The 57,671-nt window shown below is 37.6% G+C and carries 60 protein-coding genes, 3 tRNA genes and 2 pseudogenes (2 of these 65 only partly in view); 28 read left to right on the top strand and 37 right to left on the bottom strand.

Translation table 11 applies throughout. The annotated features are described in order from the left end of the window. A protein-coding gene (locus tag O2942_02680; protein MDA0781155.1) for a tetratricopeptide repeat protein crosses the window boundary here: on the bottom strand, positions 1 to 401 show its start. Its footprint begins 1,270 nt before the window's first position; 401 of the gene's 1,671 nt are visible here — the first part of the coding sequence; it begins with the start codon at positions 399 to 401; the stop codon falls past the left edge of the window. Positions 402 to 527: 126 nt separating this feature from the next. Between O2942_02680 and O2942_02685 the strand changes: the two genes are divergently transcribed. Beyond that, a tRNA-Ala gene (locus tag O2942_02685) sits at positions 528 to 603 on the top strand. Between the two features lie 18 nt (positions 604 to 621). Here O2942_02685 and O2942_02690 read toward each other — a convergent pair. Then, positions 622 to 1,059 carry a hypothetical protein gene (locus O2942_02690; GenBank protein MDA0781156.1) on the bottom strand — a complete coding sequence of 146 codons (438 nt, stop codon included), beginning with the start codon at positions 1,057 to 1,059 and terminating at the stop codon, positions 622 to 624. A gap of 130 nt (positions 1,060 to 1,189) precedes the next feature. On the opposite strand from O2942_02690, the gene O2942_02695 reads away from it, so the two are divergent. Beyond that, on the top strand, positions 1,190 to 1,435 hold the full coding sequence (locus O2942_02695; GenBank protein ID MDA0781157.1) for a helix-turn-helix transcriptional regulator: 246 nt from the start codon (positions 1,190 to 1,192) through the stop codon (positions 1,433 to 1,435). A gap of 242 nt (positions 1,436 to 1,677) precedes the next feature. Further along, positions 1,678 to 1,875 (top strand): hypothetical protein, encoded by a 198-nt coding sequence (locus tag O2942_02700; protein ID MDA0781158.1) that lies wholly within the window; start codon positions 1,678 to 1,680, stop codon positions 1,873 to 1,875. Between the two features lie 113 nt (positions 1,876 to 1,988). Here the strand turns inward: O2942_02700 and O2942_02705 are convergent, their stop codons facing one another. Continuing rightward, positions 1,989 to 2,720, bottom strand: a complete 732-nt coding sequence (locus O2942_02705) for a LuxR family transcriptional regulator (GenBank protein MDA0781159.1) — start codon at positions 2,718 to 2,720, stop codon at positions 1,989 to 1,991. Between the two features lie 101 nt (positions 2,721 to 2,821). On the opposite strand from O2942_02705, the gene O2942_02710 reads away from it, so the two are divergent. Beyond that, on the top strand, positions 2,822 to 3,211 hold the full coding sequence (locus tag O2942_02710) for a helix-turn-helix transcriptional regulator (protein ID MDA0781160.1): 390 nt from the start codon (positions 2,822 to 2,824) through the stop codon (positions 3,209 to 3,211). Positions 3,212 to 3,461: 250 nt separating this feature from the next. Here the strand turns inward: O2942_02710 and O2942_02715 are convergent, their stop codons facing one another. The 4 genes from O2942_02715 to O2942_02730 are packed head-to-tail and all read right to left on the bottom strand — an operon-like array spanning position 3,462 to position 7,783. Continuing rightward, complete coding sequence (locus O2942_02715) at positions 3,462 to 4,631, bottom strand: 2-oxo acid dehydrogenase subunit E2 (protein MDA0781161.1); 1,170 nt, start codon at positions 4,629 to 4,631, stop codon at positions 3,462 to 3,464. An 18-nt stretch (positions 4,632 to 4,649) separates the two neighbouring features. Next, a complete protein-coding gene (locus O2942_02720) occupies positions 4,650 to 6,662 on the bottom strand; it encodes a thiamine pyrophosphate-dependent enzyme (protein MDA0781162.1) in 2,013 nt (670 codons plus the stop codon). Positions 6,663 to 6,680: 18 nt separating this feature from the next. Further along, positions 6,681 to 7,043, bottom strand: coding sequence for a hypothetical protein (locus O2942_02725; GenBank protein MDA0781163.1), 363 nt, complete (start codon positions 7,041 to 7,043; stop codon positions 6,681 to 6,683). A 2-nt stretch (positions 7,044 to 7,045) separates the two neighbouring features. Further along, on the bottom strand, positions 7,046 to 7,783 hold the full coding sequence (locus O2942_02730) for a GNAT family N-acetyltransferase (GenBank protein MDA0781164.1): 738 nt from the start codon (positions 7,781 to 7,783) through the stop codon (positions 7,046 to 7,048). A gap of 39 nt (positions 7,784 to 7,822) precedes the next feature. On the opposite strand from O2942_02730, the gene istA reads away from it, so the two are divergent. Next, positions 7,823 to 8,644, top strand: a complete 822-nt coding sequence (gene istA / locus O2942_02735; GenBank protein MDA0781165.1) for an IS21 family transposase — start codon at positions 7,823 to 7,825, stop codon at positions 8,642 to 8,644. On the opposite strand, the gene O2942_02740 is transcribed toward istA, so the two are convergent. After that, on the bottom strand, positions 8,582 to 9,688 hold the full coding sequence (locus O2942_02740) for a Fic family protein (GenBank protein MDA0781166.1): 1,107 nt from the start codon (positions 9,686 to 9,688) through the stop codon (positions 8,582 to 8,584). The genes istA and O2942_02740 overlap by 63 nt on opposite strands. A gap of 184 nt (positions 9,689 to 9,872) precedes the next feature. After that, positions 9,873 to 10,418 carry a phage tail protein gene (locus O2942_02745; protein MDA0781167.1) on the bottom strand — a complete coding sequence of 182 codons (546 nt, stop codon included), beginning with the start codon at positions 10,416 to 10,418 and terminating at the stop codon, positions 9,873 to 9,875. A gap of 54 nt (positions 10,419 to 10,472) precedes the next feature. Between O2942_02745 and O2942_02750 the strand changes: the two genes are divergently transcribed. From O2942_02750 to O2942_02760, 3 genes are all read left to right on the top strand, one after another. Further along, on the top strand, positions 10,473 to 10,826 hold the full coding sequence (locus O2942_02750) for a hypothetical protein (GenBank protein MDA0781168.1): 354 nt from the start codon (positions 10,473 to 10,475) through the stop codon (positions 10,824 to 10,826). 117 nt (positions 10,827 to 10,943) lie between these two features. Beyond that, a complete protein-coding gene (locus tag O2942_02755; GenBank protein ID MDA0781169.1) occupies positions 10,944 to 11,204 on the top strand; it encodes a type II toxin-antitoxin system Phd/YefM family antitoxin in 261 nt (86 codons plus the stop codon). After that, positions 11,204 to 11,605 carry a putative toxin-antitoxin system toxin component, PIN family gene (locus tag O2942_02760; protein MDA0781170.1) on the top strand — a complete coding sequence of 134 codons (402 nt, stop codon included), beginning with the start codon at positions 11,204 to 11,206 and terminating at the stop codon, positions 11,603 to 11,605. Before O2942_02755 ends, O2942_02760 begins: the two co-directional genes overlap by 1 nt. Before the next feature lie 342 nt (positions 11,606 to 11,947). On the opposite strand, the pseudogene O2942_02765 reads toward O2942_02760, so the two are convergent. Further along, positions 11,948 to 12,055: pseudogene (locus O2942_02765) on the bottom strand (DDE-type integrase/transposase/recombinase). Between the two features lie 53 nt (positions 12,056 to 12,108). On the opposite strand from O2942_02765, the gene O2942_02770 reads away from it, so the two are divergent. The 4 genes from O2942_02770 (at position 12,109) to O2942_02785 (ending at position 14,226) form a co-directional block, all read left to right on the top strand. Beyond that, a complete protein-coding gene (locus O2942_02770) occupies positions 12,109 to 12,423 on the top strand; it encodes a DUF2460 domain-containing protein (protein ID MDA0781171.1) in 315 nt (104 codons plus the stop codon). 159 nt (positions 12,424 to 12,582) lie between these two features. Beyond that, on the top strand, positions 12,583 to 12,861 hold the full coding sequence (locus tag O2942_02775) for a hypothetical protein (protein ID MDA0781172.1): 279 nt from the start codon (positions 12,583 to 12,585) through the stop codon (positions 12,859 to 12,861). Further along, positions 12,858 to 13,595 carry an IS21-like element helper ATPase IstB gene (istB, locus tag O2942_02780; GenBank protein ID MDA0781173.1) on the top strand — a complete coding sequence of 246 codons (738 nt, stop codon included), beginning with the start codon at positions 12,858 to 12,860 and terminating at the stop codon, positions 13,593 to 13,595. Before O2942_02775 ends, istB begins: the two co-directional genes overlap by 4 nt. A gap of 169 nt (positions 13,596 to 13,764) precedes the next feature. After that, the gene (locus tag O2942_02785; protein ID MDA0781174.1) at positions 13,765 to 14,226 is read left to right on the top strand and encodes a formyltransferase family protein; all 462 of its coding nucleotides are present in this window, start codon (positions 13,765 to 13,767) and stop codon (positions 14,224 to 14,226) included. Positions 14,227 to 14,367: 141 nt separating this feature from the next. On the opposite strand, the gene O2942_02790 is transcribed toward O2942_02785, so the two are convergent. The 4 genes from O2942_02790 to ruvC all read right to left on the bottom strand — a co-directional run bounded on the left by O2942_02790 (position 14,368) and on the right by ruvC (position 17,396). Continuing rightward, the gene (locus tag O2942_02790; protein ID MDA0781175.1) at positions 14,368 to 15,471 is read right to left on the bottom strand and encodes a hypothetical protein; all 1,104 of its coding nucleotides are present in this window, start codon (positions 15,469 to 15,471) and stop codon (positions 14,368 to 14,370) included. A 23-nt stretch (positions 15,472 to 15,494) separates the two neighbouring features. Then, entirely contained in the window at positions 15,495 to 15,929 is a 435-nt protein-coding gene (locus O2942_02795; GenBank protein MDA0781176.1) for a hypothetical protein, read from the bottom strand. A 183-nt stretch (positions 15,930 to 16,112) separates the two neighbouring features. Continuing rightward, entirely contained in the window at positions 16,113 to 16,724 is a 612-nt protein-coding gene (gene ruvA, locus O2942_02800) for a Holliday junction branch migration protein RuvA (GenBank protein MDA0781177.1), read from the bottom strand. 177 nt (positions 16,725 to 16,901) lie between these two features. Next, complete coding sequence (gene ruvC / locus O2942_02805; GenBank protein MDA0781178.1) at positions 16,902 to 17,396, bottom strand: crossover junction endodeoxyribonuclease RuvC; 495 nt, start codon at positions 17,394 to 17,396, stop codon at positions 16,902 to 16,904. A gap of 183 nt (positions 17,397 to 17,579) precedes the next feature. Between ruvC and O2942_02810 the strand changes: the two genes are divergently transcribed. Beyond that, the gene (locus O2942_02810) at positions 17,580 to 18,077 is read left to right on the top strand and encodes a DUF4410 domain-containing protein (protein MDA0781179.1); all 498 of its coding nucleotides are present in this window, start codon (positions 17,580 to 17,582) and stop codon (positions 18,075 to 18,077) included. 58 nt (positions 18,078 to 18,135) lie between these two features. Here O2942_02810 and O2942_02815 read toward each other — a convergent pair whose 3' ends face one another. The 4 genes from O2942_02815 to O2942_02830 form a co-directional block, all read right to left on the bottom strand. Continuing rightward, positions 18,136 to 18,882 carry a YebC/PmpR family DNA-binding transcriptional regulator gene (locus tag O2942_02815; protein ID MDA0781180.1) on the bottom strand — a complete coding sequence of 249 codons (747 nt, stop codon included), beginning with the start codon at positions 18,880 to 18,882 and terminating at the stop codon, positions 18,136 to 18,138. A 75-nt stretch (positions 18,883 to 18,957) separates the two neighbouring features. Next, the gene (locus O2942_02820; GenBank protein MDA0781181.1) at positions 18,958 to 19,551 is read right to left on the bottom strand and encodes a 5-formyltetrahydrofolate cyclo-ligase; all 594 of its coding nucleotides are present in this window, start codon (positions 19,549 to 19,551) and stop codon (positions 18,958 to 18,960) included. A 205-nt stretch (positions 19,552 to 19,756) separates the two neighbouring features. Further along, complete coding sequence (gene zapA, locus O2942_02825) at positions 19,757 to 20,125, bottom strand: cell division protein ZapA (protein ID MDA0781182.1); 369 nt, start codon at positions 20,123 to 20,125, stop codon at positions 19,757 to 19,759. Positions 20,126 to 20,141: 16 nt separating this feature from the next. Continuing rightward, positions 20,142 to 20,345, bottom strand: coding sequence for a hypothetical protein (locus tag O2942_02830; GenBank protein MDA0781183.1), 204 nt, complete (start codon positions 20,343 to 20,345; stop codon positions 20,142 to 20,144). Between the two features lie 263 nt (positions 20,346 to 20,608). Here O2942_02830 and O2942_02835 point away from each other — a divergent pair, with 263 nt between their 5' ends. After that, positions 20,609 to 22,747, top strand: a complete 2,139-nt coding sequence (locus O2942_02835; protein MDA0781184.1) for a methyl-accepting chemotaxis protein — start codon at positions 20,609 to 20,611, stop codon at positions 22,745 to 22,747. Between the two features lie 45 nt (positions 22,748 to 22,792). Here O2942_02835 and O2942_02840 read toward each other — a convergent pair whose 3' ends face one another. After that, positions 22,793 to 23,641, bottom strand: coding sequence for a hypothetical protein (locus tag O2942_02840; GenBank protein ID MDA0781185.1), 849 nt, complete (start codon positions 23,639 to 23,641; stop codon positions 22,793 to 22,795). A gap of 755 nt (positions 23,642 to 24,396) precedes the next feature. Between O2942_02840 and ruvB the strand changes: the two genes are divergently transcribed. Further along, a complete protein-coding gene (ruvB, locus tag O2942_02845) occupies positions 24,397 to 25,419 on the top strand; it encodes a Holliday junction branch migration DNA helicase RuvB (GenBank protein MDA0781186.1) in 1,023 nt (340 codons plus the stop codon). 146 nt (positions 25,420 to 25,565) lie between these two features. Here ruvB and O2942_02850 read toward each other — a convergent pair whose 3' ends face one another. Beyond that, a complete protein-coding gene (locus O2942_02850; protein MDA0781187.1) occupies positions 25,566 to 26,522 on the bottom strand; it encodes a PhoH family protein in 957 nt (318 codons plus the stop codon). Positions 26,523 to 26,717: 195 nt separating this feature from the next. Here O2942_02850 and O2942_02855 point away from each other — a divergent pair, with 195 nt between their 5' ends. Next, positions 26,718 to 27,575: a hypothetical protein gene (locus tag O2942_02855; protein ID MDA0781188.1), complete on the top strand. Its 858-nt coding sequence runs from the start codon at positions 26,718 to 26,720 to the stop codon at positions 27,573 to 27,575. Positions 27,576 to 27,580: 5 nt separating this feature from the next. Here the strand turns inward: O2942_02855 and O2942_02860 are convergent, their stop codons facing one another. Beyond that, positions 27,581 to 30,112, bottom strand: coding sequence for a hypothetical protein (locus O2942_02860; protein MDA0781189.1), 2,532 nt, complete (start codon positions 30,110 to 30,112; stop codon positions 27,581 to 27,583). Beyond that, positions 30,099 to 30,788, bottom strand: a complete 690-nt coding sequence (locus O2942_02865) for an ABC transporter ATP-binding protein (GenBank protein ID MDA0781190.1) — start codon at positions 30,786 to 30,788, stop codon at positions 30,099 to 30,101. Before O2942_02865 ends, O2942_02860 begins: the two co-directional genes overlap by 14 nt. Between O2942_02865 and O2942_02870 the strand changes: the two genes are divergently transcribed. Next, on the top strand, positions 30,766 to 31,413 hold the full coding sequence (locus O2942_02870; GenBank protein MDA0781191.1) for an arylesterase: 648 nt from the start codon (positions 30,766 to 30,768) through the stop codon (positions 31,411 to 31,413). The genes O2942_02865 and O2942_02870 overlap by 23 nt on opposite strands. Positions 31,414 to 31,883: 470 nt before the next feature. On the opposite strand, the gene O2942_02875 is transcribed toward O2942_02870, so the two are convergent. From O2942_02875 to O2942_02895, 5 genes and pseudogenes are all read right to left on the bottom strand, one after another. Then, positions 31,884 to 33,074, bottom strand: a complete 1,191-nt coding sequence (locus O2942_02875) for a hypothetical protein (protein MDA0781192.1) — start codon at positions 33,072 to 33,074, stop codon at positions 31,884 to 31,886. 83 nt (positions 33,075 to 33,157) lie between these two features. Continuing rightward, positions 33,158 to 33,291, bottom strand: a pseudogene (locus tag O2942_02880) (HpaII family restriction endonuclease). 1 nt (position 33,292) lies between these two features. Beyond that, positions 33,293 to 34,249: a DNA cytosine methyltransferase gene (locus tag O2942_02885; GenBank protein MDA0781193.1), complete on the bottom strand. Its 957-nt coding sequence runs from the start codon at positions 34,247 to 34,249 to the stop codon at positions 33,293 to 33,295. Between the two features lie 43 nt (positions 34,250 to 34,292). Further along, complete coding sequence (locus O2942_02890; protein ID MDA0781194.1) at positions 34,293 to 34,769, bottom strand: very short patch repair endonuclease; 477 nt, start codon at positions 34,767 to 34,769, stop codon at positions 34,293 to 34,295. A 631-nt stretch (positions 34,770 to 35,400) separates the two neighbouring features. Beyond that, positions 35,401 to 35,476, bottom strand: a tRNA-Val gene (locus O2942_02895). A 152-nt stretch (positions 35,477 to 35,628) separates the two neighbouring features. On the opposite strand from O2942_02895, the gene ybgC reads away from it, so the two are divergent. Continuing rightward, the gene (ybgC, locus tag O2942_02900; protein MDA0781195.1) at positions 35,629 to 36,024 is read left to right on the top strand and encodes a tol-pal system-associated acyl-CoA thioesterase; all 396 of its coding nucleotides are present in this window, start codon (positions 35,629 to 35,631) and stop codon (positions 36,022 to 36,024) included. A 104-nt stretch (positions 36,025 to 36,128) separates the two neighbouring features. On the opposite strand, the gene O2942_02905 is transcribed toward ybgC, so the two are convergent. From O2942_02905 to petA, 3 genes are read right to left on the bottom strand one after another with little or no spacing between them, the layout of a single operon-like run. After that, complete coding sequence (locus O2942_02905) at positions 36,129 to 36,878, bottom strand: cytochrome c1 (GenBank protein MDA0781196.1); 750 nt, start codon at positions 36,876 to 36,878, stop codon at positions 36,129 to 36,131. Between the two features lie 13 nt (positions 36,879 to 36,891). Continuing rightward, positions 36,892 to 38,106 carry a cytochrome b N-terminal domain-containing protein gene (locus O2942_02910; GenBank protein ID MDA0781197.1) on the bottom strand — a complete coding sequence of 405 codons (1,215 nt, stop codon included), beginning with the start codon at positions 38,104 to 38,106 and terminating at the stop codon, positions 36,892 to 36,894. Positions 38,107 to 38,110: 4 nt separating this feature from the next. Further along, positions 38,111 to 38,638, bottom strand: a complete 528-nt coding sequence (petA, locus tag O2942_02915; protein MDA0781198.1) for a ubiquinol-cytochrome c reductase iron-sulfur subunit — start codon at positions 38,636 to 38,638, stop codon at positions 38,111 to 38,113. A gap of 231 nt (positions 38,639 to 38,869) precedes the next feature. On the opposite strand from petA, the gene O2942_02920 reads away from it, so the two are divergent. The 6 genes from O2942_02920 to O2942_02945 all read left to right on the top strand — a co-directional run bounded on the left by O2942_02920 (position 38,870) and on the right by O2942_02945 (position 44,339). Beyond that, positions 38,870 to 39,874: a hypothetical protein gene (locus O2942_02920; GenBank protein MDA0781199.1), complete on the top strand. Its 1,005-nt coding sequence runs from the start codon at positions 38,870 to 38,872 to the stop codon at positions 39,872 to 39,874. Positions 39,875 to 40,193: 319 nt separating this feature from the next. Next, positions 40,194 to 41,351 (top strand): hypothetical protein, encoded by a 1,158-nt coding sequence (locus O2942_02925; GenBank protein MDA0781200.1) that lies wholly within the window; start codon positions 40,194 to 40,196, stop codon positions 41,349 to 41,351. Positions 41,352 to 41,645: 294 nt separating this feature from the next. After that, positions 41,646 to 42,062: a hypothetical protein gene (locus tag O2942_02930; protein ID MDA0781201.1), complete on the top strand. Its 417-nt coding sequence runs from the start codon at positions 41,646 to 41,648 to the stop codon at positions 42,060 to 42,062. 183 nt (positions 42,063 to 42,245) lie between these two features. Then, positions 42,246 to 42,331 (top strand) — tRNA-Leu (locus O2942_02935). 159 nt (positions 42,332 to 42,490) lie between these two features. Beyond that, positions 42,491 to 43,708: a tyrosine-type recombinase/integrase gene (locus tag O2942_02940; GenBank protein MDA0781202.1), complete on the top strand. Its 1,218-nt coding sequence runs from the start codon at positions 42,491 to 42,493 to the stop codon at positions 43,706 to 43,708. Beyond that, a complete protein-coding gene (locus O2942_02945; protein MDA0781203.1) occupies positions 43,701 to 44,339 on the top strand; it encodes a hypothetical protein in 639 nt (212 codons plus the stop codon). Before O2942_02940 ends, O2942_02945 begins: the two co-directional genes overlap by 8 nt. Before the next feature lie 338 nt (positions 44,340 to 44,677). Here the strand turns inward: O2942_02945 and O2942_02950 are convergent, their stop codons facing one another. From O2942_02950 to O2942_02970, 5 genes are all read right to left on the bottom strand, one after another. Beyond that, a complete protein-coding gene (locus O2942_02950) occupies positions 44,678 to 46,159 on the bottom strand; it encodes an ATP-binding protein (GenBank protein MDA0781204.1) in 1,482 nt (493 codons plus the stop codon). Positions 46,160 to 46,299: 140 nt separating this feature from the next. Beyond that, the gene (locus tag O2942_02955; protein MDA0781205.1) at positions 46,300 to 47,217 is read right to left on the bottom strand and encodes an ABC transporter substrate binding protein; all 918 of its coding nucleotides are present in this window, start codon (positions 47,215 to 47,217) and stop codon (positions 46,300 to 46,302) included. Positions 47,218 to 47,265: 48 nt separating this feature from the next. Further along, entirely contained in the window at positions 47,266 to 48,558 is a 1,293-nt protein-coding gene (locus tag O2942_02960; protein ID MDA0781206.1) for a hypothetical protein, read from the bottom strand. Between the two features lie 43 nt (positions 48,559 to 48,601). Continuing rightward, positions 48,602 to 49,948: a hybrid sensor histidine kinase/response regulator gene (locus O2942_02965; protein MDA0781207.1), complete on the bottom strand. Its 1,347-nt coding sequence runs from the start codon at positions 49,946 to 49,948 to the stop codon at positions 48,602 to 48,604. A gap of 418 nt (positions 49,949 to 50,366) precedes the next feature. Continuing rightward, entirely contained in the window at positions 50,367 to 50,948 is a 582-nt protein-coding gene (locus tag O2942_02970; GenBank protein MDA0781208.1) for an SAM-dependent DNA methyltransferase, read from the bottom strand. A gap of 600 nt (positions 50,949 to 51,548) precedes the next feature. Here O2942_02970 and O2942_02975 point away from each other — a divergent pair. Together O2942_02975 and O2942_02980 are read left to right on the top strand one after the other, a co-directional pair. Continuing rightward, entirely contained in the window at positions 51,549 to 51,740 is a 192-nt protein-coding gene (locus O2942_02975; GenBank protein ID MDA0781209.1) for a hypothetical protein, read from the top strand. A gap of 245 nt (positions 51,741 to 51,985) precedes the next feature. Continuing rightward, entirely contained in the window at positions 51,986 to 52,771 is a 786-nt protein-coding gene (locus tag O2942_02980) for an alpha/beta fold hydrolase (GenBank protein MDA0781210.1), read from the top strand. Positions 52,772 to 53,016: 245 nt separating this feature from the next. Here the strand turns inward: O2942_02980 and O2942_02985 are convergent, their stop codons facing one another. After that, positions 53,017 to 54,264: a DEAD/DEAH box helicase gene (locus tag O2942_02985; GenBank protein ID MDA0781211.1), complete on the bottom strand. Its 1,248-nt coding sequence runs from the start codon at positions 54,262 to 54,264 to the stop codon at positions 53,017 to 53,019. 84 nt (positions 54,265 to 54,348) lie between these two features. Next, the gene (locus O2942_02990) at positions 54,349 to 54,558 is read right to left on the bottom strand and encodes a cold-shock protein (GenBank protein ID MDA0781212.1); all 210 of its coding nucleotides are present in this window, start codon (positions 54,556 to 54,558) and stop codon (positions 54,349 to 54,351) included. A gap of 454 nt (positions 54,559 to 55,012) precedes the next feature. On the opposite strand from O2942_02990, the gene O2942_02995 reads away from it, so the two are divergent. Both O2942_02995 and thyX read left to right on the top strand, forming a co-directional pair. Next, the gene (locus O2942_02995; GenBank protein MDA0781213.1) at positions 55,013 to 56,974 is read left to right on the top strand and encodes a hypothetical protein; all 1,962 of its coding nucleotides are present in this window, start codon (positions 55,013 to 55,015) and stop codon (positions 56,972 to 56,974) included. Positions 56,975 to 57,054: 80 nt separating this feature from the next. Then, positions 57,055 to 57,671, top strand: the 5' portion of a protein-coding gene (gene thyX / locus O2942_03000; GenBank protein ID MDA0781214.1) for an FAD-dependent thymidylate synthase. 325 nt of this gene lie beyond the right edge of the window; the window shows 617 of its 942 coding nt (coding positions 1-617); the start codon lies at positions 57,055 to 57,057; its stop codon lies off the right edge, out of view.

Genomic DNA, 57,671 nt, shown 5'->3' on the forward strand with positions numbered 1-57,671 from the left:
CTAATGCTGGCTTCATCAATAAGCTTACTATCTAAAACGCTGATTTTCTGTAGAAGTTCCTGCTTTTCCGCACCATGTGCTTTTTCCATTTCGGCTTTTATGCGTTCTCGTTCTCTTTGCAAATATTCGTGATGCTGCTCAAGAGTAATGCCTATTGTAACATTACTATTATCACCGACGTTAATGTTATTACCACCCGTTTGAACGTTACCACCATCACCGACATTCGCATTACCATTACCTATTTGAATATTAGCTGTATGTTTGACCTCCTCCTTGAATCCCATTATCAAAGTTAACACCGCAACCAAAGCCATAACTATAGTTGCATAAGAAGTGTATTTATTCCACATGATATTAATATCTCCCACAACCAAATCAAAAATTGCATCTTGTGCCACAATAACAAATCAATATCCGGAAAACAATCTGTATCGAACACCCCCATAAAAAAAACGATAAAATTAAAAAAGAATATTGACCGCAACAACATTATGTTGTAAAAGCTCGCTTCCAATCTCTTTTATGGGGCCTTAGCTCAGTTGGTAGAGCGCCTGCTTTGCACGCAGGAGGTCAGCGGTTCGACCCCGCTAGGCTCCACCAAAACCGAATTGTCATTAATCAACGCCCGAATGGCAGCACGATAGAGGCGGTTTGAAAACCCTCATTTCGCTGATATGCCAGTGGTCTTGTAAATACCAGTTTTAGCAACAATCTTCTGTCTAGAAGGTCGTCAGAATGCCAAAGTTTCTGCGGATTTTCGAGGAAATCAAAAACGGTTTGAAAACTTTCTTCAAAGCTCATGGGACCAGCGCTAAAATTCGCCAGTTTTGCCTCAAGTGATGCTTTTTCAGTTTCCAATTTCATCACTTTTGTTTCATATGCTTTGATAAGCGTTTCGCTTTCGGCTTTTACGATTCGATCAAAGAGCTGCTCAATCTGATGCTCAATATTTTTAATGCTTTGCTGTAGTGCTTCACGGTTTATGCCATTGCCACTTTGTTCATTATCCCAGATATCTTTCACCAGCTTGCGGGTTATATGGGCGGAATGGTTCAAGATCAGTAATCGCCATGGCTTTTTCACACCTCCGGCGATTCTATCTGTGATAATGCCAGAAATTGTTCATCTTGTTTAGTCTTTTTTTGTTCGAACATTTTAATGTACTCCCATCTTGGCATTCAGGCGTGTGACGATTTTAAGCAGTGCGTATGTCCACATCTGCCATGCCTTGGTACGGCCACAGCCGATATCTGTAGATCATGGGATTGAAATGACTCAGAACACTTTATCAAATATAGAGCGTGGTGAACGGATTGTAAGAGATTCCGAGCTGGCAGCTTTTTCTGACATACTTGGCGTTAACCCAACTTGGCTGCTTTTCGGTGATAAGCCACCTAAGTTTGATGATAAGCCTCTTAAAGCAGGAAATTAAAAATGGGTAATTTTACTGAAGCAGACATAAAAACTCTTTTTCCTTCTCATGATAATCTTCCTTTAGGTTAAAATCCTTGTATAGGATTTGTCTGCTAAAGTATAACCACTGCATTTGCTTATAGTTTATTCAATGACGGACAATACTACTGGAGATAAGTTAGAATTTGTCCTTAGAGGCGGGCCGAGTGCAGAAAATGCTCCCGAGGAGCGGCTTCTGCACCTCAAATTGTTGATGGGTTCTTGGGTGAATTTGCAGATAACGTATTGCCATCTTCTTCACGCCCATATGGGGGCGTAGTTGCTGACATTCATATTTATGGAGCTGCAAAAACACTACAGTACTGGCCAGAATCTAATGGATATATTTTAGTAGATAACGAGGTTAATTTTAAAGGGAATAATTTTAAACCTTCTGGACTTGAACCTACCCAACTTTAGCAGACAAATTGGTAGGACTCGTATTACACATAGTTAAACACTCTTAACGTAATATCCTTTTTGGGGTAGTAGGTTCAAAAGTATAGCCACTGCAGTTTTGTAGATAATACTTATTAAATACTAATTAAACGCTTCTTATATGCTAATAGAACAGCTGTTGTTCGATCATTAACTTGCAATTTTTTGAAAATATTTTTTAAATGGAAATGCACTGTATGTTCAGAAGTTCCTACAATATCTGCTATTACACTGTTACTTTTACCCCGACTACACCAAATTAAAACGTCACGCTCTTTACCAGTAAGTACAACATCTTCTATAAAAACGTTGTTATTTTCCAGACTAAAAATATCTGTATATACTAGATGAAATTGGTGTGCTAAAGCATGTAACCTATGCAAGCTACATTTACTAGTATTTGCATCATTTTCGGAACTGGCAAATCCCATTCCTACCACATCATTGTTCATACCGTGAATTGAAACCGAAGCACCTGATTTTATATTTGCATCCTGAGCTTCACGCATCATTTTTACAGAGATTTCGGGTAAAGATATTCTTTCCTCTAATTCCTTCCAACTAAAAACACCCGGTGTTCTTAGTGCAAGCCTATATGTTGGATCAATGTTAATATAATCCTTTTCTAAGTAATGCTTCATCCAGTCATCAGGGTAGCTTCTAATAACACCATGTTTTGCAGTCTCCTTAATAGAAGGCTGTTCCGTCATAAAGCTATAGACAAATTTATCAAATCCTAGGCTAGATATTGCCCTTTCAAATAGACCAATTAGTTTCTCACTATCTTTTAATTGGTAAGATTCATCAATAAAATTATCAACAAGCATTTTTACCTAAATCATACTTTACATTTACTACCTAAACAATTTATAGTTATATAAAACATAATTCAACTTATAGTTTTAATATATTGAGATAACCTCATATTATGAGTGACTTATTATTAAATGATATTGACAAATATATTGGGAAGCGTCTTAGGTTATCTAGGAACTCAATTGGGATGACTCAACAAGAGCTTGCAGAAAAAATAGGGGTCACCTTTCAGCAACTACAAAAATATGAAACTGGATTAAATAGAGTCGGTGGAAGTAGGCTTTATCAGATTTGTAAGATATTAAATGTGGATCCTAATTACTTTTTTGAGGAGATATTACTTAAAAAGAATACAGTTGATTCTACATGTGATAATAATATTGAAGATCAAGCATTATTAAGTCTTATAAAGAATTTTAAAAAAATTTCCTCTCCAGAATTAAGGTCTGTTGTATTGGATTTATCTAAAATAATTGCTAATAATGCTAAATATAAAAAATAAGCAAGAGAAACGATACCAAATAGGTGTCAACGAAAATACAAATTCTATAGCTGGTCTGTCAAGCATTTAGAGGACAACCTTTTTGAACCTACCACCATTCTAGGCCAATCTGTTAAGAGTAATTCACTACTTTTAAGAGGATGAAGCAAATGAGTCGTAATGGATTGGCCACTAAAGTGAGGTAGGTTCAGGCACGGGGATGGCCGTTCCACTTGATATGGGCAGTCATAATTATACCTAAGTAAACCTTCTAGTATGTTATGCTGTCAGAATTTTTGTGCTTTTGGTATAATTTAATAGCTTTTAAAATCCTTGCTGCATACGCACCATTCATAACACGATGATCAAATGCCAGTGTTAGTTTTGAAAGGCCAGAAATAGATTTGCTACCTATAAATAGGGTTGCTATTGCGGGACTAACTACAAATGGTGATGCATCTTCAACTCCAAACCCTGACATATCAGAAATTGATACTGAATGCCTTTTTATAATTTCTTTAGGTTGTTTCTGACGGCGGATCTGGTTGACTTCTAAAATTAAGTGTTTCATGAACTCTTCTTTTTCAAAGTGCAAGCTAGCATCATATACAACTGTTGTAATATTATCATCAGGTAAAGCAACCGCGCATCCTATACTACATGTATTGTGAATTTTCATTGTATTTTCATCAACGTATTCCGCACGAAGCTTTTCAAATTTCTGACTAACCTTTACAATAGATTCTACAATAAATGCAAGTGGTTTGTCAGGCAGTTCAGCAGAAACTGAAACTGATGCTTGAGGCACGGTAAGAGAACGTGTTATAGCAAAATTTAGTTGTTTTTGAGTTTTTGATATAAGCACTGTTTTAAAGCTTAAGTCGAGTGCTTCACTTTCAATACTTTCTTTTAACCAAGCTGGAGCAAGAGATGCTGTGTGAGCCTTAATTTGCTTTAGGGATGGAAGCTTGTTAACAAATGAAATTACATCTTGAAGTCGTATCCGTCCATCTTCGCCTGTTCCTTCTATTTGTTTTAAACTATTTATCGGTATATTATTACGTCGACAATAACCAATAATTCTGGGGCTTAATCCGACTATGCTTGTATTATCCCTATCAGATACTAATACCGGAAATGAAGGTTCAGCACCACTTATTACAGGATTACTCATACACAACGTAGACTCTTCGTTGTTTTTCTCACTTTCAATTTTTATTAGTAATTTTCCTATATCTACTGTATCACCTACCTTACAATAAATGGATTTTATGAATCCACTACTAGGAGACTCAATATCAACCAATGCTTTATCAGTTTCTACACTTAGAAGCACTTCATCCGATAGGACATTATCACCGGAATTTTTGTGAATATGAGCAACCTTAAGGTTCTTAATACCCTCACCAAGCTGAGGTGCGTATAATAAAACTTCAGTCATAGTATCAAAACTTATAAATTAAATAGAAACAAGCTCTCTAGAAGCATTACATACATCCTCAACAGATGGCAATACTGAAAGTGAGGTTTCGTAGTGGAACGGAACATGAACATCAGCACGACTAACAAGTTTTGGAGGTGAAAAAAGATTATCCCAACATTCTGTATCGCATGATAGTTCTGCAATTATAGCCTGTCCGACACTACAGTGCCGAGTCGATTCTTGGACGATTAGAATTCTTCCTGTCTTTTTAATTGACTTTCTTACATGAGATAAATCTAAGGGTGAAAGAGATTGTAAACAAATAAGATCACAATTTAGCTTATAGTTACTTGATAACAATAGTGATGCTTCTTCGCAAAGCTCTATACCATTTCCCCAACTTACAATAGTAATATCATTTCCTTCAGCAAGGATATCATCATGTTTCATTTCATCAATACATCGTTTTCTAAAAAACTGCTTCTTTGGAAGCAATATTACAACAGGGTCAAAACCTTCAACACCCCTATGTATAGCTTCAGACGCTTGCCTTGGGTTTGAAGGCATTACAACTCTTAAGCCGGGCATTTGAGCAAAAAGCGATTCTAAAGTTTGGCTATGCCACATCCCACCTCCTGAAATATATCCTCCACAGGGGGCAAGAAAAACTAAAGGGGATGATTGTCTTCCCGCAGTACGCCAACGCAAGGTAGAAATCTGATTCATAATTTGATTTAATGCAGGACCTGAAAAGTCAACAAATTGAAGCTCAAAGATTGGGAGCAATCCTTCTTGAGACATACCTGATGAAACACCGGCAATTGTAGCCTCACAAAGAGGTGAATTATAAACACGAGAAGGAAAATTTTTCGATAATCCCTTAGTCAAACCAAATACTCCCCCTTTAGGGTCTTCAATATCTTCTCCGAACATAAAAATGTTTGGATCTTTCTTCATTAGATTAGTTAATGTATAATTAATGGCTTCAGCCATATTCCACTCTCTGTCATCAGGTAATGCCTGACATTCTAATTTACATTCCTTAGCTAAAACATTATTAGAAATCCTCGACGGATTTGGATCGGCTGCTTGACTTGCTCTCAAATAAGTTTCTTGTACGTCTTCTTTAATATCATTTCTAATAAAAGAAAGTTCATTATGGTAATTTTCGTCATGATCTTTGATAAGTGTTTCAAGAGCTAATATAGGGTCGGTATTTTTTAGTGAAGCCATTTCGTCACTACTTCTGTATTTACGTTGGTCATCAGAAGAAGTATGAGACATTATTCTTGGACATTTCATCCATATTACTTGTGGCCCCTGTTCATCTCTAGCTTTGCTTATTGCATTTTTGAAACACTCATCGGTTGCAATAATATCTTGCACTTCGGTAAAATTAAATGAGTCTCTTGGTATCATCCGCATTATTGGTAATGTCATCTTATCTGTTGGGGTACTTACTCCATAACCATTATCCTCAACAATCAACACAAGGGGCAGATTTTCCTGTATTGCAAAAACCAAAGCTTCAAGCCATTCACCTTGACGTATAGATGCTTCCCCTGTAATGCAAATGCTTAAGCTATAATCACCTTTTATTTTCTTAGCCCATGCCACACCCGCTGCAGGTAAAGCTTGGAGAGCGGTTGGTGTAGCACAACTTAAAACATTGTATTCGGGGGCGTAAAAATGGCTAGACATTTGAGTACCCCCACTTGAGGAGTCTGCTTTTCCAAAATAATCAAGTGCAAGTTGGTAAAGCGGAACCCCCAAAGCAAGCATTAATGCTTTGTCCCTATAGTGTGGAAAAATTTTATCATTCTTGTCAAGGTAGCCCTTAAGAAGAGCTATTGCCTCATGCCCTGCTCCGGGTAAATGAAACAATCCTTTTCCCTGTCTGAATAATATTGCCTCACGATTCTCAGCCTCTCTTGAGACTAGCATTACTTTATGAAGATCGTAATAGTATTTCTCAAGCTTATTATATTTAGGTTCATTTGGTATAATATTGCCATTGATAGGAAATATTACTGCATTTTTTGATAACATCTTTCCTCCATTAATATACTAATTATGTTTCTTATTTGGACTAAGCACGCTCTCCATTTTTGAAATAATTTCAATAAATTCATTCTTTATTTTAATGTCGTCAAGTAGTGCAAATTTTGCTAAGAATTCCATTGCAGCTAACATGCTTGTATCTATCAAGTATTCATCAAAATACTCTTCATCACATGATTTATTATTTAGCATATAGCTATTTTTACTCCATGAAATAAAGTCAACCATTACAGCTCTAACTAGACGAGATAATTGTTGTAATTTATTTTTCTCTAAATTGAGTGCAATAAAATTAAGTCCGTTCACCGTTTCATTAATGGTATCAAGTTGAGCTTGAGTTAATGATTTGTTATTAATTTCTATTTCCATAATTATGCTACATTCTTTATAATTTGTGATTGTGGAGTGACCTTTAAAACGTTGCCTGTTATATTATTAATGGAACGAATATTTTGTAATATTTCTTCTGAAACTTCCATAAGCCCTGCACGAATATTTTCTTTGTATTCTATTTTATGAGAGCCACCCAGAAAATGAATTGGCCACCCAAAGCGAATGAAGGTGTATTTCCAAAGTCCCGGTGGAGCTATGCCTATATAACTAGAAATTTTATTTGATAATGCATATTCTTGCAAAGCACATAAAAGTTGAGCATGAATATTATAATGCATATCTTTCGGTAGATTTTTATCTACACATAAGCGAGTAGCTTCCCATACATCATCTGATGAGGGTAGCTCCATGTTTTCAACTGTGTATGGCCAAATATCCTTTATCATATATGGTTTTGTTGTTGGGCTAATACGCAAAGACGCACCCACTTTGCCGAAATTATCACGCCATACAAAGTGTACCGCAGCTAGAGTATCATACTGGTCATATTCCATAGAGTCATGACATGGTACATTATACTCCAAACGCTCAACAAACTCTTTATAACGCAAGCGGTGCATGGATGAAATTACATCACCTAAAAGATATGCATTGGTAAGTGAGAAACACTCTATCATTGAAAAGCCTCTTTTTAAGTTGCCTTTCAAAAATGCACTAAATAATCTTTTTATTAAACTACTAGCCTTGGTAGGTTCAATAGATACAGAATAGTACAACTAGTTTTTTTCTATGTCAGCCCTGTTGCATGTGTGCCGATGTCATTTGCCCCTGGTGAGGCATATCAGTTTGACTGGAGTACGGATAAAATAATTATAAATGGTGAAATCGTAACGGTAAAAGTTGCGCATTTTGTCCTGTGCTATTCGCGTAAAAGATTTGTCTATATTTACCCGAACGAGACGCATGAGATGGTTTTTGATGCACATATACGTGCGTTTGAGTTCTTCGGCGGCACTCCGATTCGTGGCACCTACGACAACATGCCGACGGCGGTAAAAAAGGTTTTAGCAGGGAAAGAGCGGGAGTGGAACCCTCATTTTGAAAGTCTTTGTGCGCATTATCGAGTTGAACCGACGGCCTGCAACCCCGCTAGCGGCAACGAGAAAGGCATAGTCGAGCGTCAAGTTAAAATCTCCCGTGAGCAGTTTTTCACACCGATGCCTGAAGGCAGTAGCCTGCAAGAGCTTAATGACCGATTAGCAAGTCAACTTGCCACCTATAATAAAACGCACAAACACCCTGAGTTTAAAGACAAAACGTTGGATGAAGTTTTTCAAAAAGAACAGCCATCACTAGTGTCAGCACCACTATTATTCGATGGCTGCAAGGAGACCAACATCAAAATATCGACCACTTGCTTGGCTCGTTTTGATAGCAATAGTTATAGCGTTCATTGCTCATGTGCAGGCAAAATAGTGCAGTGCAAATCCTATGCTGATAAAGTTGTTCTTTCACTATTGTTAGTGCCAATATTATTAATAGGGTTTGCAACAGGAACAAATGTACCATTTGGATTAGCACTGAAAGACTGTAAGATGGTAGCTCGTGCTGCGACCACCGGCGTCATCTTTTTGTAAGATGCGACGGTCAACCAGGTTCGTGATATCCCTAAGCGCTGTGTCTTGGGAGCATTTGCTAATCTTCGCCCATTTGGATGAGGTTAGCTTTCCTTCAAAACCATCAAGCAAACGATTGATGATAATGTGCTGTCGTTCGTTAAAGGACTCACTGGCGTGTGCATCCCAAAAGCGTGCCTTGGTCAGCACTGCTTCAAGCATTTCATCGGATGCGAGGGTGGCATGCTTTAAGCACTCTAAGAACCATTTAATCCACGGCGTTATATCCAGCGTTCCTTTTTGGCAGCTTTCCAGTACGTCGTAATACGCTTTACGCTCTGTTTGTATTTGCGATGACATGCTGTAAAAACGCTGTTTGCTTCGCTCAGATTGTGCCAGCGTCATATCAGCAATGGCACGTGCAATACGCCCGTTGCCATCATCAAACGGGTGAATGGTCACAAACCAGAAATGTGCTAAAGCCGCTTTGATGACTAAATCCGTTTCAGCTTTAGCGTTGTACCACTGAATAAAACGCTGCATTTCTTTCTCTAAACGGTCGAATGTTGGTGCTTCATAATGCACCTTTTCTTTGCCGAAAGGGCCGGAAACCACCTGCATTGCACCGCTTTTTTCATCGCGCCAATTTCCAACATTGATGCGTTGCATACCGCTGCGACCAGTGGGAAAAAGTGCCGCATGCCAATCAAACAAACGAATTTTGGTAAGAGGTTTGTCGTATTTTTGTGTAGCATCCAGCATCACTTCAACGATACCTTCAACGTCTCGTGTTGCGGGTGTTGATGCACCAATATCCATACCAAGCCTACGTGCGATGGAAGAGCGAACTTGCTCAGTGTCCAGCTTTTCGCCCTCAATTTCAGATGTTTTTATGACATCATGAGTCAGTGTTTGCAGTGTAGCTTCTTCTCTCAAGTTAAAGCCAAGTGCTTCCATTCTTCCCAGTAATTTACCCTGTAGATGCCGCACATCGGCAAGCAGTACGGAGAGTTCCGCCTGATTAAACGTAAAGCTTGGCCAGTCTTTTGATTCATGGATATACATATAATCTCCGCATATTATAAGGAGATTGTAGTTGTTATTCGCCGCATTTGCAAGGTTATTTTCTGCATATCTTGCGGAGAATAGCGTAATTATTCACCGCAAATCATTTTTTAACATTTTTTGCCACAAAAACAACGCTCGCCTTTCGAAATTCGAAAGCTGCTTTTCGATTTGAGAGGCTTTGCTATCTGGATTTTATACGACTAACGTAAAAAGCAAGGTTGCGTGCAAACTCAATCGGGAAGCGTTCCCGTATCGTTGTTTGCATCACCTGATCGTTCTCACGCTGCCGGAACAGCTGCATGATGCCAGGACCATACATCTGCTTGACCGGCTTACGCTCCTTGCCTTTGCGGATGTAGACCGTAGTATTGCTTGACCCGCTGCGACGCGGAGCGATGAAAGCCTTGCTGTAGGTGCGTGTCTTACCATAGACCTTGGCCTTGACCAGCCCACGCTTGCCACCCTTTTGCTGGGTTGGTTTTTTGCTGCCCACCACAAACTCAATGAGCTGCAACGCACGATCACGCGCCACCAGTGTTGCCCACAAACGTTTGAAGGTTGCCTTCTGCGTTTCAATATGCCGCTTCACGCCAGCCTGCCTGCTGTTCATTTGTGGTGCGATGTGTCTGGCACTTGCCACTTTGGCACTCTCTGCCACACGATTCAGCGTGCGTATTGTTGCCTGCGGTGCGACCTGCTTTTCAAGCGTGCTTAAACTCCGACTCAATTACTTGAGATCGTGCTGTATTGTGATGTCAAATGCCATGGTAAAAATCCTAAAATGCTAATTTTAAGTTGTATTCCCAATTCGTTATTATCATTTGCTAAAGTTAATTGCAATGAATTAAGAAGTTTAGCGTTAGTATCAAAGAAAATCTCATGGACATTGCGGTTTGTGCCGTCTGCCAGAGTTAGTTTTGAGATTCTTGTTTGCAGGTTGCCGTTGATTATATCACGGTCGTTATATGGGGTAAGGGAGATTGAAACTATGTTTTGTCCGTCTATCTGCAAAGCAGATAATGGTAGCGCCGAAATCTGGACAGATGAACATATAAGCTTGAAACTTAACCGTTTATCAGTTGAACAGGCGATGCAGGTTATCGGACTTTTAAATCAGAAAGAAAAAGAGCCGTAAACCGCCAAAATATCGCGCCGCCTACGCCGTGGGCATAGGCGGCAACATTAATTCTTCAAAAGAAATTGACTATTTTGTCTATTTTGTCTATAATGGTAACTACATGGAGGTAATTTTATGGATGATATTACGCATATTTCAGCAACCGAAGCTAAACAGTCTTTTGGTGCATTGATTGACAGTGCTCAACACGCACCAGTGATCATTGAGAAGCAAAAACGTGAGATTGCAGCCATTATTTCAATGGCTGATTATGAGCGTTTAACACGTTTAAATCTTGAAGAATTTCAAGAATTCCGTAAAAAAACGGCTCAAAAAGCCAAAGAACGCGGGCTTACCGAAAGTCTCCTTAATGATATGCTAAAAGATGAAAATTAATGCGTTTTGTTTGTGATACTAACGTTATTATAAGTGCTTTGATGATAGGAACGTCGTCTCCTGCAAGAGCCTTGCAGGAGGCTGAAAAAATGGGTTCTGTTCTTTATTCTACAGACGTTTTAGAAGAGATTTCGACGGTTCTTTCACGTCCTAAATTCTCAAAATATATTGACGAAGAGGATATTACTGGTTTTTTAGCGCGTATTCACCGATCATGGCATAAAATAGCCGTTAATTGCGTTATAACCGATTGCAGGGATAGTAAAGACAACAAGTTTCTTGAAGTGGCTGTCAGCGGTGATGCTGATATCATTATATCAGGGGATCAGGATTTATTGACGCTTCATCCTTATCGGAATATCAATATTCTTACTCCTGCTGACTTTCTTAATACTAAATAATCACCGCTCCAACTTATAGCCTGTATCAGGCTCAGGCTCTTGTTCCAAGTCTTGTATGGCCTCGGCGTTTTGGGCTTTTTGCTTAAATTCTTCGCGTAGCTTGATGAAATCCTGCTGGTTAAGGATGCGAACGGATTCCCGTTCTTGCTCTATTTCGGGCTTATAATCTGGCTTTTCATCTTTGCTCCAACTTCCAGAATATTGGTGTTCAGGCGGCGTTTCGCTTGCTTCATTTTGTTCTTTGCCAAAGCCTAAAAAATGGCCGATGCGTTGGAAGATAGACAGATTGGATTCTGAAACATGTGCTGGCGCGAGCTCTTTTTCCTTTTTGTCGGTAAAATTGGCGCTTGCAAATGATTTAAATCCCAGCATCGGCCGGACAATTCGTTTTATAAACCTATGGTCTCCTTCAATCCGATTATTCAGATATTTGTTCTGCCTTATCTCAATTTCAGCCTCTTTATTCAGCCCCAACCTTTATTAACTGTTAGTAATTGGTTTAATTGCTTTGGCTCAGCTTCAGCTACGGCGCAACCGGTGGCCCTATGTTTATGACCGATGTGGTGGCTAGCGTTTCGGGCTATGAGCAGTGCAACAGCAAATGGAGCCAGTCCCGCGCTAAATATAATGTGGCATCGGGCATTAAAACCGAAAGCCGGTGGGCAGCACTGATTGCTTTTTTCCGTGCGCGGCGTGGTAAGGCGGTGGGTTTCCGATTCAAGGATTGGAGCGATTATAAGGCTGAAAACGTTCAAATTGGCGTTGGCGATGATAGCACCACTGAGTTTCAGTTGGTAAAGCTCTATCCGTGCATTTGAGTTCTTTGGAGGCACTCCGGCACGAGGCATTTATGATAATATGCCGACTGCGGTATCAAAGGTTTTATGTGGCAAGGAGCGCAGGTGGAACCAAAACTTTGCCAGGCTTTGTGCACACTATAGGATTGAGCCGACCGCCTGCCCGATGAGCTGAATCAGGTGTGCCAACACCTTGAACAACAGACAAATGGGGCAAGGGACTTCGCCCATATATTATCGTATATTCCGATAGAATCAATGGAGTCCGTTACGGCAGCCTGCACTGAGGCATTAAAATCTAAAGCCATAAGCAAGGATGTAATACTCAACATTCTACAAAGGAAGAGTGATACAGTTGATAGTGAAGCTGATGCCAATATTATCCACCTGCCTCTAAAGCATGTTCCAAGAGCTGACTGTAATGCCTATAACTTTTTATTATCAGGAGTATCGGCATGACAGAATCCACACGGGACGATATATTTAAGTCCATGAAGTCCATCAGGTTGTTTGGTATGATAGATGCGTATGATGAGGTAATATCGGATGCGGTAAAACGCAAAAGTACCATAGCTTCAACTCTGCACCAGTTACTAAAATCAGAGATCAAAAGCAGGAAACTCAAATCCATTCAGACGAGAATGAAAGCTGCGAAGTTCCCTAAGAGCAAAGATTTAAATGACTTTGTTTTTAGCGATACACCAATAAACTCAGAACAGGTTATGCATCTTTATACTGGCGAATTTGTTAAAACATCCAGAAACATAATCATGGTAGGAGGCCCCGGCACAGGCAAAACCCACTTGGCTGTCGCAATAGCCTCCAAAGCTGCAAGGGATGGCTGTAAGGTAAGATTCTTCAACCTAGTAGACCTTGCCAATCAGCTTGAACGCGAGAAACTGGACGGGCAATCCGGCAAACTGGCAAAGCAGATGGAAAAAATCGACATCCTTGTACTTGATGAACTAGGATATCTACCGCCGGCAAAAAACAGCGGACAGCTTATCTTCCATCTGCTGTCAAAAATACACCAGAAAACATCGCTGATAATAACTACAAACCTTACCTTTGGCGAATGGGGAACTGTGTTTATCGACAAAAAAATGACCACAGCACTACTGGACAGGGTCTGTCACAACTGCGACATCGTTGAGACAGGTAATGACAGCTATCGCATGAAAAAGCGTAAATAAACGACAGTTCTTAACACAAAAAAGGGTTGGCACGCACAGGATAAATGAAAGTCTAGCTAACCAATCCTTTTTTTATCCAAAACCAGTAATTCAATATGTAATAAATATAACACCTAAACCAACGCTATAGGTGGGTCAATTTTGGACGCATAAAGTGGGTCAATTTTAAATGCGGGTTGACATTCATATATCATATTTGCCTTTTAATCGAGGTGCCGACCCGAATTTTTGGTCGTTATTTGATGGAACCCGGTTCGGTGTAACTATCCATTACCTTGATGAAGGCATTGATACCGGCGATATAATAGTGCGGAGAAAAGTAGAGTTTGATATAGAAAACGACACCCTAGCCACATCATATAACAAATTGCACGATGAGATGGTTAAGATGTTCGAGGATAATATGGAAGATATACTATCCGGTAAATGCCCTGCAACCAAGCAATCGGGCAAAGGGACATATCATAACTCTAAATACAAGAATGAAATATTTGAACAATTATCAAACAAGCGTGAAAATGTCTGGGATACACCTATAAAAGAAGTAATGCAGCTAGGTGATTCATTAAATGAAAATGACAAAGGACAGTTTGATCGGGTTTTTGGGTTAAATGATATTAAGACCGGTTAAAATAATAATTCTAACTTCAAAAGTTCAATTCATAAACGGATTTGTAACATTACCCGTTAAATCGTAAAATAATGAAAAAATATCAGGCAACTTTTGATTCAGGTTCTTGTGTTAGTGTCCTCTAACCCTTTCATCTACAGATCAATCCTTCTCCTGACTTTTCTCATTATTACTCTTAACCTTAGCACCGTTAGAAGGAGTATTAGACTTTCTGATAACATTTTTCAGCTTTTCAATTCTTTGCTTTTCCAGATCCATTCTAAGCTTTTTATACATCTGACTTCTTCTACGCAACTTTTCAAGCTTAGTTAATCCTTCTTCCTTCATATTAAGATAATTTATATCAGAATTATTTTTGGTAAGCACTTCAAAAATATTCTCGAAATCTTCATACGGCTCTTCTTTTCTTTGAATATAATCCTCTATAACCTCTTTACCTAATGCAGGGTCTTCAAATTGCCATATTTTTTTCATAGCACCTTCCATTATCATGGAATAAACAGCCATTTCAATAGCCTGTTGCACCGCCAGTTGCGGAGGTTCGTTTACAGTCACTCCCGACTCTATCTCAAGCAACTTATCCACACTTAAAAACTTAAAAACACCTGCAGAGATAGCCGCAGAATAAACAGTTTTAGCAGTATTTACCGATAAAAGAACCTCACCGTTTTTTACGCTTACAGCCCTTAAATACACCGTAACAACGTCCTGCCTATACTGCGTATTGCCGCCGATACCCAGATATCTTGCACCAAGACCGCCTGTTAACAGGTCGCTTTCATATGATACGATTCCACCTTCTAAAATAACCCCCGCATATAGCATAGGAGGAAGAGGTGCTATACTCCTGCCGTCAGTAGGTTTATATTGTTGCCTCATCTTGGCTATTATATTCCTCTCCTGAACCAGATTGGCAAGATTTTCTCTTTCTAATACCGTAAACCAACCCTGCTCTCCGGCATCATACAATGCCTGATTAAGTATGGCCAATCCTCCTTGAGTAACGGCTCTAGAATATTCGCTGAAATTAGAGTTCGGTTTATGCTGACCTGTTTGATCCATAAATTTATACGTCGATATCACGGTTTTGTTTTTCGACCTAGGCAACTGCTTTAATAGCGTACCTGCATAGGTTGCTCTGGAAATCTGCGGAGGCTCAGAACCAAAATCGAACGGTGATACACCTGAAGCACATGATGACAAAATTAACATTGCCACAATGATGTGGAAAAAAGACTTTTTCATATTACTATCTATATATTGATTATTTATTGTCCGGCGGTAGCAGGTAAAATGATGTTTGTTGTTCCACCGGTTGTAAGATCGGTTAAATCTATTGATACATTCGTACCGTCATTTGCGAAGAATATCTGTGTATCACCGATAAGGAAGCTACCCGAATCTTGAGCATTTTCACCTAATATCGAATCGGCAATGTCCTGAGAAAGACGGCTTAACAAACTTCTTTGAATTGTTCTGGAAAAATCGTCCAGAGGATCTCTTGAAGGTATTGAAGTTCTTGCCGAAGTAAATGACTTTTGCTCATTAGCAAGACCGATTAGGTGACTGCTATTAAAAGGATTTCCGCCAAAAGACGGGTTTGTAGGCTGATATGTTAAGGGGCTGGCACTGCTAACTAATGAAAATAAAGATATCGCACTTGACGATAAAACTACGAAAACTGACTGTAATAAACGGTTCATTTATGTATCTCGCTTGAATTTTTATGATATTTTTATGCTTTTGCTAAAGCTGATAACACAAAAAACTATGGACTACAACAAATTAATTTAATTTATTAATCTTTAAAAACTAAAAAATTAACCTAATTACACCTATAGTAAATTCTAAATTTTAACATTTCTAACTATAGTATTTCTAAAACCTTAACTTTTTCCAAGCTCCCTTAAGCCGTCACGTATCAGAATGTCTATGGGTGCATTGTCGTTTTGTGCTGCTATTTTTGTGATTACGTTATATGCATCGGAACGACCATAGCCCAGATTAACCAGAGCGGAAATTGCATCATTTATATTCTTGTTAGATTCCATTATGTTATTTGTATAATCACCCGTTATTATTGTAGGTGATGATGAATATTCAAACTTGCCTTTTAGCTCGGTAATTATGCGTTCTGCCAATTTGGGGCCTACGCCTGAAACTGACTTGAAAGCCGACTTATCTTTTGCAGCTATTGCATTTGCAAGCTGTGCGGGCGATAACACGGATAATATAGCAAGTGCAACTTTTACGCCGACACCGCTTATTTTTGTTATGGTACGGAAAGTTTCCTGCTCATCGATGGTAGAAAAGCCAAAAAGATGTATGTGGTCTTCACGAACATGGGTTTCGATATGTAAAGACGCAGCTTCCCCTTTAGCAGGCAAATTACGCAACGTGTTGGCGGAACAAAAAACCCCATAGCCGACACCGCCCACATCGATTATCACCGAGTCGGTATCTATTGTGTCTATTCGTCCTTTAAGCTTTTTTATCATGTTAATGCCTTTGTGTTTTTTGTAAGTATAGTAAACTTGAATTTACTATGACCGTTATTGTCATCCCCCGAATTTTCGTAGAAAATTATAGGGGGATCTCGTGCCATTTACAGAAGATCCCCGAACAAGTCGGGGATGACAATATAAGTAAATTCAATGCCAGATTATAAAAGCTTATTACACTGTTTCAAGCAACTTATTAATTGCACTATGCTGGCAGTGACATATAGCAACTGCAAGAGCGTCTGCCGCATCTTCACTTTTTATAACGGCTCTTGGTAATAATGTCTTTACCATCATGGCTATTTGTGATTTTTCAGCCCTTCCAGCACCTACAATGGTTTTTTTTACTAAAGTTGCGGCATACTCATAAGGATTAAGACCGTTTAACGAGCAGGTTAAAATAGCTGCACCACGTGCATGACCGAGCTTTAAGGAAGAGAGGGGATTTTTATTTACAAAGGTTTCTTCAATAGCACACTGGTCGGGATTATAAGCTTTGATAACTTCCTGTAAACCGTTTTTTATTGTTAGAAGTCTTAAAGCCAGACTCTCTTTAGGGTTTGAGCTTATTACCCCGCAGGCAATGAATGAGATTTTATTATCTTGTTTTGATATAACTCCCCAACCTGTGTGACCGAGTCCGGGGTCTATGCCTAATATTTTATTCATTTGTTGTTGATATTAAAATTTATATATATATACAAAGCTTGCTTTAAACTTTAAGTTGTTTTGTTTAACAACATCAAACACATACTAACGATTAATTTTAGGTATTACTATGAATTTTTTTTAAAACACATTTTTGTTGCATCATTTTGTGCATTATTAACTGCTTGCGGCTCAACTTCATCTTTGAAGTCTGCATCAGTAGAAGACACTAAAAAGATTGATCTTTCTGATTATGAAGTTGTTTTTGTCCAAGATTTTGAAAATAAAATACCCGGTTCTAGCTCAAGTGCTTTGGTTGACTTAGCCGGTAAAAATTATGCTGATAAAATAGCACACAAGCTTGACCTTGCAGGAGTATTTGAAAAAGTGAGCAGAGAGCCGGTAGATGGAAAAGCATTGGTTGTTGCAGGAGATATAACTGAATATGATGACGGTAATGCAGCATTAAGAATGATGATAGGGTTTACAGCCGGAAATGCTAACTTTAATGCTGACGTATATGTTATTGACAATGAAACTAAAGAGCGTTTAGGTCATATAGCGGTTGATAAGAATAGCTGGGCTTTGGGTGGTGCTATTGCTATGAGTCAAAATGCTAACGTATTAATGGAAGACTCTGTTAGTAAAGTAGTTTCACAAATAACCGGTGCGAAAACTACCCCTGTAGCATCAAATGAATAAAAATAAATTATAATTACCAAATAAAAAAAGTCCGGCTTCTAAATGTTGCCGGACTTTTTTATGCCAACATTTCCGCTATTTCATCAGGGATAGTAAAGCTGCCATATACTTCCTGAACATCGTCATCATCTTCGAGGTTCTCAATAAGTTTAATTACCTTTTCTGCTTTTTCTAAATCCAGTTCAACAGGGTCTTTTGGTCTCCAGCCAAGTTTGGACGATTCAGCCTCGCCAAATTTTTGCTCCAATATATCACGGACTTCAGCGAAATTATCAGGGCTGCATATTATAACATGGGTTTCGTCATCTGATTCAACGTCATCAGCTCCGGCGAGTGCCGCCTCTTCAAAAATCTCGTCAGGCGATGCGATATCAGCTTTGTATTCAATCATTCCTGCCTGATCGAACATAAAGTTAACGCTGCCGTTCTCGCCAAGATTTCCGCCTGCTTTTGTAAATATTGAACGGACGTTCCCTGCGGTGCGGTTTTTATTATCCGTAAGCGTTTCTACAATAACGGCAACTCCTCCGGCGGAATAACCCTCATATCTCATTTCTTCATAGTTCTCGCCTTCAATAACGCCGGAGCCTTTTTTAACGGCAGTGTCTATCCTGTCTTTTGGAACACCGTTCTTTCTGGCTGCTGCCAAAGCCGCCCTTAATCTCGGATTAAAATCCGGATCAGGCTGACCTATGCCTGCTGCAACCTGTATTTCCTTTGTAAGCTTGCTGAACTCTTTAGCACGTTTTGCATCCTGCCCTGCTTTCCTATGTTTTATGTTTGCCCACTTTGAATGACCTGCCATTTCTTCTGCTCGTATTTTTTGGTATATATAAAGGGTACGCATATAAGCATAAAGCGGCATAAAATGCAAATATTACTATTCTTCATTTGCTTGGTTTAATCTTCTAATAATCCTCTCTTCGGTAATTACATAATCAAGAGGAACGTCATTTTCTCCGGTTGGAAGCTCGTCTTCTTGTTGAAATGAATACCCATAACCTATTGATGTAAAGTTGTTTCCTGTCGACTTGAGGTTTTTTAGCGTCTTGTCATAAAATCCGCCACCATAACCGAGCCTGTTCAGTTTTTTATCAAATGCTATAAAAGGTACGATTATAATATCAGGCTTTACAACTTCACCATCGGGTTCCTGTAGCTTAAAGAAGCTGCTTTGTATTAGTTTATCACCATATTGCCATTTTTTAAAGTCAAGTGGCAAGTCTTTACCTTTTATTACCGGAAGGCAGGTGGTGATTCCTTTTGAAGCGAGCTGTTTTAAAAGCTCTAGCGTTCCAAGCTCGTTATTTGCGGGGTAATAAGCACTTACTATGTTTTTAGGGCTTAAACTTATATTCTCTAAGAATATTTTTGCAGCATTTTTCTCAGCTTCTTCTTTAACAGATGTTGGAACTTTATCCCTAATTTGCCGAAATTTCGTTCTGAAGGTTTCTTTTATGGCTTTATTAGACATTTAGTTCAGCCTATTGAAGTAAAGTGGTTAGAATGGGAACCGCAGAAGCCGTAGATAAACTTGAGTCGCCATGAGACCAAGTTCGTACAAAATTAACCATGTAACCGGAACACGTTCCGGACAGTGACAGTTATATCAAAAAAAGTATCGCCTCTGGGAATACGTTATCTTACGAACCAAGCAGCACTCCCATCCTTCTTATATTTTATCTGCTTTCTATTTCTTTTGCAAGGTTTTCTATGTATTTCGCAATAGGTTCTAATGCGTCAGCTAAGGTGTTGTTAACTATTCTTTTATGCTCTTCTAAAGATATGGTTTTGTTATTGCCGGTATCAAGAGGCAGTTGAGGTGTGTTATTATTAGCACCGTTTTCCTTTAAAGTAGCAACTTCATCTTCCATCATCAGTGCGGTAAAGGCAAGCACTACACTGTCACTAGCCGAGCCACAGGTTTTAGACATGGCATCAACTCGAATTCCCAATTTTTCGGCAAGCTTCTTAATTCTTCCTTCTTCGCCGTCATCACACGCTATGCTGTAGTTTTTGTCCCGTAATGTAAAATTAACTGTAGCCATAATTAACCATTAAATATTATTTGTCATTTTTTTTTAAAATCGTCTCAAGATTGCCGATATGCTCATCTAAATCTTTAATAACTTCTGTCCGTATCTTTCTTTCTTCCTTCAGATTTTCATTCTGTTTTTTTATGAGTAAGTCAAGACCGGTCAAAGCATTTTTTAAGCGTTCTTTGGCACCATCAAGTCTTTTTTCCGATTCGGTCTTCTGTTCTTGCATTGCATTGCTCATGTTTTTGTTTCTAATTAAAATTTTTATGAAAAAAAGAAGATATTAATAATACGTATGACACCTAATGTAAACTGTTTATAAAAAATATTTCTATAAAATGTCAATTGACAACAGGGATTGTGGAGGTGGGTTTTATTGAGTAGATTACGTGGTTTGTTAAATAAAAATTAACTATTTTTATGTATATTTATTTTTAATTGTAAACTATAAGTACTAAATATGCGCTTAAAGAAAACCAAGGATTGAAATGTATGATTAGCATGAAAATATCTAAAAAGTTACCTATTATAATGGTTAGTATGGCTCTTCTTTCTTCGGTAATTGTGGGTGTAGTAGTATTAAAAAGAGCATCAAACGACGCTTTTATAGCTACCGAGGAAAAATTACAAGCTCTAAGTATTTCAAAGAAATCTGCCTTGTCAAGTTATCTTGAATCAATACAACAGGATTTATCTTCTTTATCTAAGAGTCCTTTTGTAAGGGAGGCCTTGCTTGATTTTAAAAAAGGTTGGGAAGACTTCGGATATAATCAAAAAAATAAATTGCAACAATTGTACATTACCGACAATCCAAATCCTACAGGTTCTAAAGAGGAGTTAGATTATGCGAAGGACGGTTCATTATATAGTTCTTATCACGAAAAGTACCACCCTTGGTTTCGTCATTTTTTGAGGCAGAAAGAGTATTATGATATATTCCTTTTTGACACGGAAGGAAATCTTGTTTACACGGTTTTCAAAGAGCTTGATTATGCAACTAATTTAGAAAAAGGTGAGTATAAAGATACCGATCTTGGCAATGCCTTCAGGGCGGCTGTTAGTAATTATAATTCAGGTAAACAAAGTTTTTTTGACTTTAAGCCGTATGCTCCAAGTCATGGTGCTGCCGCAAGCTTTATTTCTCAGCCGATACTTTTCGAAAACGGCGAGTTGGCGGGTGTATTGGTTTTCCAAATGCCTATCTCAAGAATTGATGCGGTTATGCAACAAAACGAAGGAATGGGAGAAAGCGGAAGGTCGTATCTGGTAGGCAGCGATAAGCTCATGAGAAATAATCTAAAGAATGAAGATACAATATTAAAAACTAAGGTCGATACGGAAGTTGTAAAAATGGCTCTGAATAATGAGCTAGGTTACAAGGTTATTAATAGTTTTGATGGAAAAGTAACTGTCGCATCGTACATTCCTTTTGAATTTATGGGAGCTAATTTTGCCATGATAAGTGAGGAAGATTATGATGAAGTTATGCAGCCGATTCGTAGTATGCAAAAGATAGCAATGGTTTCGGCTCTGGTTGTAGTAGCTATTTTTACAGTACTTTCAATATTATTTTCTAGAGGAATTTCTTCTCCTATAACAAAGATGGTTAAGATAATGAGAGATATTGCCGATGGCAATTCGTCAGTTGAAATACCCGGACTTGACAAAAAAGATGAAATCGGAGAAATGGCAAAGGCGCTGCAAGTGTTCAAGGAAAACGCATTGGAGAAAGGGCAACTTGAAAAAGATCGTAAGCTTGCCGACATAAAAGCTGAAGAAGATAAGAAAAAAGCAATGCATGATCTGGCGAGTCGTTTTGAACAGTCAGTTCAGGGAATGCTTAACTCTGTCGCAGCCGCAGCTACACAGTTGAGTCATACGGCCGAGTCGATGGGGAATAATGTAAATGATGTAAATAATAAAACAAAGGATGTTTCCAACTCATCGGGGCGTACTTCACAAAATGTTTCAACCGTGGCGGCCGCATCGGAGGAGATGCTTGCGTCTGTTAATGAAATTTCCAGTCAGGTAACAAAGTCAACGGAAGTTGTTAACGATGCTGTAAAAAAGGCAGTTAATGCCGAATCCAGTGCCAGATCTTTAGAAATCGCTTCAAGTGAAATAGGTAGTGTTGTTAAATTGATACGTGATATTGCCGAGCAGATAAATTTACTTGCATTAAATGCGACTATTGAGTCAGCAAGGGCAGGAGAAGCCGGAAAAGGGTTCGCGGTAGTGGCATCGGAAGTTAAGAACTTATCGAATCAGGCTACAAGAGCAACCGAGGATATTGCAAGCCAAATCGAAAACGTACAGTCCATCTCGTCGGAGGTTTCCGAGGCATTGAACGCAATAAAAAGTGCCGTTGACAAGGTTAACGAATATTCGGGCGGTATATCGGCTGCAGTTGAAGAGCAAACTGCAACTACTTATGAAATAACTAAAAATATGCAGGTGGCTTCTCAGGAAACGCAGGAAGTTACAAGTCACATATCGGATATAACGAATCTTGCGTCCCACGCAAAAGAAGCATCGGTTCAAATGCTTGAAGCATCGCAAGGAGTGTCAAGAGAAGCCGAGAAATTAAATATGGCATTTGCAAACTTCCTGAATGAAGTAAGGCACGGTTAATTAGTATCTCCGGTTGTTCGGTATGATAAGTAAACAAATTACTTATCATCTGTTTTCCAATACAACATCTTTTTTAGTATCTGCCGGATAATAAATACCTAGCTTGTTCTCCTGCCCGTCCGTAACCAACCAAGGGTGGGTTATGAAAGTTCTCTGCGTATATGTATCTCCGGGTTTTAACACTCTATATAAGACTTTTTTACCTTTATAGTCTAACCAGTATATTTTTCTGATATCATTGCTTGAATTTATAAAATTGATAGTCGATGCCTTTTTAGCCTCAATGGAACGTGCATTTAAATCTTCATCAACGGTGCTTTGAACCGATGTTTCGGGTTCATCTGTTGTTTGTGCTATATTGCTATCATACATTGTTACATCACTTTTGCTCCCTTTTGTATAATACTTGCCCAACTCATTGTCATTTTGGTCTGTAACGAGCCATTGATGGTGGGCATATGACCTTTGCTCATATAACTCTTTAGGATTCAGGGTTTTGTATAATTTCTTATTACCGTGTCTGTCTACCCAATATATTTTTCTCTTTTCGTTACTGTTATTAACAAAATTTATAATATCGTATCCGTCACTGCGTTTATTGTCGGTGGAGTTATTTTTTCTTTTCAGATATTCGTTACGTTGTTTTTCTTTTCGTATCTGCTCTTGTTTTTGATAATTATCAGAGTCGGTAACTTTGCCGACCTGCTCCACACCTTTATCGAAAAAATCATTTATAGATTCATGGTTAAGCGAATAAGCCGCAAATAATATTATAAAACCGGTTACAAATATTATGCCGAAAACAAACTCATTTTCCGAGCCTTTTTGCGTAGACTTCGGTCTGTACTGCTCCCGTCTTTGAGCATTCTTTCTTTGCAACTTATCAAAGTCCATGACACATTAACCCCATTTTGATATTACCCCCAAAGTCGTTTATATTTTATTCCAAATAAATTCCATATTTTTATACGAAGATAGATTATTATTATACTCTAATCCCCCTCGCTATGTTTTGCATCAAATTACAAAACTTGAATAGTCTTTTTATCTTTTTCGATATATAAAAACCACTCATTGTGTTATTTTTAAGTAAAAAGGGCGTTTATTTATGTTTTTTAGCAATATTGTTGTTGACGATAGAACATTTTTCCTTTAAAAAAGTAGTGGTCAGTTATAAATAAGTTTTGTAGACCTTCTATAACCGACACACTAATTTATGGCAAGAGAGCTTAAGTTAGCACCAACTTAAGCCCGCCGCTAAGGTTGGAATTTAGCAGTCACTTACTCTTGTTATTGATCAATAAATGGTCAACGTCTTCACCATCCATCGCTATTTTACTAAAAAAATATATTTTGTCTATATAATCTTTTAGAAAAATATTTTGTGTAAACAAATAAAAAATCACCTTTACCATACTACATGTCGTTTTTTCTAATACACTTAGATAGCATTATAAAAATATTAACCGCTTTCCTTTTCTTATCTGCTATTCTCATCAAAGTCCATAATACATTCACCCCTAATACATTACGTATTTTTATAGTAATTGATTTAAAAATATCCGCCAGTAAAAAAACAATTTTCTACTGGCAACTTGCATTACTTGAACTATACTGGCACTCAACACTAACACTTAACACTATATTAAATGACCGATATCCTTGATTCCAACCGCATTGAAGAAGACATGTCCGAGAACACACTTCGCCCTTCGTTCTTTGATGATTTTATCGGACAGGAACACGCAAAAAATAACCTGCGTGTTTTTATAGAGGCGGCAAGGTCTAGGTCGGAAGCTTTAGACCATGTTTTATTATACGGTCCTCCCGGATTGGGCAAAACAACCATAGCACAGATAATCGCAAGGGAGCTTGGAACAGGGTTCAAGGCAACGTCAGGACCTCTTTTATCAAAAGCAGGCGACTTGGCGGCAATTCTTACTAACCTTCAGGAAAATGATGTACTTTTCATTGACGAGATACACCGCCTTAACACCAATGTTGAGGAAGTATTATATTCTGCGATGGAAGATTTTCAACTCGATATCATAATCGGTGAAGGTCCTGCCGCCCGCACCGTACGTATTGAACTGCCTAAATTCACTTTGGTGGGTGCAACAACCAGATTAGGTCTGCTATCTAACCCGTTGAGGGACAGGTTCGGTATCCCTACCCGCCTTAATTTTTATTCATCTGACGAACTCAGGCTGGTAATTGAGCGTGGAGCAAATATCCTCAAAGCACAGCTTACACAAGACGGTGCTAATGAGATTGCCAACCGCTCAAGGGGAACTCCTCGTATCGCATTACGGTTATTAAGGCGTGTCAGGGACTTTGCCGAGGTTGCAGGCGACAAAATCATACAATCATCTATTGCCGATGAGTCCTTACGCCGTTTAGAAGTAGATTCATGCGGTTTAGACGGCTCTGACCGCCGCTATTTAAGGTTCATTGCCGAAAAATATTCTGGAGGGCCTGTAGGAGTTGAGACTATATGTGCCGGTCTTTCCGAACAACGTGACTCGGTTGAAGAAACAATTGAACCGTATTTACTGCAACTTGGCTTTATTCAACGCACCCCAAGAGGAAGAGTATTAACACCGCAAGCATTCGGTCACATAGGTATGGCAGTCCCTAAATTAAGAACAGAACAGGCTGATATTTTTGAGTAAAACAGTCTACATCATACTATGGTTTGACCATAGTATCCAAGCTATATAATAATGCATGCACTTTGTACGTACGTCACTGGTGAGATTACCCTATAATTTGCTTCGCAAATTCGGGTAATGACGTGTGTAATTTATACGAAATTAATCTACTCTTTATACGCATGAACTATCTTGGCAACAAGGTTATGACGGACTATATCATCTTCCCCGAACTGAACATAACCTATCTCATCTATATTGCGTAGTTTGTTCAGGGCATCATCTAGACCTGATTTACTGTGTGGAGGCAGATCGATTTGTGACAGGTCACCGTTTACTACCATTCTTGAATTTTCACCAAGTCTGGTAAGGAACATTTTCATTTGAGTAGGAGTAGCGTTTTGTGCTTCGTCTAAAATAACGAATGCGTCTTTTAATGTACGCCCTCTCATAAAGGCAAGAGGTGCTATTTCTATAACCCTGCTTTCGATATATTTTTGCACCTTTTCCGCAGGGAACATATCATACAAGGCATCATATAAAGGCTGCATATAAGGGTCTACCTTCTCTTTCATATCACCGGGTAGAAATCCTATTTTTTCTCCCGCTTCAACTGCAGGACGCACCAGAATAATACGCTCAACCTTATGATTAAGAAACATTGAAACACCCACCGCAACAGCCAGATAAGTCTTACCCGTACCGGCAGGACCATTGGCAAATACAAGGTCTTTTTTATATAATGCTTTTATATATTGTTTTTGCGTATTGGAATGAGGTACTATCTGTTTTTTAGCAGTTTTAACAACAATTTCCTGTTCAAACAGGGTGTTTTTTTCTTTCTTTTTTTCGCCTTTGTTATTTGATACCATGCGTAAAGCTGCTTCAACTTCGCTCATGCCCACCTCCATACCTTGTTCGAGTTTATGATATAGCGACTCTAATATATGCTCCGCCTGAGTTACTTTTTCATTATCACCCGATATAAATATCATATTACCGCGAGATGTTATTGAAACCCCAAGCTTTTCTTCGATTTTCAGTAGATTGCAGTCTTGCTCACCAAATAATGCGGTAAGATGAAGATTATTGTCGAATGACACATATTTTGGTTTTTTTTTCAATATAAGCCTTTATTGCCGTTAATTGATAAAAACATCTTATAATACAATTATATCTTAAATATAGGATTATTTACAGACTTATTTTAATAAAACTATAAAAATAAAATAAAACATATATTTACAATTAAACTGTTAATATAATGTTGCACGCATAATATAAATGTAATATCAATATTATAAAACAGAGGTTATATTATGACAGATATAAAGAGCAACGGTCATTACCTTTTGAAGGGGTATCTTGAAAACGCTATTGATATACCCAAAGACAGTAAGACAAAAGCAATTACGGTTATTTCAGGTTTAGCAGCCGCATTAAGTTCGGATAATTACAACCCGTTTGCAAATAATTTACAAGAAATCCTACTGGAAACCGAGTTAGACGAAAAAGCCTTGCCCTTTAAATCATTGGCAAAACAGTCATTTGACCATGTAAAGAGAAACCGTGCCGCTTATTTAAGAGAAAATTACTCTGAAGATGCATTTGCTCAAACTGAAATACCACAGCTAGTACAAACATATAAAAACCCAAGTATTATAGACCAGAAAAAACCACCGCAAATTACGGACGCTGATAAAGCCAGAGAATTTTTAACGGAATCTGTTTTTGAAATTATTTTTGAACAACTATCAGCATTAAAGCTTGAAAAAGAACAGAAAAATTCAATGCCCCTTTCCGACATTGACGATATAATGTCGGTTCTTACCGACAACCCTAAATATTTAGGTTGGCAAAAAAAAGACGCTTTACAAGAAATGAGCATTTCGCAAACGCCTGACAAAGCATACAAAAAGGTTCCCGGCGAAATAACTTTCGTTTCAATGGTAACAACACAAAGTTCGCAAGAAGAACATAGCGTCAACCCCGAAATTTTTGATGATACCTCAACAACCTCCGCCGACAGTATTCCCCTGCACAGAAACCGCCTTGACAGGAACAGGAACGGCGGAACAGCAACTTTAAGCAACAGCTCTAACGAAACTCCGGCAGGGCAAAGACCTGCTTTGTTAAGGAGAGATAGTAGAACCGAGGGGTCTTTAAGCCTTAGTTAGTTTACTTACTCATTCCTTAAAAGCGTTGAAGGACGGAAGCTGAAAAGCTTTTTATTTCCTATATAACCGATAATCCAGATAACCGCTACACAGCCTGCTATAGTTATTAATGTAACATGCGGCATAATATAAAACTCATCACCCCTTAAACGGTTATTTATCAGATAAGCCGCTATCGTACCGATAGTGGCAGCTATTATAGAAGTTACAAAAGCAAGCAGCATCCACTCAACAGTGCAGCTTTTTAATATATCGATACGCCTTGAACCCAGAACTTTTAATATAGCCACATCATACATTCTTTGCGTTAGGGTTGCACTTAAAGCACTTGTTAAAACCAATATTCCCGCAAACAGGCTTATTCCGACAGTAATTCTTAATGCAATTGCGATATTAGCCATAATATCCCGTACTAATTTAACTACCTCACGGGTGCGTACAGGTGTTATTGTAGGGAATTGCTTTGCTATTTTGCCAACAAGTTCAAATTCTTTTTGCGAATCTGGCTTCATATGTATAGTTGCAAGGCTGGTATGCGGCAGGTTTTCAATTGCCGCAGGAGTGAACATCATAGCAAAATTAAGCTGGAAGGTTGAATAATCTATCTTTCTGGCACTTGCTATTTTGGCGGTAATATCACTACCCAGAACACTGACCGTAATTGTATCGCCGATATCTACGCCCATACCGTCTAAAAAGCGTTCATCTACTGAAAGCAAATGCTCACCTTGATAATTTTCTTCCCACCACTTTCCTTTGACTATATTTGCGTTAGAAGGAGGTTTTGAGCTATAGCTTAGCCCCCTGTCACCACGTACCGCCCAGCTTATATCATTTTTTACCTTTACATTTTCTACAGGCACTCCGGCAATTTGAGTAATTCTTCCTCTTACCATAGGATAGAGAAGAATATTTTCCTCAGAAGCATATTCACTAAGCAATTTTTTAATATCCTCTTTCTGGTCGGGCTGAATATCAATTAAAAATAATGATGGAGCTCTTTCCTGCATTATCTGCTTTATACGGTATTGGAAATTTGCCTCCGTCAAAGTCAGTGCTATAAGAACCGTAAGGCTGATACCGATAGCAAAAACAACTGTTGTAGTAGATGAGCCGGGGCGGTGCATATTACCCAAAGCCAGTTTCAACCATGGAGTTTTTACTTTTATTTTCTTTGTGATTTTTTTTACCAGTACGGCACTTAAACCGAATAGCAGAAAAGATACTGCTATAACAGCCACAGCTCCGATTATAAACAGCTTGTCATTAGCCGTTACATACAAAGTTCCCAACAGACAACCTACAAGAAAAGAAACCACAACTCGCATTTTTTCATTATTACTAAAGCGTAGCATAGCTATTTTACTTCTAAATAATGTTGAAGGCTTTACTTCAACGGCACTGAACAATGCAGGAAAAGAGAATATATAAGATATCAGCAAACCATACCACATAGCCAAAAGCAAAGACGGTATATAAATACTCCCCTGCCCTTCTAATGTCGGTAAAAAATTAGCAATTACAGGCATAATTAAACCAGTGGCAAAGACGGATATTACGATACCTACCGCCCCTCCCAGTAATGATAAGATTCCGATTACCGTAACATATGTAAGCATTACTATTCTGCCTGATGCACCCTGAACTTTTAAAATCGCCATGGTATGGGATTTTTTTTCAAGGTAGGCACGCACAGAACTAGCTATACCGATACCCGCTATCAGGAAAGTAGCTATTCCCGACAGAGTCATAAAAGCAAGTAACTGGTCTAAAAACTCCTTTAAATTGTCGTTTCCGTCAGTACCGTTTTCAACTCTCCACGACATTTCAGGGAACTGTTTTCCAAGCTCTTTCTCTACTTCTTTGACATATTTTTTATCAGCTATTACATTATCAGGCAGGTCAATCCTATATCTGTGAGAAACTAAGCTGAAGGTCTTTACTATATCCGTCTCTTTTAAAGACTCTATACTCATCATTACCCTTGGACCGAAAGTAAATATCTGCACAGCTCTGTCAGGTTCTTTTTTTATAGTACCCCTTATAACAAACTTTCCCGAACCTACTCTCACTTCATCGCCTACACTAAGATTAGTCTGCGATAATAAAATAGGGTCAACGATTAATCCGTTATTAGCCAGAGCATTTTCTTTTGATATTTCTTCGTTTAATTCCAAATTGCCGATTAAAGGATAATTCTCGTCTACCGCCTTAATTTCTATGAGGTTGCTACGTTCCTCATGATACAACATGGATCTGACGGTAGCCACATAAGATAACCTCCCGTATTTTGTCAGGAAATCTTTTTGCTCCTGCGTTATCTCAACGCCCCTTACACGCACTTCAATATCGCCTCCGAGCAGACTTTGTGCTTCATCTTTTAGTGTTTTATTTACAACCGAGCCGAACGTACTTACGCTAGCCATTACCGAAACGCCGAGAATAAGGCATGCCAGAAAAACATAAAAATGTTTCCGACCATGATAAAGCTCACTTTTTGCAAGTTTCCAAGATAGTTTTAAATCACTTTTTTTCATTAATCTTACCGTCTTGCATTACAAATTTTCTGGACGACATTTCCGCCAGCTTCGGGTCATGAGTAATCAGCAAAAGTGTAGTTCCCGAATTATCTTTCATTTGTAATAAAAGATCGGTAACTATTTTGCCGTTTTCACTATCAAGGTTACCGGTAGGTTCATCGGCAAGCAATATCTTAGGGCATGTAGCAAATGCCCTTGCCAGAGCCACTCTTTGTTGCTCCCCTCCCGATAGCTGGTCGGGATAGTGATCCGTTCTTTTTTGCAGCCCTACTTCTTTAAGGCTGTTTTTTGCTATTTTTGCAGCGTCACCGATACCTGCAAGTTCCAATGCCACCTCAACATTTTCAAATGCCGTCATTGTCGGGATTAAGTGGAAATTCTGAAAAACAATACCTATATTATCTCGCCTGAAAGCCGCCAACTCATCTTCATCAAGATCCTGCAATTCTTTTCCGGCAACTTCAATTTTTCCTGAAGTAGCTTTTTCTACTCCGGAAATTAACATCATCAGGGAAGTTTTCCCGGAACCTGACGCTCCTGTAACGCTAATAAAATCTCCACTCTGTACATTCATATCAATTTGTTGTAAAATGTTAATATATAAGCCAGAGGGTCCTTTAAGGGTCAATGAGACATTAGAAAGCGATATTATGTTTAAATTATCTTTACGCATATTTTTATTTATATTTGTGTTTATCTCCTCTCCAGTATCACACGCAGAGGAAAAATCCGCAACCTCAATCTTGCTGTTCGGAGATAGTATTATTGCCGGATACGGTCTTGCGAAGCTTCAAAAACTTGACCACAAGCTTGAAACTATCCTTAATGAAGAAGGTTACTTAATTAAGGTAATCAATGGAGGAGTATCGGGAGACACAACCGCAGGAGGGCGAAACAGAATAAAATGGGCTTTAGAAAAACATAATCCCGATATCATTCTTATAGCACTGGGCGGTAACGACTTATTACGCGGATATCCTCCTCAGGTTATAAAGTCGAATGTAGAGGCTATGATAAAAACCGCACGGGAAAAGAACGTGTTTTTAATCTTATCCGCAGTAGAAGCGCCCCTTAACTACGGAGTAGATTACCAAAAGCAGTTCAATGCGATATATACGGAACTAGCCGAACAATATTCTATTCCTTTATACCCGTTTCTATTGAAAGGCGTTTTTGGCAAAACACTCTATATGCAAAGTGATAAGATACACCCTAATGAACTGGGAGTCGATGAAATAGCCAAAGGCTTAGCTGATTATTTTATTAAAAATATAAAAAACAATCAGGACGACGAATAAAAATAAGTGTCCGATAAATATATTGAACAATGCTGTCATTACCCGAATTTTCGTAGGAAATTATAAGAGCAATCTCAGCAGGCTATCGCCATAGTTTCCTATAGTAAAATTACTAAAGAAGGCTCTGCAAAAGTCAAAAAACTACTCTCCCCTTGCCGGAGAGTTAAAAACACGAAAGTGTTTTTGTGAAGACCTCTGCATAATACGTCATCGCCTGAATTTGTGAAACAAATTATAGGGCGATTCTGGTGAGATTACCCTATAATTGCCTTTGGCAATTCGGGTAATGACAAGTTTTATTTGCATTATGCAGAGGTCTTTTGTGAGGGGTGGAAACTCGCAAGTATTTGTTATATATACATGTATCACCCCCCTACCCCGCACACGGGAGAAGGGATAAAAAGAACTCAAATTTGAACTTTGCAACATTTTGCAGATGCTTCTGTAGGCGTTAAATACTCTAAAGAAATCTAAGGTTGCCTTGATTGGTGTTCGCTAATAATTTTTTTAAAGTCTTTTTCAGCTATATCCCAACTAAACAACTTTGAAACCGTTAAACCTTCATTACAATTGTCCGGCGATTTTTTTTCCTCAAATTTATGATAACTTGAGGACTTTGCAACAATATCACGCACCTTCACCATTGTTATTAATTTATCGGAGGCTTGTTCTCCCCAATTTTCTTTGGCAGTTTCTATTAATGCCTTATTATAGTAATCATTGTCCTTTTTTACCCCTGTCGCCACAATATCATCTATTACACAGCGGTCATTATACTTATCCTGCTCCGTTTTATCTTTTATATTCATATTAGTCCTATGCCTTGTTGCGTATATATCGGCCCCGGTCTTTATAAGAGCGGAAACTCTATCTATCGCTATTGAAGACGGATTTAGCTGTTCGGCTATATTAAATAGCTGGGAAGTAGGGTCATCAAACATTACATGCACTATGTCTTCATCTTTCTGGTCTGATATTTCAGCCATAGGATTCATCTGGTTTTTTCTATATGACTGCACTAAAAATGCCAGTTGCTTATATATATATCTGTTTTCATCTTTTTGTTCGGGTAAGTTCGAGCTATTATTAAAAATATCCTCAACAGTTTCACCATCTTTATTTTTAGACCCGAGATCAATACCGCTAACTGTTAGCTGCTTAATTATTTCCATACCGTAATCGACATAGATTTTTGCATTATCTTCATTTTCAGAAAACTTTCTGACAATGCCTTTAGCTATCAAATGTGCCGTATTATTCCCCTCATCATCAAGTACCATGTCAGGGTTAAGACCTTTTTTAGTTACCTTTAAAACGCCTCCTAAAAGATCGTTTCCCAAAAGATAACGCACATTACTTGTGTTAAACTTTTCTTTTGGCTTTAATGCTTCCGTATTAAATTTATCTTCCTGTTTATCCGCCTCAAAATAAATACCTTTTTCATTATCCCCATTTAAAAATCCCCACAAACCTTTTAGTAAACGGAACATTTCAAGCTTTGTATCGTGTTTGCCGTCTATGTTCTTACCGAGATGCGGCTTATCATTATAATAAGTGTTTCTATTCTTTAAACCTGAACGGTATTGTTGTACAAACGCAGGGTCTAAAAAGGCTTTAGAACCGACTAGCAACGCCGGTAAAATTAACGCAGATGTTTTCATAATAAACTTTCATCCATAAAATAAAATGATTTGTAAATTTTATCTTCTAACTTATAAAACAAAGGCTCTTTATGCTCCTTGCTTTGTCGAGTAACTTTTATTATCGGATAATATAAATTCTCGATTTTATTTAAATTTGAATCTGCTGCATACAATTTTCCGTCTGCAAGTAATCGAAAAAAGTATAAAACTCGCTCCATTCACCTTTATTCCTAATGCTAAACTACCGCCTGTAATTTATTTTTCTTTACAATATAACAATCGGATTTAACATCATCTTTAATCTGTGTATTAAGCCTATTTATTATTTGACTTCCATAAGCACGTATCGCATTAACTGCAACACTATTTCCAAGCTGTTTCATTGCCTGTGTTTCAGAAACAGGGAATTGGAAATTTGCAGGAAAACCCTGCATTGCAAGCCCTTCTTTTGAGGTTATTCTTAAATGTTCATTATTAACAAGATACGAATCCCAATTTCTTCTATCTGATAGCCCTGAGCCTCTGCCTCCGACTCTTAAAGTGTAACCTACTTCTTTATTGCATTTGCCACCTAATATATCTGACATAGTCATTTTTAGCGGTACTTTTTTAGGGTGTTCAAAAGGCAATTCATATTTATCTTCCTTTCTAAATCCTACCATAAACAATCTAGGTCTATGTTGTGGTAATCCGAAGTCGGAAGCCTTTACTATCTCGTAATGAAAATCGTATTTAAGCTCTTTATCTATAATGTTTTTTATAATTGCAAAAGTTTGCCCGTTATCATGCTTTAAAAGGTGTCTTACATTTTCAAGAAATATAGCTTTTGGTTTTTTTACCTTAATTATATCTCTTATTTTAAAAAACATATTTCCACGAGAATCTTTTTCTTCTTTAAATCCTCGCTTAAAACCTGCCTGACTAAACGGCTGGCAAGGAAACCCTGCACATAAAATATCAAAGTCAGGTATTTCTTTGTCTATATCATTATAAGCAATTTTTAAAATATCATCATTAAATTTGCTAGACTTAAATAGTTTCGGTGATATTACTTTTAAATTATGCTCATAAGTTTTACGGGCGTGAGGGGCGATTTCAGACGCAAAAACACATTCCGCACCAAGCTCATGAAATGCGTAGTGGAAGCCTCCAATGCCTGCAAACAAATCGATAAACTTATATTTTTTTTTCATTTCAACCCCTACGGGACTTTACATCAAAAGTATAATATTTCAATTACTCAAAACATTTATTTGTTATTTCGTTTATGTTGTTATTAGAATTTATCCAGCATATTGTTTTATTTACCACTGTGTCAAAACGCTCTTTTCCCTTACCTTTTAATGAACAACCCCAAATTATCAAAACCCTATATCCCTTTTCTTTCAGGACATTTATAACCTTTAAGTCACGACATTTATTTGATTCTATTTTCTTTTTCCAAAATTCGGTTCTAGTTTTCGGTAACGCTCCGGCTTTGCAGTTATGCCCGTGCCAAAAACAGCCATGAAAGAAAATAACTGCATTATACTTTTTTAGATATATATCGGGCTTTCCTTCTATAGAACCGGTATGAAGACTATATCTAAAACCTTGTTTAAATATAGCCTTTCTTAACATAATTTCGGGCTTTGTATCTTTGCCCTTAACGGCAGACATTACCTTACTACGTTTTTCCTTTGTGAATATATCCATAAGGATATTATATAACATTACGAGTTCATAAAATGAACAACATTCGTTGAAAGATTCGATTTTCAAAGGGAAATAATTGATATCAAACAAAAGAAGTTTGCTTGTTTTTTTAGAAATGCCTCGGCATATTTTTTATATCGAATTATTTAAAATTTTTTTAGTATCTTGAAGTCTGGTAGTATCTTTTAATACTCTCGCATGCTTGGCATATTTTTTTATAAAATACTCGGCTCTAACATCTGCTGTACATATAGCATTCGATTTAGAGAAAACTAATATCGCAACTAAGTGTTCGTCATCAAAATCATCATTTTTTTCTTTGCTTTTATACTCATCGGCTAATGCATCAATTCTACAACCATCTAAAGAAATTATTTTGTTTATTTTGTTTAACTCTACAATAATAGGTCTGTATTTTATTAGTATGAACGTTAGTTGTTTATTTTTTTGTTACTCAAAAACAACATCCTTCATAAACCTTTGTTCTGTTTTAAAGTAGGTAATAAGCACTTTCAACTAAAATTGAATAGTAGTTTTTTGTCCACACTTTGAAAATTACATATTAGGAGTTAGAATATTATGTTCGTAAACTTAACAGAACATGTTTTAGAAGATTTTCCTCATTAATTCGAGGAAAGCCAATATAAAATGGTGGGCGTTGAGAGATTCGAACTCCCGACATCCACGGTGTAAACGTGGCGCTCTACCAGCTGAGCTAAACGCCCACTTAAAAAGAAGTGAGGAGGAAGCTTATACAACTCATTTTTACAACAATCAACATAAAATTAGATATAATTATTATTTTTTATAGTAACCGGACGATTATTTCTTTATTTATGTTTTTTAACCGAATTCAAATTAAATACATATAAAAAATATGCATGAGATATCTTACAGAATCTATTATGAAGACACAGATAGCGGCGGTGTTGTCTATCATGCCAACTATCTGAAATTTGCCGAACGGGCGCGTACTGATTTTTTGCGTTCCATAGGCATTACCCAGTCAACACTGGCAAAAGAACAAGGCATATTATTTGTGGTCAGACACATTGAAATGGATCTGTTAAAGGGTGCTAAACTAGACGATATGCTTAATATCAAAACTAATATTGATAAAATGTCCGGTGCAAGTATGGTAATGAACCAGACAATATCAGCTTACGAAAACCTTCTTTGCAAAATAACGGTTAAAGTAGCATGCGTGAACAGCGATATAGCACCTGTCAGGATACCCAAAGAAATAAAAGAACGGTTTTCTGTACAAGGATAATTGAAATTATAAAATCACTCTCATCAAGCAAAAAAGACTCCGGCAAGCGTAAACACAAAAAATATTGCCTCCGCTATGCCCACACTATAGCGTTCTTTATGTTATTACTTTACATCACGCCAGATTATTTTTTTAGCCATATAGAATAAAACGGTAAATATAATCAAATAGGCAAATACCTTAATTCCCATACGCTTGCGCTGCTCCATCTCAGGCTCTGCTGCCCACTGTAAAAACACAGTAACATCTCTTGCCATTTGTTCGGTAGTAGCATTAGTGCCGTCCATGTATTCAATTAATCCTTCCATTAATGGCGGAGCCATGGCTATTTGGTGACCGGAGAAGTACTTATTATAATTCATGCCTTCATTCATTTGCATATCGCTCGGTGCTTCTTCATAACCCGTAAGTAATGAATAAAGATAGTTAGCACCGTCAGGGCGTGATTTTACTATCAATGAAAGATTAGGCGGATAAGCACCGCCATTTGCGGCACGTGCTGCCTTTTCATTGGCAAAAGGCTTTTTAAACCTGTCAGACGGGCGACCTTCACGCTCAAACATCTCTCCGTCATCATTAGGACCGTCAATTATAGTTGCCTCTGCCGCAATGGCTTTAACCTCATCTTCTGAAAATCCTATTGCTTCCAAGTTACGGTATGACACATATTCTAAAGCATGGCAACTTGCACATACATCTTTATATACCTGAAAGCCACGTTGGGCAGCTTGCCTGTCAACAGTACCGAAAGCACCGTCAAACGGCCATTTAATTTCTTTAAGTTGTATATCTCCACCACCTGCTGCAAAGGCATTTGTTGATAATAAAATTAAAGTAAGAAATAATTTTTTCATTTTTAAATCCAAATTATTTATTTTTGCATTTTTTATATGCGGCATCAATCGATTCGGGTATTGCTTTTGGTTTTTCTATTTTTCCCAGTATCGGAAGGATAAACAGAAAATATGCAAAATAGTAAAAAGTCGATAAACGTGACAATATTACATACATACCCTCGGCAGGCTTTCCGCCTAAATACCCTAAGAAAATAAAGTTAAAGGTAAACAACCAAAAGAAAATTTTGAAAACAGGTCTGAAACTACCGCTCTTTACTTTTGATGTATCCAGCCAAGGTAATACAAAAAGTATCAGCAAAGAGCCGAACATGAATAATACACCGCCTAATTTATCAGGTATGGCACGTAATATTGCGTAGAAAGGCAGGAAATACCACTCAGGTACGATATGTGCCGGTGTAACCATAGGATCAGCCGGAATATAGTTATCGGGGTGACCTAAATAGTTAGGGGCGAAGAAAAGGAAATAAGCGAATAAAAGGAAGAATATACCGAACCCGAAAAAATCCTTAACAGTGTAATAAGGGTGGAACGGAATAGTATCTTTCTCTGTTTTAGGCTCAACCCCCGTAGGGTTGTTAGAACCGTTCACATGAAGTGCTACTACGTGCAACACAACCAGACCAAGTAATATGAAAGGTAATAGATAGTGAAGTGCAAAGAAACGGTTAAGAGTCGGGTTATCCACCGAGAAACCGCCCCAAAGCCATTGTACGATGCTTTCACCGACTACAGGAATGGCTGAAAATAAGTTTGTGATTACCGTAGCACCCCAAAAGCTCATTTGTCCCCAAGGAAGCACATAGCCCATAAATGCAGTAGCCATCATAACTATGAAAATTATTATACCGAACCACCATAATATTTCTCTGGGAGCTTTATATGAACCGTAATAAAGACCACGTAATATATGTAGATACACAGCCATAAAGAACATTGACGCACCCACTGCGTGCGTATATCTTATCAACCAGCCGTAATTAACGTTACGCATAATATTCTCTACGCTACCGAATGCCAGCTCGGAATTAGGAGTATAATGCATAGCAAGTACAATGCCGGTAACAATCTGAATTATTAATGCTATTCCTAATATGGAACCTAAATTCCACGCATAACTTAAATTTTTAGGAGCTCTATACTCAGCCGAATGCTTTAAAAAACTAAATATAGGTAAACGCTCTTCTATCCAGCCTTTTACACCTGTATATTTTTCTTGGCTCATTTTACTAACCGATTTTTATTAAATTATCATTTAAGAATTCGTATGGAGGAACGAGAAGGTTTGTCGGAGCCGGTCCTTTCCTGATACGACCCGATGTATCGTAGTGAGAACCGTGGCAAGGACAAAACCAGCCGTTATATTCACCCTGATAGCCAAGAGGCACGCACCCAAGGTGAGTACAAACACCGACAACTACCAACCACTCGTCTTTACCCTCTTTTACTCTTTCTTTGTCAGATTCCGGATCAGGCAGCGTACTTACCTCTTCAGCTTGTGCTTTTTGAATCTCATCAGGCGTTCTGCGACGGATAAAAACAGGTTTTCCGCGCCACATAACCCTTATTGACTGACCTTCTTTTATGGAAGAAAGGTCTACTTCCGTGGACGCTAGGGCTAAAACGTCAGCCGAAGGATTAAGGGAGTCCACTAACGGCCATGCAACGGATAAAGCACCGACACCCGCCATGGCACTTGCAGTTAACACTATGAAATCACGCCTTGTTTGACTGTCATTTTTAGCATTATCAGTCATAATCTTTCCTTAAATTTAATAGTACTAAACTAAAATTTATAGCCTATATATATAATTTGTTTCATAAAATCCAGTGATAATTTAACTGATTTTTTACGGGCGGATATTTAATCTGATATTTTTTGCAATTAAACTATTAGTTTTTAGATGTTTACCTAGCATTTTTGTTATGATACTAAATACTGGTATTATATTGTTTTTTTATGCATTTGACATCATGAGGATAAAAATATGAAACTTTCAGCATTAGTGTTTACACCTCTGGCATTAGCGGCTTTTGTAACCCGTAATACTCAGCCTTCAAGAAGTTCTTTCGGTATTAAAAAACATGGATTTGTTGATAGAGTATCTCAAAATACAAAGCCTGAAAAAAAATTATTCTATAGCAATGACGGCAATAATGATGATTTAAATTCTGTAAATGATAACGATTTTAGACCCAAAGAAAAATATCCTCCTGCTATTTTGTATAATAATTTCTTAAGAAGAAACTGGGGGGCTTTAAAACAAAATTATCAGGACGGGGCTAATCCGGATATGGTATTGAAAAACGGCAATACGCTTGCACATCTTGTATCGGGCTTGCCTTTAGGCTCGTTGCTGACCTCTGCTTATAATAACTCCGTAGATACTTTGACACGTTTAAGTGAAAGCGGTTATGACTTTAGTATCAAAGACGCTAACGGACGCACGGCAAAGCAGGTAGCGGAAAATACCGGTAATAAAGAACTGGCTTTAAAAATAAAGAAACTATCCGAGCAGCAAATGAAAATTCCACCGGAAACAAAAGAGGTTAACCGAAGGCTTTATACGATAGCATTACAGGAAAATCCTACAAAAATAGCAAGAAAAATGGCAGCAAATTATTTAAAGGCGGGAGCAAACGTTGATGAGGGAATGCCTTACAAGGATATAAGATTGCAGGATAAAGGCGGCAATAGACAAGATGATGATTCTATACCGGACTTCCGGTTCAAAAAAACTACTATAATGGACGAGGTGTATAAAAATTGGGATAAAGAATCCGTGAATGCGTTTAATAAGCTACAAAATATTGCCGAGAAAAACGCAAAAATAGCTTTTGACCATAATTTGTTAAAGCAGATGCATATTGATGATAACGATAAGTTTAATGAAATGAATCGAGAATGGCAAAACGCCGTTAATGAATTTGTGGCACTTGAAAAACCAAGACAGGAAGAACCTTCAGAAAAGAGAGGACGCGGGATAGTTTAAAATCCTAATATTATATAGTATTTTCTAGTTAAAAGAAAAAACTATGCAACTTTTATTATACGACTTGTCACCCCGTTATAAAAACGGGGTGACAAGTCGTAGTTCTGCTCGAATTAGAAAACGCTACATACTTTCAATTCATTGTCATCATCTAAATATCAAAGTATTTAAAAGTATAATTAAAAAGTGAATTTTCTACTTTTAGTAGTTGTAATTTTTATGAATATGGTTTTTATATTAGATGATATCTATAATTTATAGATATTTAATAATAAAAATTTTAATAAGTATGAAATTTTAAATATAAGGATATGAAATCATGAAACCTGCCATCACAGCCGCTTTTATAGGAACTTTAATGGGACAAAATAGGGAAGGACTAAATTCGGGAGGCATTGCAAATACTCCGAGATTCGCCCCTGATAAGCCGCCAAGCTTTGCCGACAGGGTTAGCGGGTTGCAGTATCAGATAGGTATGGGCGATGCCGACTTAGGCGATGATGATAAAAAGCCATTCGATATCAGTAAGTTTTTTAAGTTTGATCCTAAAACGCTTATTTCGAATAAAGAAAAACTTTCAGCACGGCAATTGCAAAGTATGGTCAATGAAGGGGATTTTGAGGGAGTAAATAACGCTTATAAGACAGGCGGTGCTAATCCCGACCTTAAATTCGATATAAAGGATAAAAACGGCAAAGTAGTAAGTAGCGGTAATAATATGGCTCACATTCTTGCTAACGAACTAAATAATAAAGAAGGGCTTGAAAGCCGTATCATGCCTTTGTTTTCCGCAATGAGAGAGTATGCAACTAGCGGCGGAAATCTATCCGAGCCAAATAGTGCCGGAGAAACACCTACGGCAATTATAGAGAAAAGCGGAGGAGATGATAAAGGACGGGATTACAGATCGGAGCTTAAGGGCGACATAGAACGCTATAAAGCCGAGCAGATGGGAATGTTTTATGCCGATGATAAAGGATATGTATTTTCAGGGCCTCAAAAATATGCAAGCTACTCAAGCCCTACCGAGCAGATGTTAAATTTGGTTTATCAGTCCGGTGATAAAATTTCAGAAAAAGGAAAGCAGCGGATTTCTAACCTTATCGAATCAGGTGCAGACTTTGATACGAAAATCGGTAAGATTTTTGAAGGTACAAAGGACGAGGAAACGGTAAAGGATCGTGATTCGACTCTTGCAGATATAGCCGTTCAAAACTGGGGTTCTAAAATGGCCAAACAGGCATTTGAAATGGCAGGTGCTGTTAAAAAAATTGATGATTTTGTAGAAAAAAATATCGGCGAAGATTTTGATAGCCTGAAAAAACCAGTTAATTTGATGAAAGCGTCAAAAGGAAGACAGGAAGAGGAACTTAACAGGCTTCTTGCTACCCGAGAATTAAGCGGACTTTATAAGGAGTTCGATGAATCGGCAGAACAATTCAAAGGTGGTAACAAAAGTCAGGGATTGGGCAAATAGTTCATATCTGCAATAGGTTTTTTAGATGTAAATACGGATAATCGAAGTATTACCGATGACGGCTTTTATTCGTCAAAAGTCGGCTACACTGTCCGCAGTTCCAACCGATATATAGCAGATTAGCTTAAGAATCGGACAAGGAAATGAAGGCGAAGTTTAGATAACCTAAATGAGCCTAACATTAACGATGTCCAAACTTAAGATAATCATGCTATCGTATAAAAATACAGTTGTTAATATGTACTACTTCGGTTATCCTGATAACTTTTTATTAATTAAAAAGTATAGAAAATCATGAAGTCATTAAAAAACATTGCACCTATATTACTTGCTACTAACCCTGATCTTGTTTCCGCATTTTCATCTTTGTCAGGTGACAAAAATTTGCCTGATAAGAATAAAATTCAAAATTCGGTCGGCTTTGTTGAAAAAACAGATATCAAACGTAAAAAATGGGGGTTTATGGATGGTCTGGAAGATAAAACTTATAGCACCACTTCTAAAAAAAATAATACTAGTGTTACGGAAGATAAACCCGAGATTATTCAAGGCGTGGTGTGCAAAGACGGTGTTTGCTACCTTAGCTTCGGTGACGAAAAAAACGATAACGTACAACAAAATCATAATGATCTTTTTGTAGTTGATGACAGTTCTAGTTTTGTAAACAAATATACTAAAACAAAAGATGACAATCAGGGAATGCAGCGATAAAACTTATTTATGTTATAGCTAAATAAATAAACGGCTATGCTGAACAAGTTTGATAATTTATATATCGGTCGAACACTCCCGATACTTTCATTCCATTTTAATTTTGACTTTTTATTAAATTTACTATATTCCGTTCCCACAATTATTAAAAAGCAGTTCAAAATAAGAAACGCTTTAAATTGTGCCTCTGTGGCGGAACCGGTAGACGCGCTGGATTCAAAATCCAGTTCTTTTAAAGAGTGAGGGTTCGATTCCCTCCGGAGGCACCACTTATTCTTCTTTTATTTTCTATTAACGTCCATTTAAGCTTTACTTTACAAGGCTTTTAGGCTTAACTGTCGTCCAGTGGCTTCCACTAACATTTACTAACATACCCCCATATCGGGGGGTATTTGTGGGGGTATCAATTTATTGCTGGGGGTATCTAGATGAAACTTACGAATACTGCGGTAGTTAACGCAAAGCCAAGAGATAAAGACTATAAGATGTTTGACGGTGGGGGTATGTTCCTACTGGTCAAAAAAGATGGTTCTAAGTATTGGCGGCTTAAATACAGGGTTTCCGGCAAAGAGAAGCTTTTAGCGTTGGGGGTATTTCCGCAAACAACTCTTAAGGAAGCTAGAGATAAAAAAGAAGATGCACGTAAACTAATAGAAAATGGCCAAGACCCAAGCGCAGTTAAGCAAGAAGCTAAACAACAAGCCATAGCTGAAGTTAAAAACACATTTGAAAACGTGGCCAAAGCATGGCATGCCGACAATATAGAGCGATGGACACCGGAAAATGCCCTTCGTATCTGGCGCAGGTTAGAGCGCAATATAATTCCAACTCTTGGCAAAAAGGCTGTTAATGACATTAAACCCTCTGAAATTCTGGCCTTAATACAGGTTATGGAAAAAAGAGACGCAACTTATCTTTCCAAAAAAACATTACAAACATGCGCCGCCGTTTTCCGTTATGCAAAAGCTTCAGATATGACGGAATTTAATCCAGCAGCAGACCTAAAGGATGCTCTAAAGCCTCATAAGGTAAAACACCACCCAACTATTGATGCAGAGGAGCTTCCGACCTTTCTTAAAAAACTAGAAGGTATTCCAGCAGCAGCAACAAATAAAATGTCCGTTCGTTTACTATTACTTACTTTCTTACGTCAGGGAGAGCTTCGCAAGTGTAAATGGGAATATATCGACTTCGACAAAAAGGAAATGACCGTCCCTGCTGAAATTATGAAAACACGCGATGCTCATATTGTTCCACTTGCACCTCAGGCAATAGAGCTTTTAAAAGAGATACATATATATAATGGTTGGAGTGATTATATATTTCCGGCGATGAACAGGCGCAAGAATCCATATATAAGCGAAAACACTATAAACAATATCATTCATAAGATGGGCTATAAGGGTGAAATGGTGGCGCACGGGGCAAGGTCTCTTGCCAGTACCATCTTAAATGAACATGGCTTCAAAGATGATGTTATAGAAAAACAGCTTGCTCATAAAGACGCTAACCAGATACGCGCTATATATAACCGTGCAGAGTACCTGCCCGAACGCCACGCCATGATGGAGTGGTGGGCGCAGTATTTAGAAAGAGCCGAAAATGGCGGCGGCAATGTTGTTGAAGGAAAGTTTGGTAATGCCTGAAACAAAGAAATCTATTGACCCAAATTATGTAAAATATGTGAAAGAACGTAGGGTATTTATTTTAGGAGCGGGATTTTCTGCTGCGGCTGGCATTCCTATGACAGGAGAACTATTACAAGCAGCAATGGAGAAATGCAAAAAGGAATGTCCTGGTTTCTACGAAAGAATATGTGGCTATACACAAGCGTACTTCGATTTGGAAGACTCCGAACCTGATTACACTAATTTATCATTTCCTGAAATAGCTACATATTTACATTATATTGAATTAAGGGAATATGGCGGAGGTGAGCGCTGGAATAATAATGGCTCAAAAGAAAATTTAGCATTACGCTTTTATTTATCTAAAACCATTTGTGAATTAACACCCTCGATAGAAAATATTCCTGATTTATACATTAAGTTTGCTGAACAATTAACCGCAGGTGATATAATTTTAACATTTAATTGGGATTGTTTACTAGAGTTGTGTTTAGAGAAGGCTGGGCAAGAATACTCCTACTTGCAAGAGGATAATAAAATAACAATAGTTAAATTACATGGATCAATTAATTGGCGCTTGGATAAAGATGAAGAGACTGATTATCAACTAAATGTAAGGTTCATTACTCTTCTGGGGAAAAGAATCTAGTAGCCCAAAATCATTTGTTGATGCGACCAAAAAAGGGTATGACGTCATATAATTGAACCTCTAAAAATATATGATTTAATCTATAATAGAGGCATGAAAACTATTCTCATTTAATCCTTTGTATTACTTACACATGATTATTACTTATAAAAATTTTCGCTCTAAATATGAGCATAAGAATAAACACTTAAGCAATCACACAACTATTTTATGTTATTATATCACAAAATAATGTAATTTTAAAATATTTATACATCACACTTCTAAGCTGTGGGTCAGAGGTTCGAATCCTCTAGGGCAGGCCATTTTTCTTATTAATAAAAATATTGTTAGGATAATTAAGTATTCATAGGTAGCCATAATGTAAATGTGCTTCCTTTACCATACTCGCTTTCTGCGGTTAGATCTCCCCCCATTATTCTGGCAAACTTACGTGATACTGCAAGGCCTAGTCCGGTGCCTCCATATTTGCGCGTTATTGAACCGTCTCCTTGAGAGAATGATTCAAAAATAGAAGTTAAGTGTTCTTCCTTAATGCCTATACCTGTATCGGAAACTGTAAATTTAAAGACCTCTTTATCATTAAAGGTATCAATATAAACTGATAGTTCAATAGTTCCGTCAGACGTGAATTTACAAGCATTATTTACAAGATTAACTAAACACTGGGTCAATTTTGTAGGCTCACAAAAAACCATTTCAATTTCATCAGACACATTTATTACAAGCTTGTTATTATTCTTCTCGGCACCAACTATGCAAATATTCTCAACATTGCTTATAATCGGAGCAATATATGAGTCTTCCAAAGTAAGGTCCATTTTGCCGGATTCTATCCTTGATAGGTCTAACACGTCATTTATAACATTAGACAGATGTTTAGCAGAGGAGTGTATCTTTTTCAAATCACCCTGCCCTGTTTTTACCCCTTCATCCAAAAGATCTTCCTGTAAAAGCTCACAATAGCCCATGATAGCATTTAACGGAGTTCTAAGCTCATGGCTCATATTAGCAAGGAAATTACCTTTAGCACGACTTGCTTCCTCTACCTTCTTAGTATGTTCATTCATATATTTGTGGTATGATTTTAATTGGGTCAACATCGACTCAAAACTCTTTCCTAATATACTTATCTCATCATTGTCATTTTCTCTTAATTTAGATTTTTCAATGTACACAGATTCCATATCCTCACCGTTAGAATCGGCAATTTTATTTGCAATTGATGAAATATAAACAACGGTAGCCACCTTGGGTTTTATTAATGAATATGCAACAAATATAGTAATTATAATGATTATTATAGAAACTAGAGAGCTTTGCATTATTAACAACTTTTTGCGATGCTTTATATAATCAAGCGAGAAGCCCATTCTAACAACACCTAGATTCTCCAATGGTTCTTGTTCAGATTGTCCCATACTATCGTTTAAACCATCATCTTCAGGAAAATCAGAGTCTTCCATGCTTCTTACCAGAACTACTGTAGAAAAATCATAGCCCTTAATTTCCTTTGAATTAGAGACCATAAAATATGGCTGTATTAAAGATGAAGTTGTTTGATTAGCCTTTTGGGACAGAGAGTCTGTTAGAATTTTTCCAACAAGTTCTTCATCACTGGCAGCCAATACTTTTCCTTTGTGGTTTGTTATAACTACATAATCAACATCCGGTTGCCTCATACGCCCCGCAATAAGTTCATTTAATATTACAGAGTCCTCAGTTAATAAACCGTAATAACTATCATATGCAAAGTTTGATGTGCTGGCCTCACCTCTTTTTTGAATCTCTTCCTTTAACTCTTGTGTAATCCAACTCATAAAGAACAGGTTAAGTGATACACAGACGGCAATGACCACTAAACTAATAAACAATATAGATTTGTATTTTAAACTTCTATTGCGCATTTGTTTAATAAAATTAGTTTTGTTATCAAATCGCCCTCTGTATTTTTGGGTTGTTAATGCTTATGGCCTATTAGAACGAGCGTTTTCTCATTTAAGAATGTTACAAATTTTTCCGGCTCAAAGCCTACAATAGATTTCATATCTGCAGATAAAGAAGCACTACACAGTTTTTCCCCTAATAAAACGCCCGTTGCATGGTAATCTAATTCAAGTGCGAATAAGAAACCAGCTTTAGTAAGGTGTTCCGAATAAACCAATGTAGGCACGTTATTTTCTATAGCTATACGAATAATGAAACGGTATGAGTCCTTATTTATGATAACGGGATCAGGAATAAACATAATCGCGTCATTCATTTTTATAGATTCCCTCAAAGCACTTGGTACATCCTTATTATCTGAAACCATCTTTAAATTTAGTTTAATACCGACCATTTTTGCAGCTTCATGTAACTCCGCAATTATATCATTATTATAACCTTCACTATGTATGATTCCTATTGTCTGCACATTTCCCACACGTTCTCTAAATTGCTTAAACTGGTTAATAAAAGGTGCTCTTAGTGATATTCCATGCATATTGCTTTTATGAATTCTTGTTTGTATGGCAGGAGTAACCAAGCTGTAAAAAACCTTTTCTTCAAAACCCTCTTGTTCCACCAACGATGTTGCGGGATCTCCAATAGAATAAATAACTTTCGGGTGTTCCGGATTATTTCTAATATGTGATTTTATTTCATCAACTAAGGTTTTACCTTTTTTTAATTTTCCATCCATATCATACATATGAATTGCACCAGATTGACCGCACCCCTTATTTAGCCCGTCTACGATCTGCTTACTTTGCGGAGTTTCTTTTGTATTGAAAATATATATCTGTATACGATTTTTACCGCTTGCCTCAGCAATTGTTATGCTGAAGCCTAATATAACGACAACAATGATCTGTATATTTTTAAAATATCGCAACATTATTTTTTTACCTTATTAAAACTTTTTTACACCCAGCATATAACTTCATTACAGATTCATCTTTAATGCTAATTGATGCACCCTACTTGCACGAATCCCGTGCTTATCAAGAGCGTATTTCATACCATATTCAATAAATAGATCCTTAGCCGTTTTCAGCCTTAGTCCAAAAGCAAGATCGGTAGTATGGTCACCACTGCCATCTTTTCTTGTTAATTCATGGCTTCCTATTGCTTCTATACTTAAGGACAACATTCTATCATTTGTAAATTGGCGGTAATATTCAGCGCCTACTACATAATCAAATTCATCCTGCCCTAAATACCCTGCATTAAATTCATAACCAACATTTGCATGCAGGCCAAAACCAAACGTTTCAAACGGAAATGATCTTGAAGCCAAAAGCATTGGCTTCGCACCATAATAGTCTATTCCTTGTAAATTATTAGCATCACCGGTTGGAAACCTTACCTCCAAAACTGAAGCCAGTTGTGTTTGGTCTCCTGAATATAGTGCATATTTTGCCCTTAAAGAAAAATCCCCAACACTTGTATACTCGCCATCCGCTGTAGAATAAGTTGGATCGACTGCCGGATCAAATGAATGTATTGTGCCTGGAAAGAACTGCTTAGTTTCATTTTCAATAAAGGTCGCATTTGCCTTTGCTATTAATCTTGTATGAATAATAGGGACTAAGACACCGAAATCCAGTTTATCAGTTATTCCGTAGCTACCATATAATGCTAGAACATGATTAGTGAGGTCTATTTCAGTATCTACTTGAATATAATCTCGTTCAAACTCATAACATGCTCCTGCAGGTCCACCAATACATATATTAGGCTCAGCTAAATCAACATGCGCAAGGGTCAGTCTTACACCATTCAAACTTTGTCCATTATAGTGAGTATATTTCGTATACGTATAAGATGCCCCAAGATTAAGGCGACCTTTCCCTAGCGTTCCTGCATGTTCAGTGAACACTCCTCCCTGTGCATTAGCTACGGAAGTAAATTCTCCTGTTATTTCATCATATACAAATTCGGTTCCACCGCCACCACTTGAAGTAGTTACGGCTGAATCCTGAGCTGCTCTTGATAGTTGCGCAAATTCATTAAGCGATGCAGAAGTAAAATGTGCAGCATGATTAAATCCTCCTGAAATAGTTAAAGTAATACCGTCTCCACCATATAGTGATTCAATTACCTTATTTAGATCAGTATCCGCAGATGCAGACCTGCCTAAAATGCCCGCACAAACAAACGTACAAATAGATAGCAATGTCACCATTCTTTTTTTGTATGTTTGAGTATATATCTCAATTCTCATATTTATTTTCATAACTTAAATACCTTTTTAATTATAATTAACAAAATACCTTCCACTAAATGCCCTGACTTAAAGTGTTCTTTACAATACGCGAGGAAGGCAACCATACTGTTACTTTAGTTCCCCGACCTTCAGCTCCTTCTATTGTTAACTTACCTTCATGTTTTTCTGTCAATGCGTTAGCCAAAGAAAGCCCTAATCCTATACCTCCATATTTCCTGTCCCTTGAACCATCAAGTTGTGTAAATGGCTCCATTACTGTATCAACATTTTCTTCAGATAGACCAATACCATTATCTTCAACTACAAAATAAATACCGTCATCATCTTTAACATCGGCATTTATTTTAATTACTCCCCCCGCTAATGAAAACTTTACAGAGTTTGACAGCAGGTGTAACAAAACTTTTTCTATGCGATGTTTATCTACGAAAATAACCGCATCCTTATTTGTTATGTCAACTTCTACAGGTATTTCCATACCACTATTTTCTATGGTTTTATTAATAGATATAACTACTTTATCGACTATTTTTTCTATGGAAGTATTTGCTTCCTGCAAGCGAAGATTGTCAGATTCTATTTCTGACATTTCAAAAACATTATTGATAAGTTCGAACAGCTCTGTGGCAGCATTATGTATAAAGTCTATATACTCGTTACAATCCCCATACTTTTCTTTGAAATTCTCTTCATACCTTGAACCTAATTCCTCACTTTCTTCAGGCATTCTATTTGTGACTTTACCTTTTCTTATAATGTCAGTAAATCCTATTATAGAGCTTAACGGGGTACGCAATTCGTGCGTCATGTTTGATAAAAAATCATTCTTCGCTTTATTAGCAACTTCAACCTTTCCTTTTTGTTCAATTAAATCTTTTTCTACCGCCCTACAACGCTGAACCTCACTTTCCAGCTCGTCTACCAAATGTTTTAACGTTTGTGTTTTTTCATTAACCGTCTGCTCTAGGGATGAATTTATGGTTGATATCTCCTCGTGCAACTTCTTATTCATAAAACAGTTCTTTGCACGTGCTTTTGCAACAGAGAAGTTTACGGGTTTAGATATAAAATCACTTGCGCCTAACTTGTAAGCTTCCAAAATGCTTTCAGTGTCATTTTTGGCTGTAACTATTATTATCGGTAGTTGCCAAGGCTGATATTGCTTTCTAACATATTGCAAAACATCAAAGCCACTTACATCAGGCATCATTAGGTCTAAGAAAACCATATCTACACGATTTCGGTCTATTATCTCAATTGCCTCTTTCCCGCCCTCGGCACTTAGACAATTAATGCCGATCCTTTCGAATTTACGAATTAGAATATCTCTATTGGCCTCGTTATCATCAACGACTAAAATAGCTGCATCTTTGATACTAATATCCTCTATATCCTTCATACCCACTCAACAATGTTTTTCTTTTTGAAAAATTGTTATATATCTTCTCTAGCCCTAGCACTCAAAAAACTTAAATACATCGATAGGATTAATGATTTTATAACAATACCTCTTAATGATTAACAATCCGTTAATTTACAAAAAGATACGAGCTTTACGGAGGTATAGTTACCGTTATCAACACAACAGCCGTTCGCACGCATCATTTACATTGCAACGCTCATCTCGAAGTATTTCAAAAATGGCAAGGGTATATTTCTTTCGAAATACATACCTCAATCTGATTTTTACAAAGCTAGTATTTGGATAATCTAAATTCTAAGGAAGAACAAACTGTTACTTTGGAATGCCAACAGTTATGTGGAAAGTTTTTCTTTAAATTGTAAAGTGAAGTTGGCTTGCTCTGGAAGTGCTTGGTTCATGCAACCTCCTGAACGTATGCGCCAGCGAGCTCTTTCACAATCATCGGAGTCCAAACCTTGATAGGGGTAAAGATTTCGTGCTTGCCAAGATGCGCAAACAGCGAGCCCTCTGCACTGAAAGCCGATGAGCCGGTCAATGCATCAAGACGAAAATCGCGGCGCTGGAACTTGCCCTTACCGATATAACCCCACTCTGCGAAAGCAATCGGTTTGCCATTTCTGGCTTTCATTGTTAGGGCATCACCATGTATGAGGTTGAGTGACAGCACAAAGCTTGCAGCGCGGTAAAGATCATCTTTTTCGTTAAGTGAGAGATATTCAGCGAAGATCCCAAGTAAGTTATCTCGACAGTCGTCGATATTGTCAGGCAATAATTCAATGCCATAAATACACATTACTGCTAACAGAGCGAAGTTGCGTTTCTCGAAGTCAGACTTGCCGTATTTAAGTTCTACCGCTGCAAGCTTACGACGCAGCACATGCGTTAAAAAATTTCCGTCTCCGCAAGCTGGCTCCAGAAAGCGGGAATCAATACGTTCTGACTCACCCTTTACAAGATCAAGCATGGCTTCCACCATCCACGCTGGCGTGAAAACTTCTCCGTGATCTATGACTCTTTGTTTTGATTTGATCAGCAAGGCGTAATCTCTAACGTTATGATTTAATCTTTTTTACTCTGCTCTTTTATCACCGTGCGGATTTTTGAAAGCCCCAGAACAGCAAAACGCCGTTCCGCTGGTGAAATTATATTATAAGGTTGAGTATTGCAACTGTTTTGATATTCCAGTAAGATGCAGCTACTTATTTTAACATATATCCACAGGAAATTTGACGGGTTAAAAATGACTTTGGGGGTACTTATGGGGGTATATACAAAAACCCAACGCAAATTATTTTTATATATCAATAATATACAATCCGCTTCAGGTTGCCTCCGGAGCACCATCTTGCAACGCACCACCTACGAAAGGCATGAAAGCCCTTACTTTACAAGGTTTTTAGGTCTAACATATCCCGTAATGTCAAATAAGATACACTTACTTTAACATCTGTTGAAATCTATTTTCTCTTTACTTTATAAGGCTCTTGAGCTTAACTATCTCTACTGTTATCTAATTATATATATTGTAACATACTCGCAAAAAAGAGGGTAATTATGCGGATATGTTTTTACGGGTGTGGTAACGAACAAAGGTTCTAAGAAGATGTTATTGAAAAATAAACAAGATTCCATTTTCGATAATAAAGGATACTATTACAAATTTGGTACAAGTCTTTGCGGATTTATGGTAGAAGAATTTACCCGTCCGGTCAAAGCGATAGAAGAAAACCTTTATGGTATAAGTTGTTCTTTAAGCCGGCTGCTTTGAGATCACCATAACAAAGACAGTATAATATACCCTTCAATTAAAAAAACGGTTCAACAAATATCGTTCTAACAAGTTACACTGCAAAATTAAGGTTAGCACTAGACTTTGTTTTAAAATGTGAAATGAATGGAAACAATAGATGTAAGGTACTAGAGTATAGAAATTTACAGATGACGAATTAAAGACTTTGAAGAAACTTAATAATCTAAAAACAAATGCCGCAAGCAAAAATTAAAAATCGCAAAATGCATTATACTGACACAGGCACCGGAGAGGTTATTTTGTTCGGTCATAGTTTCCTGTGGGACAATCAGATGTGGCAGGAACAGGTTGAGGTATTATCTACACAATATCGCTGCATAGTGCCTGACTTATGGGGACATGGTGAGTCAGACTATCTTGATAATTCTGAATGCAATATCGCAGAGCTTGCTGATGACCATATTCTATTAATGGATTCTTTAGGCATAGAAAAATTTTCTATTATCGGGCTTTCTGTTGGCGGTATGTGGGCAGCTCATATTGCTTTTAAATATCCTGAACGCATTAATAAGCTTGTTTTATGTGATACTGATTTGGGTAAGGAGCCGTTATTCAATAAATTTAAATATTATGTAATGATAAAAATGATGGAGCGTGCAAACTGCGTACCGCCTAAATTAGTCGAAAAGGTTATCCCGATATTTTTTTCAAAAACAACGTTAGAAAACAATAAGAAATTAGTCTGTTATTTTAAAAACAAACTTTCTTCCATTAGTAAAGAGTGCATACCTACTATAGCAACCCTCGCTAGGGCTATATTTTGGCGTGATAGCTTTTTGAACGAATTAAAACAAATTAAAGCAGAGACAAAAATAATTGTTGGCAGCGATGACATAGCTCGCCCGCCAAATGAAGCAAGGAGACTAGAAAAACTTATACCGAATGCTACTTTGTCAATAATCGAAAATTCAGGACATATCCCATCTTGCGAACAGCCGAAGTTATTAAATGCGGTCTTATTATACTTCTTTGATAAAACCGCTTCTTAGCTTTAAAAAAACACTATGTGGGTGTCTTTTCAATTCCTAACCGGACTTTTCTTTATTAACTAATTCCTTACCTGTACCTCGCGATTCCCTCCGAAACACCGATTACACTTATTTTAAGTCGCAAAAATATAAAGGTGCTAAGGCTAATAATGATTTTATGATGCAATTAAAAAAACACCCTTATAACTACTTAATAGCTATAAGGGTATTTAATAAAATTACTTAAAATGAATAACGGTAAATTTTTACGCTACCATTTTACCTTTAAACATTCTGGCAGGTTTTTTTGCACCGGAATTGGTAGAACCGGTCGTATTATTACCTTTGTTCTTATTCCTAAACCTATTTTTCTTTCTTTTTGCAGGATCGCTCTTGGAAGCTGCCTTACCTGATTCTGACGATCCGCCCGATCCGGGGTTTAGAAGCCTTTCAATCGCAGACCACTTGGATTTATCCTGAGGTGATACGAGATTAAGCGCACAACCTTTAGCACCTGCTCTGGCAGTTCTTCCGATACGGTGGATATAATCTTCGGCACATTGAGGCAAATCATAATTGATTACATGTTCAATATGCGGAATATCTAAGCCTCTTGCTGCCACATCAGTAGCTACAAGTATGCGGTATTTCTTCCTTCTGAAAGCCTCTATAACTCTTTCACGTTTACTTTGACGCAAGTCACCGTGGATAGCTTCCGCACTATAGCCTTTCTTGGCAAGTTTGATTGCCATTTTTTCAGTACCGTATTTAGTTTTAACAAAAACTATTATCGAACCTTCACGCCTATCAAGCTCCGAAAGGAAAGTGTCATACTTATCCGCCTCACTGATACGCATTATATCCTGTGTGATATTTGCAGCCGGCGACGAAGTCGGGCTTACGGATATATGTACGGGATCCTTTAAATACTTATCGGCTATCTTAACAATGTTTTTAGGCAGTGTCGCAGAAAACAAAAGAGTCTGACGAGAACCGGTCATATATTTCATTATATTATCTATCTGGATACTAAAACCCATATCCAACATACGGTCGGTTTCATCAAGAACCAAAAAATCCGCATTATTAAGCATAAGGCTTCCACGCTCCAGATGGTCATTGATACGTCCGGGCGTACCGACTATTAATCTCGGTCTGTTACGCAACTGTTGCAGTTGTTTTACCATCGAATCGCCACCGATTAGCATCGCTGTTTTTATCTTAGAATTTCTTCCAAGCATATCTTGTAGTTGCTTTAATACTTGAGTAGCAAGTTCACGTGTCGGGGTCATAACCAGTGCCATACCGTTAGAATCGGTCATAAGTTTTGTTACCAGAGGTATTCCGAACGCAGCAGTTTTACCTGTACCCGTTTGAGCAGAGCCTAAAATGTCCCTCCCCTCTAAAGCAAGAGGTATAGCCTGTTGCTGTATCGGGGTAGGTTCATTAAATTGCAAATGCTGCAAAGTATGGTTAAGGGCTTCAGGTAAGCCCATTTCTTTAAATGTTTTCATATGAAATATCCTTATTGCAAAAGAATACATTCACAGCAAACACCGTAATATCCTCAATGCAATTATATAAATTGTTAAGATAGATTAGTCAGATAATAACTGAACATGTGCAGCAGACGACTTGCCTTTTACAGTAGCTATTTCATAGCTTACTTTTTGACCGTCATCAAGCTGTCTTATACCGCTTTTTTCAAGCGCACTTATATGAACAAAAACATCACTCGAACCATCATCAGGTTGAATAAAGCCATATCCCTTAGTTGCATTAAACCATTTTACCGTTCCGTTTGCCATAATTATTTCCTTTAGCATTATAGTTAAAAAAGAGCATACTCCCGTAAATTTTTCAATACGGGCTTACTCTTATTCAAACGCTTGGGATCGACAGTTTTAAGGAAGATCTTTTGTGGCTTCATGTAGTACCACTACTTATTAATACAAATTAATACAAGTCTCATTTTAGCAAGAGCAATTTAAACTCTGCAGAAGAACATACACCAAGATAATTTAAAAAGCAACCTTTATATTAAAAAAACATTCGGGGACTATGTAGTACCTTTATTGTCATTCGCCGGCTTAACCGGCGAATCTATAAATATTAAATAGATATTAAACAGTAGATTCACCGATTAAATCGGTGAACGACAGGATAAATTCACCTATAACAAAATATATATTTATTGAATTATAATATAAAACTAATATAAATATTAACTTCCATAATAATAAAAATTATCAAGTCTGAAAAATGCCGAATTTTACAAAAGATAATGCAAATGATATATCTCGTTTATTAAAAAAAATGACCTCCGAGATATCCGATGACAGATTTAATAAAGATCTTATCATAAAAAGTGAGCAGTTAAAAACCGTAACCGACGATGAATTAGATATCAACAACGGTGGTGTTGCGGCTTTAGACATAATGCACAATATCGGTTTAATAACCCCGTTTGCTTTAGCGTATTCACAGGAAAACCCTAAATATATAAAAGCTATTGCGAACTTATTAAGCGACGCATCTAAGATAAAAGGAGTCGATATAGATCGGGACATAAGTGAATCATGTGATTTTCTCGGCTCACCCGGAGAAGGAACGGAATTATATATCACCGGTTCAATGATTAGATTTAAGATGGCAAAACCTCGTGAAAAAGAAACATTCGGTCAACTTATAGAAGGCTTGCTGAAAAACTCAGGTCGTAACCGGAACCATACACCTTTGAGTTTTGCATTGCAACAGGGCGATCTGGAGTTTATGACGCAATATAGTGAATTTTTAGAATCTAAAGAAAGTAAACCTCAAATCCACACCTCTTCCATAAAAAGTAATGGTGACGTTTTGGATGCAGCAAGCCGGCACAAAAAACCTAATCCTTCCCCCCTACCTGCATCGCAACAAAACAACGGCAATAATGACTTAAACAACTCTCTTCTTGCACTTGGAGGACTTGCTTTAGCCGGAACTTTATATTACGTATCTAAAAAATTGAGAAATAGCTATAAAGAACAACAGGCACAAAAGTCGGCTCAGGAGTTAATAGAGGCGGAATCACAAAGTAAATCGCAGTCGCAAAGTAAACACACGGAATCAAAAGGCAGGACGACAAAATCCGGTAAAAAGAAAAATACGGGCAAACAATCCCTAACATCAGGCACGCAAAATATAGAAGCCGCTTCTGCCTCCGTTGAAGTACCCAGAGTAATTTCTTTTAGGGAATTAAATAGCGAAGAAACCGTCCCCTTGCAAAATAATCCTGATATAAAAGACTTAACTAAAATTGAAAAATCAAAACCGGTATTACAAGCCTCATCTCCGGCTTTTACCGCTCTTACAACACCTACGGCTTTTGATACGATGGAACCTTTTTCACTTGATACTCCGCAGGAGCCACAAGCTTTAGCCCTAAAAGATTCCGAGATATCCGAACTAAAAAAAGAGATACAAAAACTAAAAGAATCATCAGGCTTAAAAGACGCTATTATCGCCAATCAAAAGAAATCTATTCACACCTCCGGTAAAGACTCTGAAATGATGAAAGAGCGTCTAAGACAAGAAACAGAACGGGCAGATGCGGCAACCGGAAGGGCAAATTTTTCTGAAAATAACGAGAAGTCACTAAAAGAAAACCAAAAAGCTATCGAACAACAAAATCAAAGATTAAATGAAACAAATAAATTCCTGATAAAAAAAGCACAGGAAAAGGACAAAAAAATCTCAAGACTTATCAGGGAACAAAACCGCCCGCTAACAATCAACGAAGAAAAGGCAAGGGCTTTCGACGAAGGTCGCTTCAGAGGATCAATTGAAACATGGGAGCCGGCTCTTGCATGGGGTTATGCACAAAGAGCTCAGGAAGATCAGGGATATATAGGATATCTTGAAGGAACCGTTCAGGATTTACTCATAAAAGTACAAAATGCATATTATGACGGTATGCAACAAGGTCTTGAGCAAAGCAGGGAAAGTACGCAGGCACAACTTTTACAAGCTGAAGAACGGGGTTTTCATCGTGGGGCAAATCTCGATTATGAAAAATTCTACAAGAGCTTAAAAGAACAAGTACAGGCAGAAAAAGAAATCAGGCAACAAAATAATAATGACAATACACAATCGACCGCAAGCCGACCGCTTGAAAGAAAAGTTCCGATATCGCCCGAATCTATCGAGCAGCAGAACGCCTTAAAGAGGTCAAGATCGTTCAGTTAACATTTATAACTTGCAAAAAAGCTTTCTATATTTAATATTCAAAGAAAAAATCCGTAAAAAATTTCAAAGGAAGACAGCAAATGGCAATAACCGAACTACAACGAGCGGAAGTAGCTGCCCAAAAAACAGAAGTAAACAAGACTTTAAGAAAAACAGTTGATGACTTGGAAGCAATATTGTACGAGCCTATCCCTGTTCTTGACCACGGTTTTGTAAGAGTTGTGGATTATATGGGTGATGACTCTGCAATTGTTCAGGCAGCCCGCGTATCATACGGAAAAGGTACAAAACAGGTCAGTCTCGATGCCGGTTTAATAAATTATCTTCTGCGTCACCGCCACACGACTCCATTTGAGATGTGTGAGATAAAATTCCATTTGAAAATGCCTATATTTGTCGCACGTCAATGGATTCGCCATCGCACGGCAAATGTGAATGAATATTCGGCACGTTATTCGGTTTTAGATAACGAGTTCTATATCCCTTCTGCCGAACAGTTGGCAGCCCAATCAACCAAGAACCATCAGGGGCGTGGTGAAGAATCATTAAGCCAAGAAGAAGCTAACCGTGTAATAGAAATATTAAAAGGTGATTCACAGCAATGCTATAAGCATTATGAAGAATTGATGAACTGCAATGCAGACGGTGAAATAATCGACCACGATAAAAAAGGCATAGCACGTGAGCTTGCCCGTAT

It is taken from the genome of Pseudomonadota bacterium, assembly GCA_027620075.1.
GTDB lineage: Bacteria > Pseudomonadota > Alphaproteobacteria > Rickettsiales > UBA6187 > 1-14-0-20-39-49.

Coding starts and splice junctions, on each gene's coding strand:
- O2942_02705 (MDA0781159.1), bottom strand. CDS start 2,720: ATGCTTGTTGATAATTTTATTGATGAATCTTACCAATTAAAAGATAGT.
- O2942_02710 (MDA0781160.1), top strand. CDS start 2,822: ATGAGTGACTTATTATTAAATGATATTGACAAATATATTGGGAAGCGT.
- O2942_02715 (MDA0781161.1), bottom strand. CDS start 4,631: ATGACTGAAGTTTTATTATACGCACCTCAGCTTGGTGAGGGTATTAAG.
- O2942_02720 (MDA0781162.1), bottom strand. CDS start 6,662: ATGTTATCAAAAAATGCAGTAATATTTCCTATCAATGGCAATATTATA.
- O2942_02725 (MDA0781163.1), bottom strand. CDS start 7,043: ATGGAAATAGAAATTAATAACAAATCATTAACTCAAGCTCAACTTGAT.
- istA (MDA0781165.1), top strand. CDS start 7,823: ATGTCATTTGCCCCTGGTGAGGCATATCAGTTTGACTGGAGTACGGAT.
- O2942_02740 (MDA0781166.1), bottom strand. CDS start 9,688: ATGTATATCCATGAATCAAAAGACTGGCCAAGCTTTACGTTTAATCAG.
- O2942_02750 (MDA0781168.1), top strand. CDS start 10,473: ATGCTAATTTTAAGTTGTATTCCCAATTCGTTATTATCATTTGCTAAA.
- O2942_02755 (MDA0781169.1), top strand. CDS start 10,944: ATGGATGATATTACGCATATTTCAGCAACCGAAGCTAAACAGTCTTTT.
- O2942_02760 (MDA0781170.1), top strand. CDS start 11,204: ATGCGTTTTGTTTGTGATACTAACGTTATTATAAGTGCTTTGATGATA.
- istB (MDA0781173.1), top strand. CDS start 12,858: ATGACAGAATCCACACGGGACGATATATTTAAGTCCATGAAGTCCATC.
- O2942_02785 (MDA0781174.1), top strand. CDS start 13,765: ATGCGGGTTGACATTCATATATCATATTTGCCTTTTAATCGAGGTGCC.
- O2942_02790 (MDA0781175.1), bottom strand. CDS start 15,471: ATGAAAAAGTCTTTTTTCCACATCATTGTGGCAATGTTAATTTTGTCA.
- O2942_02795 (MDA0781176.1), bottom strand. CDS start 15,929: ATGAACCGTTTATTACAGTCAGTTTTCGTAGTTTTATCGTCAAGTGCG.
- ruvA (MDA0781177.1), bottom strand. CDS start 16,724: ATGATAAAAAAGCTTAAAGGACGAATAGACACAATAGATACCGACTCG.
- ruvC (MDA0781178.1), bottom strand. CDS start 17,396: ATGAATAAAATATTAGGCATAGACCCCGGACTCGGTCACACAGGTTGG.
- O2942_02815 (MDA0781180.1), bottom strand. CDS start 18,882: ATGGCAGGTCATTCAAAGTGGGCAAACATAAAACATAGGAAAGCAGGG.
- O2942_02820 (MDA0781181.1), bottom strand. CDS start 19,551: ATGTCTAATAAAGCCATAAAAGAAACCTTCAGAACGAAATTTCGGCAA.
- zapA (MDA0781182.1), bottom strand. CDS start 20,125: ATGGCTACAGTTAATTTTACATTACGGGACAAAAACTACAGCATAGCG.
- O2942_02830 (MDA0781183.1), bottom strand. CDS start 20,345: ATGCAAGAACAGAAGACCGAATCGGAAAAAAGACTTGATGGTGCCAAA.
- O2942_02835 (MDA0781184.1), top strand. CDS start 20,609: ATGATTAGCATGAAAATATCTAAAAAGTTACCTATTATAATGGTTAGT.
- O2942_02840 (MDA0781185.1), bottom strand. CDS start 23,641: ATGGACTTTGATAAGTTGCAAAGAAAGAATGCTCAAAGACGGGAGCAG.
- ruvB (MDA0781186.1), top strand. CDS start 24,397: ATGACCGATATCCTTGATTCCAACCGCATTGAAGAAGACATGTCCGAG.
- O2942_02855 (MDA0781188.1), top strand. CDS start 26,718: ATGACAGATATAAAGAGCAACGGTCATTACCTTTTGAAGGGGTATCTT.
- O2942_02860 (MDA0781189.1), bottom strand. CDS start 30,112: ATGAAAAAAAGTGATTTAAAACTATCTTGGAAACTTGCAAAAAGTGAG.
- O2942_02870 (MDA0781191.1), top strand. CDS start 30,766: ATGTTTAAATTATCTTTACGCATATTTTTATTTATATTTGTGTTTATC.
- O2942_02865 (MDA0781190.1), bottom strand. CDS start 30,788: ATGCGTAAAGATAATTTAAACATAATATCGCTTTCTAATGTCTCATTG.
- O2942_02875 (MDA0781192.1), bottom strand. CDS start 33,074: ATGAAAACATCTGCGTTAATTTTACCGGCGTTGCTAGTCGGTTCTAAA.
- O2942_02885 (MDA0781193.1), bottom strand. CDS start 34,249: ATGAAAAAAAAATATAAGTTTATCGATTTGTTTGCAGGCATTGGAGGC.
- O2942_02890 (MDA0781194.1), bottom strand. CDS start 34,769: ATGTTATATAATATCCTTATGGATATATTCACAAAGGAAAAACGTAGT.
- ybgC (MDA0781195.1), top strand. CDS start 35,629: ATGCATGAGATATCTTACAGAATCTATTATGAAGACACAGATAGCGGC.
- O2942_02905 (MDA0781196.1), bottom strand. CDS start 36,878: ATGAAAAAATTATTTCTTACTTTAATTTTATTATCAACAAATGCCTTT.
- O2942_02910 (MDA0781197.1), bottom strand. CDS start 38,106: ATGAGCCAAGAAAAATATACAGGTGTAAAAGGCTGGATAGAAGAGCGT.
- petA (MDA0781198.1), bottom strand. CDS start 38,638: ATGACTGATAATGCTAAAAATGACAGTCAAACAAGGCGTGATTTCATA.
- O2942_02920 (MDA0781199.1), top strand. CDS start 38,870: ATGAAACTTTCAGCATTAGTGTTTACACCTCTGGCATTAGCGGCTTTT.
- O2942_02925 (MDA0781200.1), top strand. CDS start 40,194: ATGAAACCTGCCATCACAGCCGCTTTTATAGGAACTTTAATGGGACAA.
- O2942_02930 (MDA0781201.1), top strand. CDS start 41,646: ATGAAGTCATTAAAAAACATTGCACCTATATTACTTGCTACTAACCCT.
- O2942_02940 (MDA0781202.1), top strand. CDS start 42,491: ATGAAACTTACGAATACTGCGGTAGTTAACGCAAAGCCAAGAGATAAA.
- O2942_02945 (MDA0781203.1), top strand. CDS start 43,701: ATGCCTGAAACAAAGAAATCTATTGACCCAAATTATGTAAAATATGTG.
- O2942_02950 (MDA0781204.1), bottom strand. CDS start 46,159: ATGAGTTGGATTACACAAGAGTTAAAGGAAGAGATTCAAAAAAGAGGT.
- O2942_02955 (MDA0781205.1), bottom strand. CDS start 47,217: ATGTTGCGATATTTTAAAAATATACAGATCATTGTTGTCGTTATATTA.
- O2942_02960 (MDA0781206.1), bottom strand. CDS start 48,558: ATGAAAATAAATATGAGAATTGAGATATATACTCAAACATACAAAAAA.
- O2942_02965 (MDA0781207.1), bottom strand. CDS start 49,948: ATGAAGGATATAGAGGATATTAGTATCAAAGATGCAGCTATTTTAGTC.
- O2942_02970 (MDA0781208.1), bottom strand. CDS start 50,948: ATGGTGGAAGCCATGCTTGATCTTGTAAAGGGTGAGTCAGAACGTATT.
- O2942_02980 (MDA0781210.1), top strand. CDS start 51,986: ATGCATTATACTGACACAGGCACCGGAGAGGTTATTTTGTTCGGTCAT.
- O2942_02985 (MDA0781211.1), bottom strand. CDS start 54,264: ATGAAAACATTTAAAGAAATGGGCTTACCTGAAGCCCTTAACCATACT.
- O2942_02990 (MDA0781212.1), bottom strand. CDS start 54,558: ATGGCAAACGGAACGGTAAAATGGTTTAATGCAACTAAGGGATATGGC.
- O2942_02995 (MDA0781213.1), top strand. CDS start 55,013: ATGCCGAATTTTACAAAAGATAATGCAAATGATATATCTCGTTTATTA.